This window comes from Chryseobacterium mulctrae (assembly GCF_006175945.1).
Lineage (GTDB): Bacteria > Bacteroidota > Bacteroidia > Flavobacteriales > Weeksellaceae > Chryseobacterium > Chryseobacterium mulctrae.
This window is the reverse complement of sequence record NZ_VAJL01000001.1, coordinates 4,657,471-4,715,141: the sequence shown is the minus strand read 5'-3', so window position 1 is coordinate 4,715,141 and position 57,671 is coordinate 4,657,471. Positions and strand designations below refer to the sequence as shown.

The window sequence follows — 57,671 nt, the reverse complement described above, 5'->3', positions numbered from 1 at the left end:
ACAACATATTGCTTAGTGTTTATCGACCTGACACTTATTCAACAGATTTTACAAAATTATCCTTTGGTGATAATCCTATAATCAGAAAAGAATATAATTTGGATTGGAATTTTAGACTAATGAGTGGGGAATTTAATCTTGACAAAATTTACGATATTAATCGTGTTACATTAGATGGAATTAGTGAAACATATCTCGAAAGAGAAATTTTCTTTAATGCTTTTTTTGAATCCATTACAGATAAATTGAACGACAAGATTTTTGATTATACAAATTGGACTTATTTCAAACTTATTGAATTGAAAAATAACCCTGACTTTCTATACTTAAACACTCAAACCATAAAACCCAAGAAAGAAGCAATACATAATAACTTTAATTTAGACAATCTATTAGTTGATGAAAAGCCCGTCTTTAAAGACGGAAACTCTAATTTTATACCATTTATTAAAGATAATTATTTCAACTTTGATGAAGTTTCGGGTAATGCTGTTATCGAGTTTTTAATTGACACACAAGGAAATATTAATATTCTAAATGTAAAGACCACAGGGAATTTTTCAGAAAAAGAAATTAGACGTGTGTTGAACCTTTCACCAAAATGGACACCCGCCAAAAAGGAAGGAAAGCCAATAGACGTTAAAATTGTTCTTCCTATAAATGTAAATAGAAACTAAGAAATTGTTTATTAAGAATTATCTACACTGTATAATATCAAGTATTAGACTTTGAGCAGGTGATTGAATAAATATTTTAAAATCGACAGACTATGTATATTTGGGTGTTAGCTACAAGTTTGTAAAAAAACCGCTTTATTGAATTGAAAATGAACAAATTATTTAAATAACTAAATTTAAAAAATGAAAATATTATTTCTACTCGCTTTCATAATTTCTATAAATTCTTATTCACAAAACAATTTAAATAAAACATTAATTGGAAAATGGAAATTAGTTGCTGAAAGTGGCAAAAATGGAAGTGCTAAAATTTTTACGAATGAAATTAAAAATGGCGAAACATTAATATTCGAAAGTAAAAGTAAGCTTCAAAATGAAAATGGAGATAAAGGAACGTATAAAATCAATGGAAATAAATTAAAAATAAATATTGCCAAAAAAGAACGATTTTATTTAATGTTTTTTGATGAAATTAACCCCAATAAAATTTATCTAAATCCTGTAACTTCCAAATACGAAATTATTTGTGATGAAGGTTGTTCATTCACATATATAAAACTGTAAAAAAACCTTTATATAAGCAGGTATTGGTAAAATTCGGGTTTAAAATTTTTGTGATTTAGTCACACGAAATATAACTGCTTAGCTTGATTGAAATTGAACTTCCAGTTCTTATTTATCACACACTTCGACAGTACTTTTTCCATTAGCAAATACTTTATGACCAAAAAACTAAATATATCAATACTATTCTGGTTCATCAGTTGTTCCAGTATTTATTCACAAAAAAAAGATGTGGATATTAACAAACAATATCTGAAAATTAAAAATTCAAAAACATTGATAATTGATAGCCTTTCTCTAATAAGAGGAATTGACTTTAGTAATGGAGATAATGCTGATGAAAAAAAATACAAGATTTTCAAAAAAGGAAAGAAAATTATCAAAATTGAGTATGATGAGATTAGCAATGGGTCTAGAAAATGGAATAAAAAAACGACCATATTCTTAGAAAATGATATTCCTTTCTTTATTGTTGAAAGAATTAATGGCGAGGTGATATATCGATTAGATAGTGGTGAAAAATCAGAACCTCATAAAGTAATTGAAGAAATTTATGTTTATGATTGGAATAATGAGAAAGTTAAGAGAATCTATAATGGACACGAAATAACGTACCAAATGAAAATTTGTAAGTTGTGTTATGAAGAATTGATTGAAAAAACTAAACTGAGATTTAACTCAAAATAATAATGATACTTCTTCTCTGTTTAGCTATCTGAATAAACACAAAAAAGAATAAAAATCATCCACTACTAAAAGTAGATTCTATTCTATTGATTTTGAAAAAGATATACATCAATAATTATCTAAACTGCTTAATGTCAAGTATTAAACTTCGCGCAATTGAGTGGAGTTGCATAATTATTTATGTAAATTCCAGTGATATTGACCACCCAATTTCAATTCAAAGTGACCAGGTAATTTCGGTTTAAATTGACCACCCTTAAATTTGATAAAAACTCTTGTTTTTCATGTGTCAATTAGTATTCAAATATAATAAATAATTACTCCCTGTTAACTCCTCTCTTTTTTCTCATAGATTCCCCCTGGAGTTCCAGGCGGTGAGACTGATGTATAAGTCTGTCCAGAATAGCATCGGCAATGGTCTTTTCACCAATAATGTCATACCAGCCCTGCACCGGGATCTGCGATGTTACAATGATGGATCCGTTGTTGTGACGGTCTTCTATGATCTCCAGAAGGGTTATCCTGTTGGCACTGTCCAAAGCCTGAAGACCAAAATCATCAAGGATGATCACATCCTGTCTTTGTATTTTTGCAAGTTCGCGCAGGTATGACCCGTCTGCTTTTGCCATTTTTAGTTTGGCAAACAGCTTGGAAGTATTAAAATAATTGACCTTGAAGCCTTCGATACAGGCCTGATAGCCCAATGCGGTTCCCAGGTAACTTTTACCCACGCCTGTACTTCCTGTGATCAGGATGTTTTCATTTTTTTCTACGAACTCACATCCTGCAAGACGCATTACCAGATTACGGTCGAGATTGCGGGTGTCATCGAAGTTGATACTTTCAATACTGGACCTGTAATGGAACTTTGCATTTTTGATGCTTCGCTCTATGCGCCTGTTGTGCCTCTCATCCCATTCGGCATCGATGAGCATCGATATAAACTGGTCGAGGGTATAATGGTCTGTCCTTCCGCTTTCAATAGCGGTCTTAAAGGCATTGTGCATGCCGTAAAGCTTCATTTGCTTCATTTTGCTCACTGTCGGTTCGTTCATAACTGTTGATATTTAATGATAATATTGTTTTCCTCTGATGTTGCCGTGATCAGGCAGTTCCTGCTCCTTTTCTTCTTTTTCCGGATCGATCATCTGATCCAGATTGTTCTCCAATATCTTCTGTACGGTCTTAAAGCTGTAGATCTTAAAATCCAATGCCCGTTTACAAGCATTTATCAATCGCTCTCTTCCTACTTTCTTTTCGAAGTTCAGGATTCCCAGGCAGCTTTTGTAAGCTTGCTCGGGATGATTCCGACTGTCGATAATTTGGAGGATATATTCTCCCACTGCAGTATCAATACTGTTTGCCCAATCGATAAAGCGGGCAGCACTCCATCCGGCCACGAACTGGTGGGTGCTGGCTAAATGTTCTGTAATGGTCGTGTAGACATAAGGCTTGTAATTGCGTCTGTGCATCGCGATCCTGTTGTATTTATAGTAGATCTCCACAGTGGAAGATGTGTATAGGATCTTGATCTTTTTCTTGATATACTGGTACGGAACACTGTAGTAGTTCTTATCCCGGCTCAACTGTACGTGCCCGTTCTGCATCACTGTTGCAAAGGATTGGTACCTGATCTCAAAACGACGCTCAGGCAGTGGGCGCAGCTGCTGCTTCTCGTCCTCCAGGAACAGCTCGTAGCGGGAGTAAGGGCGTCCTGTGAGCTTGCGTTTGTTATGAGAGTCCAACAGATCCCAGATCTCACTATTTAGTTCATCCAGGCCGCAGGATCCCTGTTGAAGGTTGGCGTAGATCCTTCTGTACAGGATCTTTACCGCTCCCTCTACCAAGGATTTATCCCTCGGTTTGTAAGCCCTGGCAGGCAAGATGGTCGTTTCATAATGTTCGGCCAGATCGGCCAGGGTCTCATTGATGGTGGGTTCAAAACGGCTGCTTTTGATCACTGCGGATTTTAAATTATCAGGAACGATCGCTGCCGGTGTGCCTTCAAAAAAGCGGATGGCATTTTCTACAGAACGTACAAAATCTTCCTTCTGCTGGCTCATAGAGGCTTCAGCATACGTGTACTGGCTTGCTCCCAGAATAGCTACAAAAAACTGAACTTCTTTAAGCTCCCCGCTTTCCTTATCAATAATGGAGAGTGTTTTCCCTGCATAATCGACATACATCTTATCACCGGATTTGTGATTCATATGCATCACCGGGTTCACACGCTTGCCCCATATCTTGTAATGATGCCGGAACTGTGAACTCTGAAAACCATCAGGATGCAGTGCAAGATATTGCTCCCACATATGATGGATAGTGATTCCTACCTTTTTGAGCTCACGTTCCATCTTTGGGAAAAAATCGTACAGGGACTGTAGTTTGGGGCTAATGGACTCCGCGGTGGTATTGGAAAACAAAAGTTCCAGCTCGGCATCTGTCTTGGCATTGATCGCATCAAGGTTTAAGCCCAGAATCTCATACAATGAGATGTATTTTTTAACGGTATTTCTGGAAAGGGATAAATAGCTGCTTATAAATAACTTGCTCTTTCCAGTGCTGTAGAATTTTATGACTTTTCTAATTTTACTCATGTCTGTTATTTTATTTGCCATAATCCGCTTTTTTTAACGAATGTATGACGCTAACATCATGAAAAAATCAAGTCGTTTTTATCTCAAATATAACCCAGATAACAGGTGGTCATTTTGGACCGGAAAGTGGTGGTCACTTTGCTCCGAAATCAGTGGTCAATTTACTCCGAAATTAGGTGGTCAATTTGACCGTCTTTTCCACATATATGGATGAAGTCTTAAAAACAAGGGATTCTTTAACATCACAAGAAGCCGAGCGAAGAAGAAAGAATATTGAAGCGTCCAATCCTTTTAAGAAATATGGCTTTTATCCAAAGATTGCCACTTTAAGCAAAGGAAAATATTTAGAAGCTCACGATATTGATAGTATTGTAAGTATTGGCTCTGTAAAATTTAACAGGAAAACTAGAGAGATTACTGAATTTAGAGAAATAGATTTGAGCGATCCTGACGCACAGCCTTATCTTGATACCGCAGGACGCTGGTTTTCTCCTGACCCTTTGAGCGAAGAGTTTTCTAGTTGGACACCATATAATTATGCTTTTAATGATCCAGTAAATGTTATTGATCCAGATGGTAGAGAAGGTTTAGGATGGGGATTAAAAGACAATACTTGGAGTTGGAGTGCAAGTTTAACAACCGACAATTATCAACAACAAGGATTCTCCGACTATAAAGATGATGGGTCTGTACTCAGTAATGCTACGATACAAGGACAGGGAGGTAGTGCAGGTGCTGTTTACTTAGGATTTAATGGGCAAGCACAATCTATACCTGCAGGTACAACTACTTCAATGCTTCAATTGTCTAATTTTACCAGAGATGCTATCTCTGCAAGTTTGACGGGAGCTGCTGCTGCAATTAATGGGCTATATGATGTTTGGAAAATTGCGACATTTAGTCCAGACCCAAATATGAATTTGAATCCTCCAAGCGCAACAACGCCTGTTGGAAAAGCTCTTGAAATGGCGGGAAGTGTTTCTCCTTTATTGGGCGCAGAATCAAGTGGTGCGAATAAAATTACTGAACCTGTTACAAACACTTTGTACAAAAGACCTAACAACGCCACTACAGCAGCACAAAGAGCGGCGGTTCAAGGTGAGCCTTGCGTGACTTGTGGAGCTACTGGACAAAAAAATGTCGCAGACCATATAAAACCTTTAGTCCAAGAACATTATCAAACTGGTACGATTAATCAGACTAATATGAGGTCAATGAACGCTATTCAACCTCAATGTCAAACTTGTTCATCTCAACAAGGAGCCGCAATGAGTAAATACTCAAAAGAAATGAAAAAAATAATAAATCAAAGAACAAATGGACAATAAATATGTCAAGGAGCAAAAAGATATTTGCGAAAAATATTCGCAAGATTTTTTTGCTACATCTGAAGAATTAAAAGTAGGGATTTCCGATAATATAAAAAGTGGTGTGATGCCCATAAATGGACTAAGACATTTTCCTGAAGGAGATTCTTCAGGATGGTATATTTGGGCTGGAGAATATTCAGATGCAGATGATTTTTTTAAGCCGATGCATATCTTTCATTTAGAAGAATACTATCCTGAACTTTTAAAATATTTGACACTTCCTGCCGGTAATCGTTTTTTATTTGATAATAATGGATACGAAGATGTTTGGTTTGATGAAGGTTTGCTAGTTTATGATACTCAAAAATCTTAAAGCAAAAAATAACCAATGAATAGCGGAGAAGTTATAAAATTAGAGTTTACACCTTTAATAATTACTGTTATAATTCAGAAAGTAAGCAATTGTCAAATCTTGAAATGAACTGTTATTGATGAAATAAAGAGTTATATATTTTATTTTAGGATATCTATTGGGAAATAGCATAAAAACTGTCTGAAGAATAACATTCCCTGTTCTGCATTGGATGATATTTTAAGACTTTTGAGAAATAGTTAGTTGTATTTATTCAGATTTAAAGATTTGGTATGTAGGTTTGAAAAAAATATAAACTATAACAGTAACTTTCCGCTTTTTCTTTACATTTAATACACTAACCAAAAATAATATAAGATTATTTTTAAAAACTTTATATGGAAACAAAAGATTACATTATAGTTTCTTTAAGCGGTTGTGCTTTGACGATTTCCATTGCTTCTTTGATTATTACATTAATTCAAAAAAACAAGGAGACCAAAAGGACTATCCGCAAAACATTAACCGACACCCTAGAAGGCATTTCTAAAATTGGTATCGAAACTACAAAGCTTAGAGCTACAAAAGATATCGATTTCAATTCCGAATCTAATATTTTACTTAGACGTAATTATAATTCTCAAAGACGAATTTTAATTGCACACGCTGACTATCTTGTACAAAGATATGATAAGCTCGCAACAGAAATCGACTGTAACATTTTAGCAAGTGCATATTCAACAATCGGTGACCAAGAAAAATCTGAGTTGTTTTGGAAGAAAACCATTGAAAAATCAATTTCCAAACCAATTAAACTTATGAATTTAAGAGGCTTTGGGACTTTTCTTTTTACCAATGAGAAAGAGGATTTAGGGCGAAAATATTATGACGAAGCATTATCACTTGATTTACCTGAAAATGACGACAACAGGATTTTGAAATTTGACACATATTTAATGTTATGTGATCTCGAAAAAGAAAACGGCAATAAAGGATATTATGAAACAAGTTTAACTAACGCTATGGAAGTTCTAGCGAAAATAAAAAGTACTCGAAGAAAAGATGAAATGCAAATGCGTTTAAGGACAAAATTGCCTAATGTAGAATAAGGTCATACCTACAACATCAGTTTGTCAAAATGATAGTTTTCCTCGACAATCCTACTGAGAAATTAAATTTTTTCTTCTCTTTCAAATTTTCGAATGATTAATAATAAATAAAAAATATAGCTAAAATTATGATTTTTAATCTTGAAGATAATGAGTTATATAAAAATTTAATTCTTGCAGAAAAATTATTATTTGAATCTCCTAAGATAAAGTTTGAAAGAACATTAATTTGGAGGAAACAATATTTTAAAAATGTTCCTGGCATATATGCAATCTTTGAAGGAAATGATAAAATAATATATATTGGAGAGACAGGTAATTTATGTAAGAGAATGTCTGATATAACTAGAACTGTGAATCATACTTTCAGAAAGAAGATTGGTAAATTAAAATTTGGAGGAATTAAATCAAGTGAAAAATATGATTCCGAAATAGAAGTATTGCTGGACAAATATTTTGATGAAGAATTACATATTACTTTTATCGAAGTTAATTTCGGGAGGCTAGAAATAGAAACATATCTAATTGATAAATATCAGAAACAAATCATTAACTCCGTAAAAAAGAGAAAATTATTCTTTAATTATGATTTAATTTCTGAAGTTGAGAAGCAAACTAAAAAATAGGTTCTAATATTTGAAGAGTATTTGACAAGTTGAAAAAACTTAAAAATCAATTATTTATAGATTTATTGTTTATTATCACTTATTAGTAAAAAAATAACGCTTTATGAATCAGAACGTTTCTTATCTATAACGTGATAAAAGTAACTAAATGGCTTACCATAGTAGGGTACATATCGATCTTCTTTTTCATTTTCAATTAATAAATTATAAATCTGTGGTAAATATGAGATATATCTTCCTGAAAGAACCAAAAGATTAGAATTTTTTATTAACAGCTCTTTTCTGTATTTAGATAAAACAAATTTAGTATTTAAGATTTTAGTATTTTGAAGTTCAAGTCTGATAGCTTCTGAGTCAGCATAGGATATTCCACCTATTTTGATAAAAAAATGTTTTCCGATTTTTCTTGATTCGTCAGATGTTCTTGGTTTTGCTTCCGGAATCTTTGCAAGTTTCTTTTTAAATCTAGATAAATGTTTTGACCTATAGTAGTCCAATCTCCTTAGCTGTGTTCGTAAATTGTGATTATTGCGCAGTAATGTAAATCCATTTACCCAACACATTTCATTATCAGAGAATTTATGGTTTTTCATAGTCACTCTTCCAACGGACATTCCTATGAGTTTGTTTGAAACAGACTCTAAAATCATATCGTCTGATTTTCTTTTCCCATTTTTTAATATTGATAGTGTGTGTTCTGTTAAATCTCTTATTTTACGTTTTTCTTTAATTAGTGAACTCTTTCTTACCCTTAAAGTCCCGTTATAACATATTTCGTAACCAACAAAACCAATTCGATCAAAAGAATTGTTTGAAAATTTTGACCATTTGTAGGGCGATTTACTTTTTGAATCATTCCAAAAAAAATTTTTATTTATTTCGTTAACAGGTTTAGGAGGATGAGAAATTAACTTTAGCTTTTCCAAGCCATTAAAATAAATATCAGTTTTTTCATTACAAATTTTTCTATTAGGATGAATTAAAAGCATATCATCACAGAACCTTACATAACATAGCTTTTCATCTTCATCAGCTTTCATTTCCATATCAATACTATGCAGAACAATGTTTGCAATCAGACCTGATAATGCACCACCCTGTGGAATTCCAATGCGATTTCTCTTAATATTTTTATAACAATTTAATTTAAGTAAGTCATCTTTTACCCATTCAAAACTTCCACCCTCTCTCTTTCTTTCAATCCAATAATTCTTATCATCATTAAGGGCATATACAAATTTTTGAAAATCATAACATTGTAAGTACTTGTTGAATATTAAAATTGCCCGGTTATCAATTTTTACTTCATTGGTTTTGTTATGTATTTTTATGACATCTCTAAATTTTTCCTTAACTATATTATGATTCACTGTGTCAAAAAATTTACTGATATCACATTCAGATACCCACAAACGTTTTCCTTTATATTTGTTTTTGTATTCTAGAATATATTCTATGGCACTATGATGGGTTGGAGGAAATTTTGCGTTGTCTTTTTTTGCTCTAAAAGCGTAGGAATGATTATAAAAAATATTATCAAATGCCTTTGTCAAATATTTATTTATAATTGAAATTATAATTTTATCTTTTAGTGGGAAAACACAAATTGGACGACAAATTTTACAGCTTTTGTCATTTGGTTTTTTAAGCTTGGATAATATCTGTGGCGATGTAAGCGAAAAACTTTTATCATTGACTGACTCAATTATCTCATCAATAAAATTTTCTAATCTAAGTAAAAAGGGTTCTGTTGGGTTAGTTTTTCTGTAATGATAAATAGTCTTTAATAAAGCTCTGGTATTATGATCTACAGAATTTATGCGTTGACCATCATTTTTAGGATACCTTTCCTTTATTGTGGGATTAATCCATTTTCTGCGAGATGGCATTATTGAGCATAATAAATCAATGTCATTTCCCTTATGTCTATTACTTTTTTGATTATTATAGTGATAATTGTAATTCTGGTCAGCAGAAATGATATGATCAAGATGCGATTTACCACGATGTCTTGCAAGTTTTGCTCTTGCTTTACACAAGCGAAATAGAATTTCTTCTCTATTACAATAGTCTTCTAACATAAAAATAAATAATGGATGGAGAGTCCCCGATTTTAAACCATAATACTGACAATTGCCAACTTACCAACTACTGCGGTGTGAACCGATTTTTATATCCAGTAGTGCCAACACGATCCACTCATTAAATAAGTTACCGTTTAGTTACTCTCCAAACCAAAATCTTTTTTATATATAAATCCTTTTTGTACCGCCAAATGTATTACTGTGTTAAATTTAATCATTTTTTTATTATTGATATAACATTCCTTCAACATATTAGTACAGTTAGTTTCGTTAAATTTTGATTCATCCATTTTACTTAGTTCAATAAAAAAAATGATCCCCAAATCATAAGTAAACGAGCTAGAAATAGCTAAAGCAACTCGTAACCAGTTATCGTATTCGTAGGTAATTGATTTTTTATTTTTATTTAGGAATTTTATAATGTTTTGAATTTCTTTCTTTTTGGTTGGGCTATTTCTATTTAGTGGATTATTAAGAATATTCTTCATTTCTTTCGCACTCACTATCCCTTTAACAGATCTTATTTGAGCTACAGTTGTAGTTTGTAGTTCTAATTTTGCATCCTTCTTTATTAAGAATTTTTCTGTGATTTCGTCGTTTTTAATAACAATATTTTCATCTTTTGAAATAAAACAAAGTCGAGTAAAATCTTTACCGCTCTGATCTAAGTCGATTTGATATTTTTCTTTAAAGTAGGATGAGATTTTTGAAAATGCTGAGTAATGCCAGATATCAATTTCGTTTGAATTTATATTTTCCTCAAAACTAATTTGTATTAACCCCTTTATACCGTTACCTGAAGGTGATAACCATAAAGCGAACAAATAAATATCTGAAGATAATTGCTCAAAAACATTCTTTACATTTTCTAATCCAATATCATCTATATCGATAATCATTAATGAATTATAATTATTGAGATTTTCTTTTGTTCTAGAGGAATCATTGAAATTTGCACAAAAAGTAGCTACAGGTAATTTCTTCTTTTTTATTCCATAAAGACCATCTTCACTTAGATAATGATGTCTTAAATGATCTGTAATGATTTTATGTTGTTCACTTTTTATCTCCTCTAAAACATCTAATAATTTTCGGTGAGATATTTTACCCCAAAAATTATCTTGATAAGAAACAATAATATTTTCCATATGTGGCAATGACTTCAAAAAATTCTTAATTAGTGTATATTGTTAACAATAAATTTGAGAGTTGGAAAATTATAATCCTTAGCTTTTTTTGCAAAAGGCTCAACCAATTTGGTTGAGCCTTTCCAATGAAAAAGTAATGATCCCGAATTACTTATATTTTTATTTATTGATTAGCTTTTCAAGCCTATCCATCATTTCATCTTTTTCTTTCAGCATTCTTTCATAAAGGGCAATCTTTTCCTCGTGCAGTGAAACTAATTTTTCAATCGGATGAAAATTGATAGTTCCATAATTGAAAGAATTACTAAAAGCGTGCTCTCCAAAAGTATTAGAAATAATATTAACAGCTTGTTCTTCATCAAAGTTTTGAATAGCTTCTACCGGAATTTTCAATACTTCAGAAATCTTTTTCAGCAAAGCATCTTCGATTATTTCTTTTTGTTCAAGCAAAGAAATTTTCTTCTGATTCCAATCATCACCTAAGTCAAGAGCTAAAGCTTCCTGTTTGATACCTAGCATCTCTCTAAATCGTTTTACATTTCTTCCCTGATGTATTTTCTGTTCCATAGTGGTTATCAAATTTTAAAGGCTTAAAGATAAAGCCATTTCTATTAATTCGTCTGAATTGTAAAGTTAAAAAATTATCCTGTAAAATATCCATTTCTCTAGATATAATATGCAGTTTCAGCATTGATTATACACACTATATTGTTGTAATTCGTATCAGCATAAAACTTAATTATTATGAAAAATAAGAAAATAGACTTTGAAGCTAAGTTCTGGGACAGCCATCAAAAACATTCCTGTCTTACATTGATAGATGCATTTTTTCAAATGGATTTTCTATCCGCTGTAAGAGAAAGGCTAAATGACGTGATGAATTACTCAACGAAATGCGAAGTACTGATGAAAGATGACCCATCTCTAATATTCCATTATTACCTCTGTATGCGTTCATTCATAAGAGCAAGTTATGTCTTACAATTCAAAGGAGAAAAATGGAAAGTAAAACGTTCCCCAAAGTTTCCATCCAGATTACTTCAAGGTTCGCTTTCCGATGAAGAATACCGCAATCCGTTTCTTGTCTTTCAGAAGGCATTTAAAGAGTTTACTCTACAAGACTTTGAGTATTTCAATACGCAGATTGTTTATTTCTCATTAGGTGCATATTCTGATGAACCTGAAGCAAATATCGTTACTCTTTTTATCCATCTTAATAAAATGCTTGATTCAGCACAGATCATTCGTGAAAGAGGCTTAAAGAAAATAAAAGATAAAAAAACCACGTCCTCAGAATAATTTATCCTCAGAAAGAATTAGATACCAGACAATTACTGACCAACTTTATTTCATTAAAAATTTTAATATGAGAAATAAAGAAAAAACTAACAGAAGAATCATCGACTTGATGGAAAAGGTTGATATCAGTTTTAAGTTGTTGTCAGATAACAGACAGATAGATGAACTTAATAAAGGTATTTATCTACTTATGGATAAATTAGGAAGTGAAGACATAAATATGCTTTTTGACCGATATCCTAGATTGATACAAAAGTATAGTATCAAAGAAATGTTTTCAGGAAACATTGAAATTCCAAATATTGATCCCCATAGTTTAAAGATTGCCGGATTACTAACCTGCCTGCAATTTTTGATCTCAAGCTTTACTAATTTTATAGATGAATTTGGCAATAGCCTTCCTTTGAAGGAAACTGAAAATAGCAATTCCTACCAAGCCGAAAACTATATCATTAGTTCGATCCCTTTGGATGATTATTTAAAAGAGCTTTTTCTGGGTGTCCTTTCCGTTATTGGCGAAGATTACTACCAAAAGTTTCTCGAAAAGATTGGCAATTCAGATTTTACTATCGATGATATTCTGAAACTTGAGAAAGATAAAGAATTGCAGGAGCATATTGATTTAATGATGTGGTTCTCCTTAATCCGTGTGTTTCTGGAATCTCTTTACTTCTATTTTAATCCCGAAAATCACGACCCCCAAATTTAATAAAATGAAAACTTCAAATAAATTTCAATTTGCACAAATTGGCAACGAATTTTTAGATAGTTCTATCAATCAACTTTTCAAACAGCATTATCTTATCATTCAGATATTTTTCAATAAGACTGACAATTCAGAGTATGCTCACCTCATAATTGTTGTTGAACACAAAAAAGATGTGGAGGAGCTAATGCGAAAAAAATGGGTAGAAAAAGCTTTTAAAGAATACAAAGTTAAAGTGTGTATTTTTTACTCTTCACAAATTCACCATAAATTCTCTCTCGGAGATCCTTTCGTTGAATTGTATTGCAGACTATCAGCAATTTTTTATCAAAATGCTGATTATGGAAACCATTTACTTATTACAAGAGAAAGGAAAAAATTCGAGAAGAAATTCGAGAAGTATAAAGATTCCTTTTTTCACGATCACGATTTATTATTAACGCAGGTTAGAGGATTTGTTACGGATGAATCATCAGTAAGTGCCTTGTTAGCTTATGAAAATGTTTTTAAGTATGATCTGGAATACTTAGAAGAATTATATACAGGAAATAGTTCCAATTCAGAAAACCTGAACGAAAGAATAAGAAACCTCTCCAAACATATTCCTGAGGTACAGAGTCATTTCGTTTCTCAAAGCCGAAGCGAATATTACCTGATTCATTTAATCGGAAAAGCGAGAGAAGCATCGAAAGATGATCTATTTTTTAAAAGTGAAATGTTCGAAGCGTTCAATATCGCTGAGAATAGTCTTTCCGGAATGATTGAAAAACGATTGTATCAGCTAAATAAAATGATAAAAATAGGATATGCTGACGAGGAAAAAATCATTGAAACAGTTAAGGAAAATGATAAAGATGTGGTTCTTGATATTGTTGTAGAAGTAATTGTAAAGTCTGTCGAGGTCGAAGAAATCTATCTGTTTCACACAGCTATTTACGGTAGTAATACAACCTACTATTTGTTGTTGCTTGGTCTTAATGTTGGTAATGATAAATTAAAATCTATAGCGCAGTCATTGAAGAGTCACACAGGTAACAATTTTGATTTTGTTCTGATCAGCCACGATCGGTATTGGGTTCAGAAGAATCTACATTTTTATCAAAGCTTCTTTGTAGACATTATTCAGGGCAAAAACAGAATTTATCAATCTAATCCTTTCTATCCTGAACCTCATTGGGAAAATCCTCACATTCCCACTTATGCAGATCTTGATTATTACAATGATGCAACAATGAAGTATTCGCAACAATTCCTTGCAATAGCAGAAGATGGAAGAGAAATTTATCAGGGCTTGCCATATTTCTTTACCCTATTTTTTCTTTCATTTTGCAGGACGTACATTTACGCTAAGCTTTACTATATGCCCAACTATTTATCCAATTACAGTTTGTGGAAGTTATGCGAGTTTGCAAATCCTGAGTTGAGAAAATATAATTATCTGTTTGAAGAATTCTGGACTAAGTTTTTCCCATATTTAGATTACCATATGGTTCTTCATCATCATATTACTAATTTAAAAGAGGAAGAGGTTGATCAAATGACAGTGATTGTTGAGAAATTGATATGTGAATTACATTACGTATCTATTGAAGAAGGTAGGATTTATACAGAAAGTAAATAAGTAACGGTATGAAATGTATTATTTTTATCGCTGGGTTTGAATGCCTAGTCAAATAGTTGTAAAATAGCTCCTTGCGGAGCTATTTTTGTTTTATTATACTTATTAGTTGCTACGAATATTTTATTTGTTAGTCGGTATGACTCAGAAAAACTACTTGACATATACAAAATTAATCGAAGGAATAGCATTTTTATTTTAGAGACATAAAAAAAATTAGAGGTAAATTTACCTTTATACTATTGTTTATGTCGAATAGTTTAGTATTTTTGAGGTAAATTTACCTTTACTAAAAATGATAGATAACTTATTACATAAGAGCCTTCGATATGATGGATCTTCGATTGAAGATTTATTTGCAATTAAGTTGGAGGAATCGGGCTTGACAAAAACCCAATTTGAAAAGCTATCCGGAATGGAGAGAAGAAGTTTGGATGCTATTTTAGATAAAACTTCTAAGCAAACTGATATTATTAAATTATTGAAGCTTACGGAGTTTTTGGAAGTTGATTTAAGTGAGTTACTCATTATTTATTTCAAAGATAGACCTGTAGAAGAAATCAGAGAGTTACAATCATCAATGGATATCACATTCATCAATAAATATTTTGATTTAAAAACATTAGCAGTATTAGGATTTATTCAAAAGAATGATTCTTTAGAAACTCTGAAAGATCGTATTTGTAGTTTTTTTGACCTAGATTCTATTTACGATTATGATAGAGAGTTAAGCGATGCTCTTTATAGTAGGACTAAAAAATCATTCAGTGATAAAATGAAAGACTTTTGGATAAAATCCAGCTATAAATATTTCGAGCTTATTGATAATCCAAATGAATATAGCAGAAAGAGTTTAGTTGAACTAATTCCTAAAATCAAACCTTACACTCAAAATATAGAAAATGGACTGGTAACCGTTTTTCAAGCATTATATAATATTGGTGTTACAGTTGTTTTTCAGCCATTATTACCTAAAACACAGATAAGAGGTGCAACTTTTTTCATAAATAATAAACCGTGTATTGTTATCACTGATTTCAATAAGAATTATGCTACGATCTGGTTTGCATTAATACACGAATTACATCACGTACTATTTGATTTGGAAACAATCCAGAAAATAAGTTACCATTTATCGGGAGAACCAGATTTATTTTTGATTCAGGAAGATAAAGCAAATGAATTTGCCTCCGAATATTTATTATCCTCAGAGAAAATGAGATACATCGAAAAGATGATTCACAATAAATTTATGGTAGCAAAATTTGCTAAGGAATGTCAAATACATCCTTGTATTATTTATTCTCAATATCAATGGAGGCAATCTGAATTAGGAAATGATTACTGGGCTGCATTTAAAGATGCTTTTCCAAACATAAAAAATATAACGAAAAAATTGAATGTTGCTAATTGGGATGTAGAATCAATTAGAGAAGCATCATTGAAAATAAGAGAACTATTAACTGTATAAATCCATCAAAATGAATGATAATAACTTAAACAAAAAGCAAGTAGAACGTAATCTCTCAGAAGAAGATTTAGAGAGGTTAGAAATTTTACAAAAATCAGAAGAAGTAAAAGGAGAACAACTTTTTATGAATTTTGATTCAGAAGTAGTAATTGAAAATGAAGCTGATCAGCTACTGGGTCAAAAAATTGATGATCCTGTTCAAAAATTTCAATTGTACTATCACGGTCTAACTAAGCTATTGAAGGATAATTTACCTAAAGGTAAAGATTTTGAAGATGTGCGAAGAATTGTTTATGACGAAAAAAATGTACTAATCAATAGAGGTGCAAAAAAAGATGAAAAGGGAATTAGAGGTAGTGATGGCAGAATGGCATATACTGAGGATTTAGAAGAAGCAATAAAAATTGTTGCAGAATGGACAAGTAGAAAAGGTACTCCGGCAGAACTTTTTATGTCTTTTTGGGACAAAAATGAAGAACTTGGGTACGGGCATCAAGACTAAACACAGAAATTATAGATGAAATTTAGAATAAAAATATGATACTAAAAAAATACAAAGTAGAAAATTTCCGATCAGTTCTTGATAGTGGTTGGATTGATTGTGATAATGTAACAACATTGGTTGGAATTAATGAGGCTGGAAAGTCAAACTTGCTTTTAGCTTTATGGAAACTAAATCCAGCAAGAGAAGGAAAAATTGATATTTTACACGATATGCCGGTTTCTAAACTGAGTACTTATCGAAAAACCCCAAAAGATATAAAATTCATTACAGCGGAGTTTGAGCTTGATGATGAAAGCATAAAGAATATTGAGACTGAGGTTGAATGTAGTTTGCAAGGAGATAAATCAGTAACTGTTGCACGTTTATATGACGGGAGTTACATTTTCGAGTTTCCAAGTGGTGATCCAGTATCTAAGAAGATAGAAAAAGTAACAAAAGAAGTTGAAGAAGATGAAGAGTCAATTGAAGAAGATGTTATTGTACCATATAAAGATGCCGACCTAGAAAACGCTATTCTTGCCGAATTACCATCATTTGTTTATTATTCAAACTATGGAAATCTATCTTCAAAAATTTATCTTCCAAATGTTATCAAATGGTTAAAGGGGCAAACTGTAGACGGGATTGATATCAATGAAGAGCAAGTAAGAACATTAAGAGTGCTCTTTGAATTCGTGAAATTAGACCCTAAAGAGATTTTGGAATTAGGAAAAGATCCCAAAGAAATGGCAATGCTTAGGAACGGCAGAAACGGAGAAAATCAACCTACTGCTGAAGAAATTAGGAAGGCGGAAAATGATAAGGAAGAACGTAGTATCCTTTTACAGTCAGCTTCAGGTGATCTGACAAAAAGATTTAAAGAATGGTGGAAGCAAGGTGAGTATAAATTTAGATTTGAAGCAGATGGCGACTATTTCAGAATATGGGTATCTGACAGTGTGAGAACTGACGAAGTGGCATTAGAACTTCGTAGTACAGGACTTCAATGGTTTATCAGTTTTTACTTGATTTTCCTTGTTGAAAGCCAGGAACGGCATAAGGGTGCAATTTTATTGCTTGACGAAGCTGGACTTACTTTACATCCTTTAGCACAAAAAGATTTAGCAATATTTTTTGACAATTTATCAAAAGGTAATCAAATAATTAATACAACGCATTCTCCATTTATTGTTGACACTTCTAACATAGATAAATGCAGGGTTGTGTATATGGATAAAGATGGATATACAGTAGCTTCAAGTAATTTAAGACAAGGAAGTGATGCTTTAAATGAAAAATCTATTTACGCAGTTCACGCTGCTTTAGGACTAAGTGTTTCAGACGTTTTATTACAAGGCTGCCAAGCTATTGTAGTAGAGGGGCCATCTGACCAGTTCTATCTTAATGCTATTAAGGGATTTTTAATTAGAGAAAAGCTTATTGCTCCGGAACAAGAAATTGTATTTGTACCATCAGGAGGAGTTAAAGGAGTTCCGGGGGTTGTTAGTATGATTTCAAGTAAAGCAGATGATATACCGTATCTAATTATCGATTCGGATAAGAGTGGTGAAGATGCAAAGAAAAGATTATTATCCGGTTTGTATAAGGGATTTGAGGATAGAATACTTGATGTTAAAGATTATGCTGAAATTGAAAAATCAGAAGTGGAAGATTTGATTCCTTTTGCTTTGATAAAGAAAGGCATTGACAGACTTTTTAATTCCTTAGATGAGATAGATTTTGAAGATAATTATAGTAAAGACACTCCAGTAGTAGCTCAAATTGAAACATTTGCTGAAGCTAATGGGATTGAATTAGAAAAAGGATGGAAAGTAGGGATATCTATGGCTGCTAAAGCTCAATTAAAAAATAAAAAAGCTGATTCTTTACCACAAGACTATGTGGAAAAATGGACAAAACTTTTCAACGCATTTTTATAGGCACAACTACAAAGTTTTTAATATTAATATTATATGAAGGCAATAATTCAATCCTATCAACTATTTTTAAAAACAAAATTCGGTATACAACTTAAGGATGGTGGGATTGAATTTCATAATATTTATAAGATAATTAATTTCGAAACTAGGAAAGAAACTATCTTGTATCTATTAATGAAAAGAAAATAAAATTTGTTACTTCTATAGATTTTTTAGTCATTTTATAAGATTTATATCTTCAAAATTGGACAAATTGATGAATTTACTAATGCAACCAGTATTGAAAGAGAATATAAGGAAATCGACTATTATATATAAGCAAACTGACTTGTTGCAATTGATGAATGATTATAAGTAGAGATTTTTTATAAAAATTCTTTAAAGACTACCTAACGATAAATAATAACTTCGAACATTATCCTTTAGGATTTATATAAAATGCACGATATCAAATTAGATTTAAACTCAATAAAAATTTTCAGTAGGAATACTGATGCAATTTTCACTAACAGAGGGTTCTATTATCAATATTTATCTGTTTTAAAAAGATGGGTAACAAATTTTGTAAATCGTAATGATAGCTTAATCTATACTGAAGTTGAAAACGATATTAAGGAGGTTGGAGAGAATTATGTGTTCACTCAATTGAAATGCTACACCTCCGACTTTAGTCTAAATTCTAAAGAAATCAAACATTCAATTTTCGATTTTTTTATTACCTACCTCAATTATAGGCAAGATAACATCTTTCCTATTTTTTCATTTGTAACCAATTCCAGCATAAAGAAGAATGAAAAACTATTGGGTAAATGGTATAATAGAGAGATCTTTAATAAAAGTGAGGATTTGGAACTTTTAAAGAAAAAGAACAAAGAAATACTCAGAAGCGAATCGAATAAAATAAGACAATCAAAACTCAATCGTCAAAATCTTTCGGCACATAAAAAACAAGAAATTAATGCTAATTATCAAGCGATTTGTTGCATTGTCGATGACAATTTGCTTATAGAAGATTTTTGTAAAGCGATTCATTGGGAATTTGGTGAGCAAACAACCGACGAAGCTGTTGATAAAATTAAAAGTGAAATCTTCATAATTCTAAAGAACGAATTATTTAATAACAGACCAGTCGATGTCATATTTAGAGTTTTGCTTTCTGAGATTAACCGTTGCTCTCAGGAGAGTGAAAAGTCTAAAAGATGCGTTAACAATTCTGATCTACAAAAGCTTTTAGAATTAACGGACTCTGATATTCAAAAGAAGATAGATCCAAAATTCATCCATTTGATCGGTGTTGAAATAGAAGAACTAAAAGATAGAGTTAAAAATATTGAAGCTGTACAGGAAAAACACACTTTGGAAATAAAGAAACTAAAACCCCCAATTTTAGAAAACACTGATCTAACTTTAATTCCTTACATCTATAATGTTCAAGATATTATAGGATGGGAAAATGAGGTTGATGAAATTTACAATATAGTCAATCAGAAAAATGTTACTGCAATACACAACTTCGGAGGTATAGGAAAAACAACTTTTGCAAAAAAGTTTTTAGCTAAATATCGAAATGATTTTAATAATGTGATTTGGCTGAATATTGAAGAATCCATTCATAGCGCATTTATTTTAAATGAACTTTTGATCTCCAATCTGAATATTGATTTAAACAAAGGACTAACCATTGAACAGCAATTTAATGTAATTCTCAATGATTTGGATAAATATGGAAATAATAATCTAATCGTATTGGACATTCAGAAAAATGTAGAAAATATCACTGATCTAAATAAAATTATCAGTTTAAGAAATTGGAAAAAAATAATCCTTGCTCGCAATCAATATAAATCATATAATCCATATCAACTCCCTTATTTGAATTTTGAAGATGCAAAAAAACTCTTTCAATTACATAGTTCACACAATATTAATGACGTTGTTTTTAGAGAGTTTCTTGAATATATTGATTGCAATAATCTGATTATTGAGTTAGTTGCCAAAACAATCGAAAATAGCTTCGACTTGACACTAGAATTTATTTTCGATTCTTTAAAAAACCAAGACCTAGATGATGAATCATTAAAAATTGAGATTGAAATTCCAGAAGAAGAGACTAAAGCTATTAGGATTTTTGACTTTATACTTCAAAAGTTTTCGATCGAAGGTATTAATAATAGCGAACAATACTTTTTAGAATATCTTTCTTTACTTCCTTCCTCCAACATTATAATTGAAGATTTAATACTAATCTGTGGCAAAGATTTTTATGATGGTAACAAAACCAACTATATCAATTTGACTAATTCTTTAGAAAAAAAGGGGTTTTTACATTATGAGAATAATAGAAAAAGTATCCGTATCCATAAAATATTACAGGATGCTATTTTATACTCAATAAGAGATCAAAAAGGTGCATTTTTTAGCTCATTCCATTACATAGCGTGGTTGACCGGAAGATTGTCAGATGGCTATAATTCACCTAAGGACTCCTTTCGTTTTTTAAAATATGCGGAATCCATTCTTAATACTATTAAAGAGGAATATCGAGAAAGCGTTTACCAGCCGCTTCTAATGCTGGAGAATGAGTACTTGCATTTATCAGCTTTTTTCTTTATCCGTAAAAACATCACTGAATTGTGGAAGGATTTGATTAAAAGAAGCGAGAATTATTTGGGTAAAAAGGATGTTTCCTTGGCAGCTATGTACAATAATTTGGCATTAAGCTTAAAGCCGGAGAAATCACTAGATGAAATTATTAATTATTTGAGCAGTGCAGTTGATATATACTATAAAAATGGTGATAATTATAAAGATGGAGACTTATTAATGTTCCTAACGGTACTAAATAATTTATCTCAGGCATATCTTTTCAAAAATGATGTTGATAATGCAATTAAATACTTCCAAAAAGTAGCCGCTCTCAGAAAAAAATATTATTTTTATACAGATGCACAAATTGGAGTTGGCTACACAATATTGTCCGAACTTTATAAAAAGACGAAAGATTTTGATAAATCTGAAAGTCTTATCAAAGACGCCATAAGATATCATAATTTAATTCCTATTGAAAAAAGAAATGATTTCTTACTTTCCAGTTATTATAATAAACTCTCCGAATATTCTTTATTGAGAAACAACCTTCAGGCTGCTATAGTGTACCAACAAAAATGTATTGAGATTTTGGAGTCACAAGAGATTAAAAATGCTCATATCATCTTAATGCTTAAGTTTTTGATAGACTTATGCAAAGTGCAAAATGATTTTGAAACTGCAAAAATCTATGAGAATAAATTAAAAATTTTAAGATAACATATGGAATTCTTTACATTTTGCATCTTATATGTACCATAAATATATGAATATCAGTTATTCTTTGTGACGTCTTGCACATTATATAAATGACCCTTTGTTGGTTGTCCAACTTCACTTTTTACAATAGTCGGCATAATCCAAATAAGTTTGCTATCCCGTAACTTCTCTCCAAATTTTTGATTCCTCCAATGTCCACGTCGCCAATGTGGTTGAACACTTAAGTTTGTTTTTATTATTTCGTTATACCTTCTTTTAAATGTTTGTCCGACATAATTTATTTTGCTAAATCCTGATTGCTCAATATTGTCGGCAACTTTTTTCTTTTCTTTTTCAGTTTTGGCAAATGACATTTTCTTTTCAAAATTCCCCGGTAAGCCTGTTGGGAATTTTTTTTCTATGTCCTGTTTATCTTTAGGTTGTGATAAGTAAAGCAAACAGTTAATAACCAAATTAATAGTCTTTTCTAACAGCTCAATTGTGTCAGAATAAAACTCTAAGTCAAAGTCCGTTATTTGTTCAGGCGTTTTATTGGTTATAAATATTTCATTTTTAAGATCACTTATGAAATAATCCAAAGCTTCCCTCACTGTTTCTCGTTTCTCTTCTTTCTCAAACCACAAGTAAATATTCCAAAATGTACCTAGAGGAGCTTCATCTACTTCGTCAGAATTCGTAAAGGGTTGCGTACTACTTTTTACGGTTGATATGTATTTTAGGAATGATTCTTTAAATTCACCAGCAAAATAGAAACTTAAATCACAATAACCTTCTGGGTGTTCTCCCATTATATTCCAAATATTGTGGTCAATATAAACACCTTCAATAACTGCATCACTATTTTTTGATAGTTTGAGATTAAGTGGTTTTAAAGAAAGATAGAAGATGTCATAAGGAAGTTTGAAAAGGTCTGGCTTTACATCACTAACATCAGTTTTGTCCAATAAAAGTAAAAGTTCTTTGGAAAATGAAAAAATATTTCGCCCATTCTTATACCAATCACTCCAATGTGTAAAGTTTGAATATAGATATTCAAACTCGTGTATTTGTTCAATAGTAAGGGATGTTTTGTTTTTAATGAATTCGTTAACATTTGTTCCGTCATAATTGGTAACAAACCGTTTGACAAAGCTGTTATGGGTAAAATCGTTTGCAAAGTGTCTAAAATTTTGTTCTTTGTCGATTCTAAATGGAAAATGATATAGTAATTCCTGTTCTTTCATTGTCATTCAAACTTGTCAGAATTTTTGCTATACAATAATAGCTAAATTGTTCACACCTGCTACTTTTAGTGCATATCAACATTCTAGATATCTATATATTTAATGTTTGCAATACTACACAAAAAATAAATACCCAACCAAAGTTTTACGTTTGCTAGTGCTCTTTTAAGATTGATTAAACTAAATAGCTTATTCATTTCTTCTTGTAAAAATAGAAAATGTCTTTTTAAATATTGATAGAAAATAAAAAGCACTCTAATAAAATATAATTATGTATTATAATACAAGTAATCAGAATTAGCACCTATGTTAGCACCTAAAAATGAAAAACCCTATAAACATTATGTTTATAGGGTTTTTTGCGGAGAGAGAGGGATTCGAACCCCCGGACCTGTTACAGTCAATAGTTTTCAAGACTATCGCAATCGACCACTCTGCCATCTCTCCTTAAACTCCGATTGTATCGTTGTTTTCAGTGGTGCAAATATAGAAAGTTTTTTTATTCCAACAAAGAAAAATTTTACAATTATTTTAAGTTTTTAGCTAAAATTCAAAAAATGAATTAGTTATAAAACTTAAATTTCTTCGATGACTTCTTCATAACTCACGGGATCTACTATTTTCTGATATTGTTCCCATTCAGCTTCCAAAGTTTTATCGGTTTTCATTTCCTCTTCAAGCTTTAATGTCTCTCTGTATTGTTTTGCTTCAGCCAAAAGTGTCCATTTACAATTGATTCCGATTGTTTCAATATGATTTTTCAGATCGCTTAAATCGAGTCTGAAAAACTCTTTTCTTGGATTAATTTTATTGAGCTGATTTTTAAGAAATTTCTTGTGAAGTTGTCGTTCCAAAGCGGGAGCGTCCTCCGAATAAATCATTGCATGCACATCAAATTCAAAAGGAACACTTGCATCACCCAATTCACGAACCCGGTCTAAAGGCTCTAAACGTCTCGTCATCCCGATTTTATAAACATGTTCACCAAACGAACCGATGTTTGAAATAACATACACATTTCCGGTTTTGGTTTGTTGCGCCATAGAAATGGCTCTTTGATTTTTTTCTTCTGCCTGTTCTAGTTTTCCTTGCAGTTCTTCCAGTTTTTGCTGAAAAAGAGCTTTTTGTTCTTCATTGGCTCTCGAAACTTGAGCTTCGGCTTTTTCAATCAGTCTTTTTAAAGTTTGCTCTTCTTTTTCGGCATCTTTTATTGCTTTTTCAAATTCTTTTCGGGCTTTTTCTTCTTCACGGATCTGTTCACGAATCTGTCGCTGCTCTTCAAGTTCTGCTGCCCGTAATTCCTGTGCTACAACTGCCCATTTTAGCTCTTCAAGTCTTGCCTGATGATAAACCTCTGAAATTCTTGCATTACGAAATGCTTTTCCATTAAAATTAACCAACTGAAAAGCATCCTCAATTTTCTGTTTTAAAATTCCGTAATTATCTTTTCTTACCGTTGACAAAATAGAATCTACTTTTCCGTTGTAAGCATCTATTACAAAATCCACGGCTGTTTTTTGTCTTTCGTTATCCATATACTCACAGATTCCGGCTTGTCGGTTGACGATCATCATCTTATTATTCTGACGGAGCTTTTTAAGATTTTCACCTGCATCTTTATGACCAAAATCTTCAGCAAGCTCATCTAAAAGAGTGTAACTCGGCACAAGATATTCATTTCCGTAGCCTTTAATAACGTTTTTCATGGCCTGAATTCTGCTCGCAATTTCATCAGCTTCTCTTAGACTTCGGTATGCATCTCCACCAATTGTTTCGGCTTTGTTTTCAGCATTATCAACGATTCTTTTAGATTCTCTTACGGCGTTTTCATATAAAAGTTCGATTTCTCTCTGTTTCTTTTCAGTAAGTTCTTTGATGCTTTTTCGGGATTCTTTAGCATTTTTCTCAGCTTCAGATAATTCCAGATTACCTCTTTCTCTCAGCTTTTCGTAGTCTTTTTGGGCTTTTTTAAGCAGGTATTCACATTCAATTTTTACATCAATAATGTTTTGATATTTGCTCAGTTCTGCAATTTTATCTTTTAATTCCCGATTGGTAATCTGAATATAAGACAAGTCTTTTTTTGCAGACTGAAGATTTGTTTTTAAAGAACTATTTTCAGTCTGATATTTTAATATTTCAGATTGAAACTGATTAATAATCCTTGTTAAATCATTAATTTTAAGATCCTTATTTTTAATTTCGTTCTTTAGTTTTTTGGCTCGTGTATAAAAATAGACAGCCAACACAGCCAAAATTACAATGAGAATAATTTCCATGGTTATTAGTTTTTGTGCTGCAATAATACACAAACATTGGATTATTTCTTTACGGGAAACCGTATTTAGGTTTAAATTAATAGGAAAGCTAAAGTTTGATTAAAATAAAACGCATTAACCTTTTAATATTCATTCGGTCATTCATGATAAAACACTATTTTTATAAAAAATAATTCATGAGAAAATATATATTCTTTGTTTTACTATTTCTTACCATCACGGCTTCAGCACAAGGAAAAAGATTTTTTGAAAATGGTGAAGCCGAATTAAAAAATCCTGTTGAAAAAATTAATCTGACTTATACTAATGAATTGCCTTTCGTTAAGGTAAATATCAATGGGAAAATCTATCAGTTTCTTTTTGATTCTGGTGCTCCTACAGTAATTTCAACGGCAATTTATAATGAGCTTAATCTTAAGAAAAAACACCGCAGTAAAGTCACAGATTCAAAAAAAAATAAGCAGGAACAAATCTTTACAGTAGTTCCGGAAATAAAAGTTGATCAAATTATCTTCAAAAATATTGGAGCTATTGTGATGGATCTAAAAGGAATTGAGTTTGAATGTTTTAAAATTGACGGTATTATCGGAGCCAATCAGATGGCAAAACTTTTCTGGAGAATCAATTATTCAGAAAACTCAATAGAAGCGACCAAAGATCTTGCAAATTTTTCTAAAGAAGGCTACGAAACTGTATTTTCATTTATTCCAAAACCTCAGAAAACACCTGTAATAAAAGCTAATATTTTAGATGAAAAGATAGACCTTACTTTTGATACAGGATTTACAGGGACGGTGAGAATTTCTAACAAAGAATATGATCCCAAAAACACTAAAGTAAAGTTTGTTGAAACTTATGGCACATCTTCTGTTGGAGCATTTGGAGCCGGGAAGCCGGAAAGTTCTTATTATTTTAAACCAAACGAAGTGCTTTTGGATGAACAAAAATTTGAAGAGGAAATTGTGTCTACCGGATCATCAAGTCTTCTTGGAAACGAATTTCTGAAAAAGTTCAGATTTATAATGGATTGGAAAAACAATAAAATCTATTTAAATAAAATTAAAAATTATCCTTCAAAATTAGAATCTTTTGGTTTTGGATATCGTTTTATAGATCATAAAGCAAAAGTAGTATTGCTTTTTAACGGAAGTGATGTTCCTCTAAAACTTGACGATGAAATTTTGAGCCTGAACAATATAAGCTTAGAAAATCTTGACCAAGAATCCGTTTGTAAATATCTGCAAGACCGTATAGAAAAAGACCTTAATTCTATCACCATTAAAGTGAAACGAGAAGGGAAGGTTTTAGATTATATGATTGCTAAAAAAGAATATTTGAAATAATTAAACTCTATTTTTCAACAAAAAGTCCTCAATTTGAGGACTTTTTTGTTTTGTTATTTTACTACAAAAACTGGTTTAAAGCAATAATACTTTCTTCCAATTCTTTTTCTGATAAAGAACCATAACCCAGCCTAATTCCATTGACAGATTTATCGAAACTGTAATTATCAGGCGGAATAATTTTTATGCCTTTAGATTTTAAATTTTCGGAAATTTCAGACCAGTCAAGCTCTTTTTTAGGACTTATCCAGAAAGCCAATCCACCTTCAGGAATGTTATAACCTGCTTTATTTTTAAGATGTTGGTTTAATAATTCAGCAACAGAATCCCGTTTATTTTTATAATAATTAGTTGCTTTCTTGATGTGCCTTTTTACCGTTCCGTCTTTTATTAATTGCAAAACAGCCTGTTCCATAATATTGTCGCCCTGTACATCAATTATTTTTCTTAGATCTCCTATTTTTTCGATAAATGAATGATCATTACAAACCAAATATCCGATTCTTAAAGCAGGAGCAACCACTTTACTCATCGTTCCGATGTAAACATAATTTTTAAGTTCCTGTAAACTTGATAAAGGCAAAATAGGACGATACCCAAAATGAAATTCATTGTCATAATCATCTTCAATAATTGTAAAACTATATTCGTTGGAAAGTTTTATCAATTCTAAACGTCTTTTTAAGCTTAAAGTGACCGTTGTAGGATATTGCCGATGCGGAGTGATATAAATGGCTTTTATTCTTTTATTTTTCTTTAAATAAGCAATGACATCTTCGATGATCAAACCGTCTTTGTCGACATTTACAGGTAACAGTTTTGCTCCGGCGTTTTCGAAAGTTTTCCAGGCTGGTTTGTATCCCGGATCTTCTATCATCACAAGATCTCCTTCCTGTAAAAGACATTGTGCCGTTAAATACATCGCCATTTGGCTGCCTCTTGTAATGCAGATCTGCTCTTCATTGGTCTGCATTGCTCTTTGATGATTAAGCATTTGTGCAATTGTTTTTCTGAATTCTATATCACCCAATTCATCACCATAACCCATCATTTGCCATTTTGCTTTTCGGTTGAAAATCTGTCGGTATGCTCTTGCCAATTCTTCAATCGGTGCGATTTTACTATCGGGATAACCATCATCAAACTGAATTCGAAACTGCTTTTTATTTTTCAGGTCAGATGCTTCATCTTTTTTTTGATCTCGACTGCTTTGATGTTCAGAAGGTAAAATATCGGCAACAAAAGTTCCTTTTCTTTCTTTAGAGATCAACCAACCTTCATTCAGTAAAACATTTAATGCTTCTACAACGGTATTTCTGTTGACTTTTAAAAGCTGTGCAAGATTTCGGCTTCCTGGTAAAGCATCTTCTGCTTTCAGCCTTCCGGAATGAATGTCATTCATAATTGCATCGGCTATTTGCAGATAAATTGGTTTTTCTGAATGGCTGTTCAGTTCTATTTGAAATTTCCAATCTCGTAACATCTGGACTATTTGTTTTTGTAAATTCTGTATCAGTAAGATGGTCCAAATGTACAATACTTTTGTCATGCAATAATGCAATAGGATATTAAAAATTTAAAAACATGTCAGAATTAAAAACAAATCAGGAGTCTCAACAAAAGCAATTTAGTTCAAAAGATTTTCATCAAACATTCGCAAGACCAACTTTCGTGAAGCCAAGTCACGTGATTCACAAAAATGTAGAAAACGAAGGGGTTCATAACCAGTTTTCTGAAGAAAGAAAGCATCCTGTTTTCTTCGTTGATCTTCCGAGTAAAAATGTGAGTATGACAATTGGCGGACTTTTACCAGCACAAAAAACAAACCGTCACCGCCACACTTATGAAACAATTTTATATGTTTTGGAAGGAAAAGGATGGACTCTGATTGAAGATGAAAAAGTAGAGTGGGAAGCAGGAGACGCAGTTTACATTCCATCTTGGGCGTGGCATCAACATCAAAATTTAAGCGACACTGAACCTGCAAGATATATTGCCTGTGAAAATACACCACAGCTTCAGAATTTGGGAGTTGCTTTGAGAGAGGAAGAGGGAAGAGATTTCAATTAATCATTTAAAACAAAAAAATTATGAATAAAGTACCATTTAAAGGCGTAATTGCTTATCCGATAACTCCTTTTGATCAGGAAGAAAAAGTAGATATTTCTTTATTTAAAAAACTGGTGGAGCGATTGGTCATTTCGGGTTCACACGGAATTGCACCTTTGGGAAGCACCGGGGTTTTACCTTATCTGACTGATGAAGAAAAAGAAGCAATTACAGAAGCTACAATCCAGCAGGTTGGAGGAAGAGTTCCGATTTTGGTTGGAGTTTCGAATCTTACGACTGAAAAAACAATTCATCATGCAAAATTTGCTGAAAATGCAGGAGCGGATGCCGTGATGATCATTCCGATGAGTTATTGGAAACTGACCGATGATGAAATTGTTGCTCATTACGATGCGGTTGCTTCAAAAATTTCGATTCCGATCATGGCATACAATAATCCTGCAACAAGTGGAGTAGATATGTCTCCTGCTTTGCTGAAACGCTTGCTGGAAATTCCGAATGTGACGATGATCAAAGAAAGTACAGGTGATATTCAGCGAATGCATTATCTGAGAAAAGAATTGGGCGAAGAGGTGGCTTTTTACAACGGTTCAAATCCTTTGGCATTGGCAGCTTTTGCAGCTGGAGCGAAAGGTTGGTGTACTGCTGCACCAAATTTAATTCCTGAATTGAATATTGAACTTTATAATGCTGTTCAAAATAACGATTTAGAAACCGCTCAAAACATATTTTACAAACAGGTTGATCTGTTGAAATTTATTGTAGCTAAAGGTTTACCAAGAGCAGTAAAATCAGGATTAAATATTTTAGGAGAAAATGGCGGACAATTGAGAAGTCCTTTAAAACCATTAACAACATTGGAAACTTCAGAATTGAAAGAAATTCTATCGACCATTACCCACAAAGTGTATCAAGTATAATTCATTTAATCTAAAAACAAGTAAAATGTCAAAAGCAATTTTTTATCATGCAGGTTGTCCCGTTTGCGTAAGCGCAGAACAGGATCTTTTAAACTTAATTCCTGAAGATCAGGTAGAAGTAATTCATTTAGGTGAAGAAAAATCGAAAGTGAAAGAAGCCGAAAAAGCAGGCGTAAAATCGGTTCCAGCTTTGGTTTTATCCAACGGAAATGTTTTGCATATTAACTTCGGAGCCTCTATTGAAGATTTGAAATAATCAAAAAAAGAAAACCCGAAAACAAACTGCTTTCGGGTTTTTATTTTACCAGTTCTTATCGATCATGTAAATCATTTGCGTCATAATTGTTGCTCCTAATAACAATTCGCGACGATTGACTTTCTCAAAAGTATCTTCTTCGGTATGATGAATATCAAAATATCGTTGAGAATCCGGAACGAGTTCTGCTGTAGGAATTCCCATATCTTTCAAAGGATAAATATCTGTTCCCGAATATCTTCCGTCAAAATCATAAGCTCCATAAGGAAGAAAAAGAGGAGACCAGCTTTTAATCTGATTGATTTTATCATCATTCATTTCCAAAGCAATTCCTCTTGGAGAGAAACCTCCCGCATCAGATTCTAAGGCAAAAAGATGTTTTTCGTTGTTCTCTTTTACCGTTTTTCCGTATTGTTGGCCGCCTTTCACACCGTTTTCTTCATTTGCAAAACAAACAACTCTTATGGTGTGATTATTTTTCAGGTCTAAATTTTTAAAGGTTCTCAAAACTTCAATGCTCTGTACAATTCCAGCTCCGTCGTCATGGGCTCCTTCACCAACATCCCAAGAATCTAAATGTCCGCCAACAACAATGACGCTTTTATCTTTATTTCCTGTAATTTCGCCAATCACAGAGTGAGAGAGCTTTTCACCTTTCATTCCGCAGTTTGAATTGAGTTTAGAGGTAATTTTTTGTGATTTTAAAAGCGATTCCAATTCGTCTGCAGTGGTATTTCCAATGGCAACGGCAGGAATTTTTTCTGAATCACCATATCTCATCGCTCCGGTATGCGGTACATCATCAAATGCAGAAGAAAGCGATCTTACAATAGCAAATTTTCCGCCTTTTTTAGCCGTTAAAGCAGCTGCTGTAGACCGATAAACTGCAGCATCGCTGTAGGCTTTGAAAGTCTGAACATAAGACTGACTGAAAGGATAATTAAAGAAAACAATCTTGTCTTTCACCTGTTCTGGACTCAGTTTATCATATTCCGCCAAAGATTTCACCATGATGATTTCCCCAGAAACATCTTTTCCTTTTGTTCCTTCGGAATTACCAAGAGAAAGCATTTTTAAAGTTTTCCATTTACCGTTTTGAGCTTTTATTTTTAAAGATTCTTTTCCTCTTTCCCAAACCGGAATCATTACTTCCTGCAACCAAACTTTATCAGCACCGGCTTCTTTCAGCTTTTGTTCAGCCCATTTTACCGATTTTTCGTAAGCTTCAGAGCCGCTCAGTCTATGGCCTATATTTTTGGTTAAATCTCTAAGTTCAATGTAAGATCTTCCTTTATTTAAAATTTCTGTTGAAATTCTGCTGAATTGTATAGAATCTTCTTTGGCTTGTCCAAGTAAGTTTAAGCTTAAAAAGACAACCGCAGCTGATAGAATGTTTTTCATAATTACTACTTTGTTTAGATTTTAAAATTAATATTTCAGCTCTACATCGATCTGTCTTCCTTCTTCGAATGCTTTCTTATCCATTGAAGAACCTACTGCAGCTCCCACACCTAAACCAATTAACCATAATTTTTTGTAATAGCTTTTAGGAACAATTTTATGCTCTTTTTCCAAGTATTTGATGATGAGATTTTGTTTGTCTTTTAAAAATTTCAGCAACGCTTTATCTTGTAATGTTGTTGAATTAGTTTGTTCAACAATATCATTAATATATTGGATCGCTTCAGAAGGTAATTTTTTATCGTTGAGTTTTTGCAAAATTTCCTGAAACTGAGAATAAATCTCATTAAGTTTCGGATTATTTATTTTGTTTGATTCTAAGTTTAATTGATAGATTTCCATTATAGTTTTTTGATTTGGCTTTTAATATTATTTAGTAATGATTTTTATAACTTGAAGTGTAATTTTCTACCAGTTTTTATCAATCATAAAAACAAACTGCGTCATCGCAACTGCTCCAAGTAATAATTCTCTTTTATTAACTTTATCGAAAGTATCCTTTTCAGAGTGATGATAATCGAAATAACGTTGCGTATCGACCACCATTTCTGCCAAAGGAATATCTAATTTTTTCAAGGGTGCAATATCCTGAATTGCATAAGTTTGGTCGAAATCATAGATTCCATAAGGTAAAAAGTAGTTTTTCCATTCGAAAATAAGCCTTCTTCTCTGTGGTGACATGTCTAAAGAAAAACCTCTAGGAGAATATCCTCCGGAATCACTTCCTAAAGCCAGAATATGTTTTTCTTCTTTCTTTTTTACACTCATTGCATACGTTTCGCGACCCATTCCGCCATTTTCACTGTTGGCGTAAAGAACAACTCTAATCGTGTGATTGTTATCGTACCCTAAAGCTTTAAACGTTCGTAAAACTTCCATACATTGTACCACTCCGGTTCCGTCATCATGAGCACCTTCTGCAAAATCCCATGAATCGAGCTGGGCTCCGAGAACAATTACTTTAGAATCTTTTTTTCCTGGAATTTCACCAATGATATTGTGATTGATTGTTTCACCTTTTGATTCGGCAGACATATTAATTTTGGCTTTAACAGACGTTTTCTTTAGAAGAGCTTCAAGTTCATCAGCAGAACGAACTCCAATGGTCATTGCCGGAATTCTTGTTTTATCATCCGGTTCGTAATACACTTGTTTTGCATGCGGAATATCATCTGAAGCCGTGGTTAATGATCTAATGATCAAAGCTTTTGCTCCTTTCTGACCGATAACAGACGCAGAAATAAGCTTAGATTTGGCTGCGATCATATAAGAATCTACTGTACTAATTACCGTAGGATCGATAGGGTAGTTGACAAAAATGATTTTATCTTTTGCTTCGGAAGCCCTAAGATTCACCAGTTCCTGAACATCTTTCACCAAAAGAATATCCGCAATTAAATCTTTTCCTTTTGTCCCTTCTGAGTTTCCAAAAGAAAGCATTTTTATGGTTTTCCAATCACCGCTTGAGGTTTTTATTTGTAAAGATTCTTTGCCTCTGATCCAAATCGGAACTCTCACTTCCTGTTTCCAGATATTTTCTGCACCGGCTTCTTTTAAGTTTTTTTCAGCCCATTCTGTAGCTTTTGCGTAACCTGGTGTCGCACTGAATCTTGAACCGATTCCTTTGGTTAATTCACCAATATTGTCGTAAGCAGTTCCGTGAAGAAAAATTTCGTCAGAGATTTTCTTAAATTCTTCGTGATAGTTGAATTTAGGAATAGGTTTTGGCTTTTTTGCCGGAGTTTTTTTCTGGGAAAATAAAAATCCACTCAAAAAGAGTGGAAATATGATGAGTAAGATTTTTTTCATTTTTACTGACCGTTTTCTTTTCGGAGCATAAAAATAAATAAAAAATAGATAATTATGGCTTCATATCGTACATTAATAATGCAGTAACCAGTTTAGGCTCAATAAATGTACATTTTGGAGGCATACGAAGCTTTAAATCTGATATTTTAATCATATCATTAAAGCTTACAGGATAGATCCCGAAACCTACTTTTCCTTCGCCATTGTCAATTTTTTCTTTCAACAGATTGATTCCTTCAATATTGGAAGTTCCTTTCACATACATAATCTGATCTGAGCTGTCAGAATCTTCAATATTTAAGATATCTTTAATGATATATTTATCTAAAATATGATGATCCAAATTATCAAGAGACATTTCCGGAGAACGCAAATCGTGTTTTACGTGAAGTGAATAGAATTTCCCATCCAAATACATTGAAATATGGAATTTCTGAGAAGGGTAGTACGGAGTCTGATCTTTCTCGTGAATAAGGAAATACTTCTCCAATTTTTTCAAGAAATCTTCAGTTGATAAATCTCCAATGCTGCTCAGAATTCTGTTGTAATCGTGAATTTTAATGGATTGATTAGAAACAATAAAACTATAGACAAAATTATACGCTTCAGTTCCGTTGTGGCGTTTGTTTTTTTCTTTAAGACGCTTTGCGTGAAGCGCTGTAGAACCAATTCTATGGTGACCATCGGCAATATAAAAAGATTCGATCTGATCGATCACTTCTTTGAATTGTTGTAATTTCAAACGGTTATCAATCCTCCAGATTTTATGTCTGATCCCAATCGTGTCAACATGATTGAAAATCGGAACATTTTTCTCTTCATGATTCATCAATAATTCAATTTTTGAATTTGACGGATAAGTCAGCAAAACAGGTTCTGCCTGAAGATTCACTTTATCAAGATAATGCGCCAGCTTTTCTTTTCTTTGAGGAATGGTACTTTCGTGCCTTTTTATTTTTCCGTTCCAGAAATCTTCAATACTCGATAAGCCAAGAAGGCCTCTGAATATCTGTTTGTTTGGATAAATCTGCTCATAAAGATAATAGGCAGAGCTATCCTGAACTAAGGTTTTGTCTTCCAGAAGTTCTTCAAAAGTAGTACGGATTTTCCTTAAATTCCGGTCGACATCTTTAGATTTACTTACAACATAGGGTTTAATCATATTGATGTAAGTTTTTTCTTTTTGTGCTTTTTCAGCAATTTCAGCTTGTGTGAAATTATCTAAAGGATGAGTAGGAAACGTTGCCTCATGATCTTTATGAGGTCGTATTCCACGGAAAGGTTTAAAAACTGGCATATATAATTTATAGTTTCTTTTTAATTTCAATAATCTGATGGGCAAGTTCTACACCGATTTTTTCTTGTGCATCTATGGTATTTCCTCCTAAATGCGGTGTAAGAGACAGGTTCGGATTCATCAGTAAAATCAGTTCAGGCGACGGTTCGTTTTCAAAGACATCAAGAGCGGCTCCTGCAACTTTACCAGATTCTATAAAATCGAGCAAAGTAACTTCATTAATGACACCTCCTCTTGCGGTATTAACGATGTAAACTCCATCTTTCATTTTTTCAAACTGCGGAGTATCAATAATATACTCGTCAGTTTTTGGTGTATTGATACTGATAAAGTCTGTATCTTTTAAAAACTCTTCGGTATCATTCGTAGAAGTAATTTCAAAATTTAGTTTTTGACCGTCGAAAAATTCTAAACTTAAAACTTCAGTTCTGGGTTTTCTGGTCAGAACTTTTACTTTCATTCCTAAAGAAATTCCCATTTTTACTACTTCTTGACCGATACTTCCGAAACCAATTACTCCTAAAGTTTTGCCCGAAAGCTCGTACGCTTTGCTGAAAGATTTCTTCATCGCATTGAAATGAGTATCTCCTTCCAATGGCATTAATCTATTCGATTCATGTAAAAATCTCGCTAAAGAAAAGAAATGTGCAAAAACCAACTCTGCCACCGATTTTGATGAAGCAGTTGGTGTATTGATGACATATAATCCTTTTTCAATAGCATATTCAACGTCGATATTATCCATACCGATTCCGCCTCTTCCGATGATTTTAAGATTCGGACAAGCGTCAATCAAATCTTGTCTAACTTTGGTAGCACTTCGCACCAAAAGAACATCTACGTTATTTTCATTAATGAAATTGATAACGTGATCCTGAGCAACTCTATTGTCGAGTAACTCAATTCCTGCTTCTTTTAAAGCGATCTCTCCAGCTTTGGAGATTCCGTCGTTAGCTAAAACTCTCATTTATTATTAAATTTGACTTAAAGATTAAAAAATAAAATATTTAAAAATTAAAATCGGGTCGCAAATTAAGAAAATTTTAACAATGATAATAATCTTTTAATCTTTGAATTTTTTAATTCTAAAATTACTTAATAGATTTCATTAGATCCACCAAAACCTGTACACTTTCTATTGGCAATGCGTTATACATACTTGCTCTGTAACCTCCCAAACTTCTGTGTCCGTTTAATCCATTGATTCCCGCAGCTTTCCATGCCGCATCAAATTCTTCTTTCTTGGTTTCGTCTGTTAATTTAAAAGAAACATTCATCAATGAACGGTCTTCTTTTACACAAAATGTTTCAAATAAAGGATTTGAATCTATTTCGTCGTATAATAATTTAGCTTTCGCTTCATTTCTTGCTTCTGCCGCTGCAATTCCTCCGTTTTTTTCTAAATATTGTAAAGTCAATAAAGATGCATAAACAGGGAAAACCGGTGGAGTATTGTACATTGATTCTTTTGCAATGTGCTGAGAATAATCGAAATAAGAAGGCATATTTTCTCTTCCTGATTTTTCAAGAATTTCCTTTTTTACAACCACTAAAGTTACACCTGCAGGTCCCATGTTTTTCTGAGCTCCGGCGTAGATTAAATCAAATTTAGAGAAATCTAATTGTCTTGAGAAAATATCAGAACTCATATCACAAACCATCAAAGTCTCTACTTCAGGGAAAGTTTTCATTTGAGTTCCGTAGATTGTATTGTTTGAGGTACAGTGGAAATAATCATATTCTGCACCTATTTTATAATCTTTAGGAATGAAAGAGTAGTTTTCTTCTTTAGAAGAACCTACAATATCTACACTTCCTACTTTTTTAGCCTCTTTTATAGCTCCTGCAGCCCAAGTTCCTGTATCAAGATAAGCAGCTTTTCCGCCTACTTTCATTAAATTGTAAGGCACCATTGCAAACTGAAGACTTGCACCGCCTCCCAAATACAAAACTTCATAATCATCACCAAGATTCATCAGTCTTTTTACAATAGCACGAGCTTCATCCATTACTGCAACAAAATCTTTACTTCTGTGCGAAATCTCAAGAATTGATAAACCAATCCCGTTGAAATCTAAAATAGCTTCTGCCGATTTTTCAAATACTTCCTGAGGTAAGATACATGGTCCTGCGCTGAAATTGTGCTTTTTGCTCATAATTTTACTTGTTGTTTTTGCAAATTTTACTCAAGATAGAGAAAATTTGCGGTTTCATTATTACTATTTGAAGAGATTTAATTTAAATATAAAATAAAACCGTCTCATAATCTATGAGACGGTAGTTTTTATTCACCGTGTAAGAAAGCTTTTTTATTTAGCAAAGCTTCGTCAGATTCTACATGATCTTCATCAGGAACACAGCAATCTACCGGGCAAACCGCGGCACACTGTGGCTCCTCATGGAAGCCTTTACATTCTGTACACTTATCTGTTACAATAAAATAAACATCGTCACTCACAGGTTCCTGTGGTGCATCTGCGTCAACTGTAAGACCTGATGGTAAAGTTACAGTTCCTGAAAGTTCAGTACCCTCGGATGCTTTCCAATCTACCGCTCCTTCATATATTGCATTGTTTGGACATTCTGGTTCGCAAGCCCCACAATTAATGCATTCATCAGTTATTTTAATAGCCATCGCTAATTTTTTTTAAATTTGCACAAAATTACAAAATATTCCCCAATTTTACAGTAATTATGAATATCGAAAGTAGAGTTTTAGGCCTAAATAAATTAAGTGCTTATATAAAAGAGTTTTTAGCAAAGAATTCTGAATATTATAATGAGAATGATGTTGAATTTCAACAAGTATTGAAGAAATCAGAAATTGAAAATCCGTGGTTTACGGCTGATAATCAGAAATATGCTTTGAAGCAATGGTCTGAATTGCTGACAGAAGAAAATATAAATGAATGGCTGCAACACTATTCACCATCTAAAACTTCAAAAAAAGTAGGGTTAATTCTTGCCGGAAACATTCCTTTGGTAGGATTACATGATGTGATCTCTGTGATCTTAAGCAATCACATTCCTTTGATCAAGTTATCATCAAAAGACAAAACAATGCTTCCTTTTTTACTTAAAAAATGGAACGAATTTTCTGAGGAAACAATTGATTTTGAATTTGTAGAAAGATTAGAAAATTTTGACGCTGTAATTGCAACAGGAAGCAATAATACTGCAAGATACCTGGAATATTACTTTAAGAATCATCTAAGCATTATCCGTAAAAACAGAACCTCGATTGCTGTTTTAAAAGGTGATGAGACGGAAGAAGAACTGAAACTTTTGGCTCATGATATTTTCCAGTATTTTGGTTTAGGATGCAGAAATGTGACCCGAATTTTTATTCCGCAGGATTTTGTAATCGACAGATTGTTTGAGAGTTTCTTAGACTTTAAAGAAATCATTAATCATAACAAATACGCCAATAATTACGATTACAATAGAGCGGTTTATCTTTTAAATCAGGACAAATTCTGGGATAATAATTTTGTAATGTTGAAAGAAGACGCTCAATTATTCAGTCCGCTTTCTGTGATTAATTTCAGCAGATATTCTTCTTTGGATGAAGTGAAAGATTTTATTGCTGAAAATGAAGAAAATATTCAGTGTGTTGTTGCTAAAAATGAGCTGGGAATTGATTCAATTCAATTCGGAGAAGCACAAAATCCTGGATTGAATACTTATGCAGATAATGTAGATACGATGAAGTTTTTGGAGGTTATTTAATTTATTTAGCTTAAATTAGGTCAGCCAAATTTAAATATCTCATAAAAATGAAAAAATTAATCGTTGCTCTGTGTCTGTTTTCGGTTTCATCAGCTTTCGCACAAGAGGTGAAAAAAATGGAAGTTCAAAATCCACCAATGGATATTTCGGCCTCTATTCCCAAAGATAAAATTGAATTGTATAATCAGTCATTCTCTAAATTTATTTCTGCTCTAAAAACGGCAGATAAACAAGCGGTTGGAACTCTGATTTCTGAAAAGGTAAAGAGTCTGGTAGATGAAAATATGATTCAGAGGCTTTCCGGCGGAATAAGCTTTGAAAGAAAGACTGAGGTTTATCAATCAGGATATCAAAAGCTACCCGATAATCAGACTTATCCTTCGGTTCAGTATAAATATACAGATGATAAAAATGATCCGCCGAGAGATTTGATTACGGTGATTTTTGAAAATGACGGTAAAATTCTTGGTGTAAAACCGGATTACAGTAATTAGAAATAATTAAAATTATAAATAGAGAACTTATGATGACAGATGTTTTAGTCGCGCATTCTTCGGATGTAGAAAAGGCTAGTTTTTACAAAAAAACCTATTTGCATGTTGCTTTTGCAATTCTTGCATTTATTGCTGTTGAAACTGTTTTATTAGCCGTTGTTCCGGGCGAAATAGTGTATATGATGGTTGGGCAGAAATATAGCTGGCTTTTGGTTTTAGGGATATTTTGGTTGGCTTCTTTTTTAGCAAACAAATGGTCTTTAGCTCAAAGCAGATCTACTCAGTATTTAGGTCTTGCTCTTTATACTTTGCTTCAGGCAATTATCTTTTTGCCGATGATGTATATGGCGATGGCTTATCCCAATACAGGTCAATTAATTTTTCAGGCGGCAACTCTTACAATTGCTATGTTTGCAGGAGTTTCTGCGGTAGCTTTTACTTCTAAAAGAGATTTTTCATTCCTTAGAAATATTATTACAATAGGAGGATTCATTGCTTTAGGATTAATTGTTGCCGGAATGATTTTCGGTTTTGATCTTGGACTTTGGTTCTCGGTAGGAATGGTGATCTTAGCTTCAATTACAATTTTATATCAAACAAGTAAACTGAAAGATTCTTACACAACAGATCAGTACGTTGGAGCTTCTTTACAGCTTTTCGCCTCTATTATGCTATTATTCTGGTATATCTTAAGAATTTTAATGAGCAGAAGAAGCTAATTTTAGTGAAAAATGATGAATTATAAGTTATGAGTTTCATCAAAATTTTATAATTCACTTTTATAAACCCAAAAAATCCTGATGTCTTTTCATCGGGATTTTATTTTTGGTGTTTTTAAACACAAATATCACTAATTTACTCACAAATAACACAATTTTTAAATTAAATATTTGTGCAAATTAGTGAAAAAACATTCGTGGAATTAGTGTTTAAATATTACTTATCAATTGATCCTAAAACCTTTTGAGCAAAAGAGTTTAAAGCATCTTTTTCACTCATTCCGTTTTGTACGTTGGCATGAACTTCCAAAGCGCCGCAAATATTGGTAATCAATTCACCTGCAACATTCATGTCTTCTTCTGTAGTTCCTCTAAACTCAGTGAAAGATTCTAAAACCTCTAAAGTTTTTTCTAAATTTTCCGGAGTTTGGTTTTGATAAAACTGTCTGATTACTGGTAATTTCATAATTACAATTCATTAAATAAGTTAATTAAACTTTCAGCTTGGTTAGACTGTACTTGGTTGACCAATTCACCATTTTTGAAAATTGCGAAAGTAGGTAAGTTGTCAACTTTTGCTAATTTTCTGCTTTCAGGTAATTTTTCAGCGTCTACATATAGAAAAGGAATTGCGTCATTTTCTGCTGCCAGTTTTTTGAATTTAGGCTTCATGATTCTGCAGTTACCGCACCATGTTGCGCCGTATTGTACCACTACTTTTTCGTTTTCGTTAACGATATTTTGTAACGTATCTTCTGTTAATTCTGTATACATTGTTTATTTTTTTAGAAAAAAAAACAATGTAGCAATCTAATAATTTACCCGTGTAACAATTAAACTTAACAGATCCAAAATATTGGTAAACTGCTACATTGCTATATTGGTACATTATATTTTGCTACATTGTTATATTAATTTAATTTATTAATTTTTAGCTAAATATTCAGCAGTAGAAGTTCTGTCAGCTTTCATTGCATCTTTACCTTCTTCCCAGTTTGCAGGGCAAACTTCACCGTGCTTCTGAACGTGAGTATAAGCATCGATCAATCTTAAATATTCTTTTACGTTTCTTCCTAGAGGCATATCATTTACCGACTCGTGGAATACTTTTCCTGTTTCGTCGATCAAATAAGTTGCTCTGTACGTTACGTTTGAACCTGTGAAATACTCATTTCCTTCTTCGTCAAATTCAAGATCCTGATCTACAATATCTAATAAATTTGCCAATTGTCTGTGAGTATCAGCTAAAAGCGGATAAGTAACTCCTTCAATACCACCGTTGTCTTTTGAAACGTTCAACCAAGCAAAGTGTACTTCGTTTGTATCACAAGAAGCACCGATTACTTTAGTGTTTCTTTTTTCAAACTCACCTAAAGCTTCTTGAAATGCGTGAAGCTCAGTAGGGCAAACAAAAGTAAAATCTTTTGGGTACCAGAATAAAAGCACTTTTTGTTGGTTTCTTGTAGTTTCTTCAAAGATGTTGATTCTAAGATCATCACCCATTTCAGACATTGCGTCAATCGTTACGTTTGGAAATTTTTTACCTACTAAAGACATAATTTTCTAATTTTTTATTTGATTAATTTTACAGTGCAAATATACACAGTTTTATCTATTGAAAAAATACTTATTGATAAATAAAATCTATAATAGTGTTTTTTAGATTGAATAAAAAAAGAGCCTCTTTCGAAGCTCTTTCTAGTTTTAATAACCGAATATTTCTGTAAGACTTAACTTTTTAAGTTCGCCTAATTTCAGCAAATCTTCATCTTTCACTTTATCTTGTGCAGCGACAAGACAGTAAGTGTAATTTTTCCCTTTCATTTCAGAATCATGGAAAGTATTGATGTCCGCCAAACTTAGTTTCGGAGACTGTTCATAAACATTCTTCCTTCTGTCATAATCAAGACCTAATTTTTGAGCTGATAAATAAGAGAAAATAATTCCGTCCTGGGTAATTCTTTCTGCAGCAATTGTTTTTCTTAATCCGCTTTTTGCAGTTTCAAATAACTGCTCAGATTTTGGAAGAGTTGTTAAAAGCTCGTTCATTGCTGTTGTAGATTCATTCAGTTTATCTGCCTGAGTTCCTACATAAGCCATAATCATATTTTTATCATCTTTTTTGTTTGGCTGACCAAAATATGCATAAGTAGAATATGCCAAAGCTTTAGATTCTCTTATTGTCTGGAAAACGATAGAACCCATTTCGCCTCCAAAATAATTATTAAACAAGCTTATTGTAGGACTAAGGTTTGGATTGTAATTATCCGCATTCCTTACCCAGAAAACTTCAGCTTGTACCATATCATAATTGGCAAACAAAACTTTATTTTTATCAGTCGAAACCTGGGTAAAAGTTTTAGATTTCGGCATTTCTTTCAATGTTGCCGGAACTTTGTGGATCAAAGTTAAAGAAGATGAAACTCCGTGTGCCGATTTTGGCCCGTAGTGAAGGATTTTATGTTTAAAATTAAATAAATCATGAAGAATATTCACCAAATCTTCCGCTTTTAAAGCATCTAATTCCGCATCAGTTAGAACATTATTGAAAGGGTTTTGAGAACCATACTGAGCATAACTTCTTAGCCCGCTCATAATTATTCCCTTATTCTGTTTTGCATTGGCTCTCGCTTTTTTCAATCTTGTTTTATAAGAATCTAAAGCTTTTTGGTCTGCTACACAATTTTTAATTAAATCTTCAAATAAATCTGCAGTTTTGTCAAAATTTTCATTTAAACCTTCCAGTGTTACATAAGTTTCTTCGTTTCCGGCGCTTATGTTAAAACTTGAAGCCAGTTTGTAAAACTCTTTACTTATCGCTTCAGAAGACTTATTCTTTGTTCCTAAATACTGTAAATATTCTGCAGCCAAAGGAAGCATTTTGTTGTTCCATTTTCCTGAATCGAAGTAATAGTATAGTCTGAAAAGATCATTATCTGTGTTTGTTACAGAAAGAACATCTACACTTTTTACTTTGCTCTTCTCAATGTCTTTTTCGAAATTTAACCAAACCGGAAAAATGTTATTTTCCGGCATCTCATCGACTTTCTTCAAGAACGGAGACTGATCTTCTCTGTTTACCGAAACCGGTGTGATGGTTGGCTTATCTACTTTTACAATGCTTTTATCTTCGCCTTTTTTCTTATAGATCGCAACATAATTGTTATTCTGAAGATATTTAGACGCAAAATCCATAATCTCTTTTTTCGTCAGCTTAGAGATTTCTTCTAAATATTCTAATGAAGCTTTGTGATCGATATCAGAAGTAAATTCATCCATCAAAATACTTGCTCTGGAAGAATATTTTTCATCTTTCTGAATGATGTTTTTCTTCTCATTATTAACGATAGACTGAATTAGATCATCCGAAAATTCACCTTTTCTAAGTTTTTCAATTTCCTGAAGAAGAAGATTCTTCACTTCGTCCAACGATTGACCTTCAGTTGGTCTGCCTTGTAAAAGCAATACCGAATAATCTTTTAAAACATACGGAAAAGCATAAGCTGCCAAAAGTTTTTGTTTTTTTACAAGATCCAGGTCAATTAATCCGGCTTGTCCATTGGTCAGCATATTTCCTACTAAAGTTAAAAGTCTAGCGTCTTTGGTCGTCGCTCCGGGAAATCTGAATCCCATCATTACACTTTCAGGATTAGGACCTACAACTTCTTTTAAAATGGGTGATGCAATTGGCTTTTCTTGTCCGACAACGTAGCTTGGAATAGCTTTAGACTTCATGTAAGAAAAAGCCTTATCAATTTTAGCAATCATCTCATCCGGATTAAAATCTCCCGACATGATCACTCCCATATTATTGGGAACGTAATAATTGTTGTAATATTCTCTAATTGCTTTTAAAGAAGGGTTTTTCAAATGTTCGATCGTTCCGATGGTCGTTTGCTTACCATAGTTGTTATTCGGGAACAAGGTCTCAAACATTTTATCATAAACTTTGTCGGTATCGTCATCTAAACTTCTGTTTTTCTCCTCGTAAACTGCCTCAAGTTCTGTATGGAAAAGCCTTAAAACAGGTGCCCTGAAACGTTCTGACTGCACTGCCAAAAATTTATCAACTGCATTCGCAGGAATATCTTCTACATAAACGGTCTGTTCGAAAGATGTAAATGCATTCGTTCCATCTGCTCCCATTCCTGCCATCATTTTGTCGTATTCATTGGCAATGGCATAGTTTGCAGCTTCTCCCGAAACTTTATCTATTTCTTTATAAATTTCTTTTCTTTTGGCTTCATCTTTTGTCTGGTTGTACTTTTCGTAAAGAGCATCAACTTTATCTAAAAGAGGTTTTTCTTTTGCCCAGTCTTTCGATCCAAACTTATCAGTTCCTTTAAAGAGCATGTGTTCCAGATAATGCGCAAGACCGGTATGACTTGCCGGATCGGTTTTACTACCTGCTTTTGTAGCAATATAAGTCTGAATCCTCGGTTCTTTATTGGTTGCACTTAAAATTACGGTAAGTCCGTTTTTAAGTTTGTAATATCTTGCAGAAGTAGGATCGTTGGTTACATATTTATACGTGTATCCATTTGATTTGGCTTCTTTCCATTGAAAATCCTGAGCTTGAGCATAACCACAAAAACTTGCCGCAGCAATACTGGTTACAATCGTTAATTTTTTAAATAAATTCATGGTTGTTTTTAATTAAATTTTTCTAATAATACTTTTATTCTTCTCATCGCTTCTCTTAAATCTTCTTCAGAAGCTGCATAAGAAAATCTGATACATTCCGGACTTCCAAATGAAACTCCGCCAACACAACCTACATGAGCATTTTCTAAAATAAACATTGCAAAATCATCTGCATCTTTTATTTCAGTTCCGTCTAGCGTTTTTCCGATGTAATGAGAAATATCTGGGAAGAAATAAAAAGCAGCCTTTGGTAAAAGCAATTTAAATCCGGGAATTTCTTTCATTAAATCAAATACCAGATTTCTTCTTTGCTTAAATGCATCAATCATGTATTTATATTCTGAAGGATCGGTCTTTAAAGCAACAATTGAAGCTCTCTGAGCAACAGTATTCGCTCCGCTCGTCATTTGTCCCTGAATTTTTTCACAAGCTTTTGCCAACCATTCCGGACAAGCAGAATAACCGATTCTCCAACCTGTCATTGCAAAAGCTTTAGACATTCCGTTGATCACTGCGGTTTGCTCATACACTTCAGGAAACTGAGCGATAGATGTCGTTTTAGTCTCGTAATTGATGTATTCGTAAATTTCGTCGGAAATTACCGTAACATGAGGATATTTAGCAATCACTTTCGCTAAAGATTTCAACTCATCATACGTATAATATCCACCTGAAGGATTGCAAGGCGAGCTGAAAAGAATAGCTTTTGTTTTTTCGTTAATTGCTTCTTCAAGCTGTTCTGCAGTGATTTTAAAATCAGTAACGTAAGAAGTTGGAAGCATTACAGAATTTCCGCCCATCATTTTTACCATTTCATCATAGCTTACCCAAAAAGGGGTAGGAAGGATTACTTCATCTCCATCATTGATAATAGCTGCTAAAACATTAATAATAGCTTGTTTAGCTCCGTTTGAAACACAGATTTGTGTCGGTTTATAATCGAGTTGATTGTCTCTTTTTAATTTTTCAGAAATCGCCTGACGAAGTTCTAAAAATCCCGGAACAGGAGAGTAGTGGCTGTAATTTTCATTGATTGCTGTAAAAGCAGCTTCTTTGATATTATCGGGAACGTCGAAATCCGGTTCGCCTAATGTTAAAGAAATTACATCTATTCCGCTGGCTTTCATCTCTCTAGCTTTGTTTGACATGACGAATGTCTGCGAGTAACCTAACCTGTTTACTCTGTCTGAAAGTTTATTCATGTATTCTTTTTGTCTTTTTAACAAATATATATAAAAACTTAATTTGAATAAACTGTTAATAAAACTTATTTTTGCCCTTTAGAATTACTTTTATGTCGATAGCAATCATTCAAAAATACTTTCCGGATCTTACAGAAAAACAAATCGAGCAGTTTACAAAGCTTGAAAGCCTGTATGGAGAATGGAATGAAAAAATAAACGTCATTTCCAGAAAAGACATGGAATCTCTTTATGAGAAGCATATTCTGCATTCTTTAGGTATTGCAAAAATTATGGAATTCGCTCCCGGAACAAAAGTTTTAGACGTTGGAACAGGTGGTGGTTTTCCAGGAATTCCTTTGGCAATTTTGTTTCCTGAAACTCAGTTTACTTTAATTGATTCAATCGGTAAAAAAATTACGGTGGTGAATGCGGTTGCAGAAGGGGTAGGTTTGTCAAATCTTACCGCGATTCACGGAAGAGCAGAAAAAGTAAAAGAAAAATTCCATTTCGTGGTAAGTCGTGCCGTTACTCAAATGCCTGAATTTTTAAGATGGCTGAAAGGTAAATTTGAAAAAGAGCAATTAAACGCAAAGCATAACGGAGTTTTATATCTAAAAGGTGGAGATCTTGCTGAAGAACTTGCCGGTCTAAAATGTGAGCTTTTCAGTCTTAAAAATTACTTCGACGAAGAGTTTTTTGAAACTAAAAAGGTTGTTTATCTTTCAAAAGGTAATTTTAATTCTTAAAATATGTTAATTCGTATTTATTTTCACTAAATTTATCTTTCCAAACGATCAAAATCCAACATCATGAAATCTCTATTAAAAATAAGTTTCGCTGCGGCAGTTTTAGGTGTTTTTTTTACTTCATGTAAAGATGATGATGATTATCAAACGATAGAATCTGTAGATAAAGTAAAGATTGACAGTGTAAAAATTGTTAGTGATACGATGAGCGTTTTCTCAGTTCAAAGCATCAGAACCTATTCGACATATGCATCAACGTGTAGAGGATTTTATGGATACGATTATGTTCATACTGGAGAATTTGACAGAGATGTTACCGCTTATCAATACCTTACTAATGGAATGTGCTCTCAGGTAAATCATAAATCAGCAAATCAGATTAATTTTAGTCCAAGAAAAAAAGGAAATTACACATTCAGATTTTGGAATGGTAATAACAACTGGATTACAAAAACAATTGTAGTGGAATAATGAAGTTTTTTTTAATCGTTTTTTTATTGATTTTCAACATTGTCTCAGCTCAGAATATTGTCTGGAGCGAAAATCAGAAATTGGTTTGGGATAATTTTAAAAGCAAAACTAACAATTTGGGCGGGGCAACGGTTGTAGCTTATACTCATTGCGGTTGGGAATTTTCAGCAACTACATCGAGCGATCCTAAAGTTCCTGTAAAAATCACTATTCAAACGGTTTTTAATGAAAACAAATCATGGAAAGACGTTAAAAGAATCAACGATTATGTATTGGTTCATGAGCAGAAACACTTTGATATTGCTGAAATTCACGCAAGAAAACTTAGAAAGGAAGTTTCAGAAAAAATAAAAACTACTGCAGATTACAATAAGTTTTTCAAAACAATTTACGCTAAAATCTCTTCCGATTACAAAAGCTTTCAGGCTGACTACGACCGTGTAACCGAACATGGAATGAATAAAGAAAAGCAGGCAGAATATAATATTTTAATTAGCGAAGAACTCGAAAAACTAAAAAACTATCAGAAAATTTGAAATTTCTAAACAAAATTATCGATGAATTATTAATTCAAAATACTGATTTATCGCAATTTAACATTGTTCTTCCCGGTAAAAGACCCATTGTTTTTATACGTCAGATTTTAGAAGAAAATAATTACTCAGGATTTCTTCCCAATTTTTATACGATTGAAGAATTGATCATCAATATTGTAGATCAACAGACGATTCAGGGGATTTCTCTGTGGCTTTTTGCATTTGATGTTTATAAAGGTTTAAATCTTATTCCAAACGACGATTTTTCTGAATTTTTAAAATGGTTTCCTACGCTTCAGAAAGATTGGGACGATATTTTAAAATTTTCAGATTCTGATGAAGCCGTTTTGCAATATATGTTTGATGAAGAACGTATTAAAGAATGGGCGCAGGATTTAGGTGACGACGATGAAGTTCCACGAAAAAAATTCCTGAATTTTTGGAGGAATATGAATGTTTTTCTTCCTGTTTTAAAGGAAAAATTAAGAGAAAAAAACTGGGCAACCCCGGGAATGATTCACGAATCTGCCAAAGCAAAAATAGGAGAGTTTGCAAAAAATAATACCGAAAATTTTGTTTTCTGTGGCTTTAATGCATTCACTCCGGTTGAAGAAAAACTGGTGAGAGGTCTTTTACAATGGAACAAAGCGCAGTGTTTTTTTCAGGGAGATAAATATTATTTTGATGACGAAAGACAAGAGGCCGGAAAGTTCCTCAGAAATCATAAAATGTGGAAAGAATTTGATGATAACAGAACTTTCAACTGGATTGAGGACGATTTTAACCAGCCTAAAAACATCAAAGTCTACGAAGTTTCAGGTAATGTAACGCAAACCAAGATTTTACCTGAGTTATTTAAAAATATTAATAATAAAACTTTCACCAATACTGCGGTTGTTTTACTTGATGAAAACCTTCTTCCTGCAAGTCTGGATGTGATGCATGAAGTTGAAAACCTTAATATAACCATGGGTTTTCCTCTGAAAAATCTTTCTTTTTCGAATGCTGTAAAGCAACTTTTTTACCTCCAGAAACAGCTTGAAAAGAGCAAATCTTCGTATTATTATCGTGATGTTTATCCAATTCTTGAAGAGCTTCCAAAATCTGATGATGATGAAAAGATTATTAATGATTTTAAATCTAAAATTGAAGAAAGAAACATCGTATATATTTCTCAGAAGCTTTTGACTGAGCTTTTGGGGAGTCTTTCGTATTTCAATCTTCTTCAAAAATCGAATTCAGTCTATCAGTTTTTAGATGATCTTATAGCATTTTGTAAAAAGATTAAATGGCTTGAACTGGATGATATTCAGTATGAAAACGTTTCTCATTTTGAAAATGCATTCAGGATCATTAAAAACCAGATTACACCTTATGGTTTTAGAATTAATATAGAAACACTTGAGATTCTCATCAACCAACATATTAATTCAGAAAGCATAGATTTTCAGGGTGAACCATTGAAAGGACTACAGGTAATGGGACTTTTGGAAACCCGTCTATTAAATTTTGAAAACGTAATTCTTCTGTCTGTTAATGAAGGTAAATTACCGCTTGGAAACTCGCAAAACACTTATATTCCTTTCGATATAAGAAGATATTTTGACTTGCATACTTTCCTTGAAAATGACAGTATTTATGCCTATCATTTTTACCGTTTAATTCAGGATGCGCAGAATGTACATTTGCTTTTCAATGCTTTAAGTTCTGGTGTAAATACGGGAGAAAAGAGTCGATTTATTACTCAGATCGAAATGGAAAGTTCTCATCACATCGAGCATGTTATTGTTGAGAATTCTTCAGAGCCAATTTTAAGTCAACCCATCGAAGTTTTTAAAACGGATATTGTTCAGCAACAGCTTTTAAAATGGAAAGAAAAAGTTTCGGCTTCCCACTTAACAAGCTATCTCTATAATCCAATTGATTTTTATCTTTCAAAGATTTTAAATACTTCTGAAGCCGATGAAATTGAAGAAGAATTATCGATTAGAAATTATGGGAATTTAGTTCACTACACGCTTCAAGAAGTTTATGAAGTGTTGAAAGGTAAAGTTTTAAAATTAAATGATTTACAGAATTCAATTAAACGAATAGATGAATTTATAAATATTGCAATTGAAAAGCTAAAACATCAGCCTGAATTTTACAATAAAGGGATGAATTACATCCACAAAGCTATTGCAAAAAAAGTAATTGAGAATATTCTGAACCACGATTTAGAATTGATAAAAGCGGGTAATTCTTTAGAAATAATTGATATTGAAAGAAGATTTGAAGGCGTAGATTTTTATCTGAATGAAGACAAATCTGACAAGGTTTCTTTCTTTGGTTTCATTGACAGAATTGACAGGCTAAACGGGACAATCAGAATTATCGATTATAAAACTGCAAAAACCAAAAATCTTACCGTAAAGATTGATGAATTAAACAAGTCAGACTATTTCCAAAACAGCGACAGAAAACAGGCGATGCAGCTTTGTTTATATCAATATGTAATTCAAAGTTTACCGGAGTTTTGGGGATTTCCTGTAGAAACCGGAATCTGGAGTTTTGCCGATGCTAAAAAAGGAGTTGTGTCGTTGGAATTTGCTCAAGGAAGTCTTGATGATGCTATGATTTCTATTCAAAATTTAATACATGAAATTCTGAATCCTGAAATCAGTTTCTTAGAAAATGTGAAGAATTATAATTATTAATTTGACCGAGGCTAATAGAGCAGAAAAATTAATTTTAGAAGTACAAAAAACCTCACAGGTCTTTAAAAATCTGTGAGGTTTAAGAAAATATTATTTTAGCCTAAAAAGCGTTAATTCCTGTAATGTCAAGACCTGTAATCAGCAAATGAACATCGTGTGTTCCTTCGTAAGTAATTACCGATTCTAGATTGGCAGCGTGACGCATCATCGGGAATTCACCCATGATTCCCATTCCACCAAGAATTTGACGTGATTCTCTTGCAATATCAATCGCCATTTTAACATTATTTCTTTTTGCCATAGAAATCTGAGCCGGACTCGCTTTGTGATCGTTTTTCAAATTTCCTAATTGTAAGCAAAGCAACTGAGCTTTCGTAATTTCAGTTAAAAATTCAGCTAATTTTTTCTGCTGTAATTGGTAAGAACCAATTGGTTTCCCAAACTGTTTTCTTTCTTTAGAATATTGAACAGCAGTACAGTAACAGTCGATTGCAGCTCCGATTACGCCCCAAGAAATTCCGTATCTCGCAGAATTTAAACAAGATAAAGGTCCTTTTAATCCTGTAACATTGGGAAGTAAATTTTCTTTAGGTACTTTCACGTCGTTAAATACCAATTCGCCTGTTTTAGAAGCTCTTAAGCTCCATTTATTATGAGTTTCAGGAGTGGTAAAACCTTCCATTCCTCTTTCAACGATCAATCCCTGTACTTTTCCTTCTTCATTTTTAGCCCAAATTACTGCGATATCGCATAGCGGAGAATTGGTGATCCACATTTTGGCACCATTTAAAAGATAATGATCTCCCATATCTTTAAAATAAGTTTCCATAGAACTTGGGTCTGAACCGTGATTAGGCTCAGTAAGACCGAAAGATCCGATCATTTCACCGGAAGCTAGCTTTGGTAAGTATTTTCTTTTTTGTTCTTCAGAACCGAATTCATTGATCGGGAACATTACCAAAGAACTTTGTACAGATGCCGCAGAACGCACTGCTGAATCTCCTCTTTCCAATTCCTGCATAATCAAACCATAAGAAATCTGATCAAGACCAGAACCACCGTATTCTTCAGGAATGTAAGGTCCTAAAGCTCCGATTTTCCCCAATTCTCTCATTAAATTTGGTAAATCAGTGTGATTTTGAGCTGCCTGATCAATATTCGGCATTACAAAACTTTCAACCCAATCTCTTATAGACTGACGGATAAGCTTGTGTTCTTCGGTAAGTAAAGCATCAATTCCATAATAATCAGGAATGCTTGTAAGAGGATAATATGACATGTAATTTAATTTCCCTAAAAATAAGATTTTTTCGGAATGCTGAAAAGAAAACTTCTTTAAAGAGAAAAAAAACTATTTTTTGATGAATTTATAGAGATAAGGCGCTTTATTTGCTGAACCGTCGAATAATTTCTCCATTCTTTCCAAAGAATTAGTACTTAATATTTTACGCTGAAAATTATTTCGTCTGAATTTTTCACCCAAAATAGTTTCATACAACGACTGCAAGTCTTTCATCGTAAATTTTTCGGGCAGTAAATTGCTTGCTGCAACCTGAGTATCGATGTTTTTTCGTAGATATTCTAATCCTTCAGCAATTACTCTGTCGTGATCAAATGCCATTTGCGGAAGTTTATTTACCTCAAACCATGCACAAGATTCGTTAAAAGCATCAGGAAAAGTGTTTGCCATCGTAAAATCTATTAAGCTGCAATAACCAACCGTGATAAATCTTTGTAAAATCCAGTGATCTTTAGGTACATCTAAACCTTTATTATTAATTAATGTTTTGTGGACGTTATTTTCGGTTCTGTTGAGTCTCCCAAAAGTATGAAACTGCTCCAAAAATAAACCTTTAAGATGCGTTCTTTCATATAAAACACGATCAGCTGCTTCTCTTAGATCTTCATCAATAAAAACAAAACCACCGGGAAGAGAATACAAATTAAGGTCGTGGTATTTTAATAACAGAACTTTCAGGATGTTATCATGAAACCCAAAAATAGTACAATCGACGGATACATTGGGGATAAGATCTTTACTATCAATAAGTTCCTTTAATGTCTCTATGTTTTTATTGTGATCAGTTTTCATGGGGTAAAAATAAAATTATTTTTTAAATTTTATTAGCACTAAGTTTAAAATAAGAATATGCTAAAACGGAAACCATAATTACAGCTCCCAAAATATATAAAGAATAATAAGTAAGCATTTGATTTTTAAACAGTACCGAAATTGAAATTGAATTGATTGAGCTGCTTATTGAAGATACACTTACTATTAAAGAAGTAAAAGCATTGATTTTATCCTTATCAATTTTTGCAATCATTTTTGAGTTAATTACCGGATAGAGTGGTGCGAGAAACAAACCGATAATTGGAAAGAGGAATAACAAAATCTTCGCATTTTCGCTAAAATAAAACTGAATGCCTGAAATGATAACCAACAAAATGATAATCATCAACACACACATCATGAAATATTTTGACAAAGGAAATCGCTGAATAATCCTTGAAGTAATTGCTCTTCCTGTATATGAAAAGAGCGCCAAAAACGAAGATGCCTGAAGTGCAAAGAAAGAATTAACTTTTAAATGATCTTTGTAAAATGCAGGAAGCCAGGAATTAAAACTTTGTTCGATAAAAATAATAAAAAAACTTACTGCAAAAAAAAGTATAAAAGTTGTTTTTCCAAATCCTGAGAGATCAGGGAAAATTCTCGTTGTCTTATTTTGCGGTTCGGCAATTTTAACTTTCGTAAAAAGATAAACAGTAAAAAAAGAAATCAGAGAAATAGACATAAAGCCAAATTTCCAATATTCACCAAACTGGCTGGAAATTAACCATCCGAAGCCTGTATTGACTGTAAAGATACCAATCATAAAAGAAGCTTCAACGCTGTTCATGGTTTTGGCTAATGATTTTTCTTCGGTCATATTATTTCGGATAATACCGTAAACACAAATTTTTCCTATCGCAAAACAGGTTCCGATAATGGCAAACCATAATTTGAAAAACCAAAAAACTTCGACAAAGGGTAAGAATAAAGAACAGATTCCGACAAGCATTAAAGCAAAAACCAATGATTTTTTTGTTCCGAACCTGCTGATAAAATTAACTGCAAAAAGAGAAAATATCGCAATCGGTAAATCTTTAAATGACTCTAAAAAACCAAGCTTATCATACGTGATTTTCTGCTCTGATAACTGTAAAATAACAATCCCCATGCAATTTAAAACCATTGAAAAAACAAGGAAAGTAAGTTTCAGCGGAAGTGAAATATTTGGTTGTTTAGTGGTCATTTTGGGAATTTATATCAGCTAAATTTTAACAAATAATCAAATATTTATTAAAATCAACAGCCTTTGATTGCCCAAAAATAGTGGAAATATTAAAATAATTATTAAAAAAATGTTAATTAATAAAAAAAAGATATATTTTTATTGTCTCAATTTGAGAATTAAAAAACTTAACTGTATATGAATGTAAAAATATCAAGAAGCTTAGGGATTATTGCCGCACTTTATTTTACGGCAAATTTCAATGCACAGACTACGTCGCGCGATACTGTTTCAAAAGAGCAGAAGATCGAGGAAGTAGTAGTTATTGGTTATGGTTCAGTAAAAAAATCAAACCTTACGAGTGCGGTATCTACCGTAAAATCTGAAACATTTGACGACAGACCTATTTATAATGTAGGTCAGGCTTTGCAGGGGAATGCTGCAGGGGTAAATGTGATACAGTCTTCGGGTAAACCTGGAGCAGCAATTGATGTGAAGATTAGAGGAAATAATTCAATTTCATCAAGTGTAAATCCACTTTATGTAGTAGACGGAATTCAAACTTTTGACATCAGTGGAATTAATCCTGATGATATTACAGATATGACGATTCTGAAAGATGCTACTTCTGCAGCAATCTACGGAATCAACGGTTCTTCGGGAGTTGTAATTGTTACGACAAAGAGAGGAAAAGCCAATAAACCGCAATTGGCATTCAATGCATATTGGGGAATGTCTAAAACGGTAAACAATATTGATGTTTTAAATTTAGACCAATATAAAACGTTGATGGCGGAAATTAATCCATCTTTTCTTACGACAATTAACAATCCGAGATACGAAGGCATTAACACTAATTGGAGAGACGAAGTTTTTAGAACAGGTTTTGATCAAAACTATAACGTAAATTATTCTTTTGGAAACGAAAAAGTAAGAGCTTATACAGCATTAGGTTATCAGGGAATATCCTGCAAGATTTGAAAGAATTTCAGCAAAAATGAATTTGGATGCAAAAATTACCAATTGGCTAAAGCTCACCGGTAATTTCAACTACATCAATACAGGTTTAAAAAATACAAACGATAATTTAGGTACTTCAAGAGGTGGGGTTATTTTAAGTGCTTTAAACACACCTTCTTTTCTGCCAATTTATGGTAATCAGTTAAAAGTAAGAGAGAAAGATGCTTCCGGAAATTTCATTGATGGTTATAAAGACGGTCAATTTGCTTTAAATCCTTTTCAATCTTCGTGGGAAAATCCAGTGGCATATCAATCCAGAAAAAATGAAACTCAGACGCAACGTTTTATGAGTAATTTAGGGTTTGAAGTTAATCTGATTAAAAATTTAGTTTGGAAACCAACGGTTTCATTTGATTTAATTGAAAGTACAAACGATCAATTCACAGATGGCTACCAAACAAGCTATGGAAGAGAGAAAAAAGGTATTGGAGGGAAATATCTATCAACTTATCAAGATTTGAATATTGAGAACACCTTAACATATACCATAAAATCAGGAGTTCATGATTTAGCTTTATTAGGAGGAAATCAGATTCACGAAAAGAGAAATTCTTGGCATAATTACTGGGGAGACAGTTTTCCGGAAGGAACATCCATGTTTTATTTTAATAGTGCTGTAAACAGACATGAAAGTCTCGTAAAAGAAAACTTACGTGAAATGTCTTTCTTTGGTAGAGCTTTATATACTTTTGATAACAAATATACCATTATGGGAGTTTTCAGATATAATGGAAGCTCTGCTTTGGCTGATGGAAATAAATGGGGATTCTTCCCGGGTGTTTCTGCATCGTGGGTGGTATCAAATGAAGATTTTCTCTCTGATAGTAAGGTAATATCTGAATTGAAATTAAGAGGAGGATGGGGACAGACCGGAAACGTTTCAGGAATTCCTCCATATTCGCACTATAATTTGGAAAGACAAACTGAATTAGGTAATGCAGGATCTTGGTACACTAGACAATGGGATAGTAGTAATTTGGGTTGGGAAGTTACAAACGACACGAATATAGGTGTTGATTTTGGCTTTTTAAGCAACAAAATTAAATTGAGTGTCGATGCATATCATAGAAAAACAAATGATCTTATAATTCCAATACCAATGGGTCCTGCACAAGTACCTTTTTATAGAAACGTTGGAAATATGGAAAATAAAGGGTTGGAATTTGCTTTGAATACTCAAAACTTTAAAGGCGAAAACTTTAATTGGAATACGAATTTCAATATTTCATTTACAAAAAATAAAGTGCTACAGCTAAACTGGGTTCCTATACTTGATAAAGCTAATATTGAAACTGTAGGAGCTAATTTGGTGAGATTTACTCCGGGACAAGCAATTAGTTCATTTTATGGTTATCAGGTAGATCATATTGATTCTCAAACGGGGGATATTGTCTATAAAGATACTAATGGAAACGGATATTTTGATACTGGTGACAGAACATTCATAGGAAATCCAAATCCTGATTTCTCTTTTGGTTTTAGCAATAGCTTTTCTTATAAAAACTGGTATTTAGATGTTTTAATAACTGGTTCTTATGGTGGTGAAATTTACAATGCATCAAGATTTGATTTGGAAATGATGAATGACTTTAAAAATCAATCTACTGCAGTTTTAGACCGTTGGACAACTCCGGGACAAATTACGAATACTCCAAGAGCAAATTCTGCAAGTTCACAGTATGTTTCAGACAGATTTGTTGAAGATGGTTCTTTCTTAAAACTTAAAAGCGCGACATTAGGTTACAATTTCTTGAGTCCATTCAAAGGAGTAAGTAAAATCAACTTATATGTAACTGGTCAAAATCTTTTGACTTGGACAGATTATACAGGCTTCGATCCAGAAGTGAATGCTTTCAATACGACAAACGGTGTATCTGGTGTTGATTATGGAACTTATCCTCAGGTAAGAACATTTATTTTCGGTCTTAAAGCTAACTTTTAATTTAAATTCTTATGAAATTCAATAAAACAATATATTATTTTTTGCTTGGGGCAACTCTTACAGTAGGAACTACCTCTTGTAGTGATTATTTAGATACAGAGCCATTAACTGACAGAGCAATTCCCAATACAGATACTCCATACAAAACTGCTGCTGAAGCTGAAAGTTTGATGACGACGATTTACACCGATTTGGGTAATGAATATTGGCAGTTGGATTATTTCTTTAATGGTGATGCACAAACAGAAATTGCACATGCAGGAAGTGATAATGTTCAAAACTTCCAGATTGACGAGTATAGAATAATTGCGACAAATTCAAATGTCAACAGAGATTGGAACTACTTATTTACTTTTATTAATAACTGTAATAAAATTTTAAATTATGTAGATAATATTCCTGATCCCTCTCTTACGAGTTCTCGTAAAGCCGAAATGAAAGCTGAAGCAGCGATTATGAGAGCGATGTATAATTTTCATGGAGTTCAGCTTTGGGGAGATTTCCCTTTGGTTACCAAAGCTGTAATCGGTGTGAATGACGAAAATTTTGATGAGGTTTACGAACAGGTTTACCCAACAAGAAAGCCCATAAATGAAGTATACGCTTTAATTATCTCTGATTTAGAAGGAGCTTTAGCAAACGCACCTGCAAGTTCAAATAAATACAGAGCAACAAGAGGTTTAGCTTTATCTTTATTGGCAAAAGTTTATGCAACAAAACCCAATCCTGATTATGCAAAAGTCATTGATTATACAACTCAATTAATGGGACAAGGGTATTCATTACTTCCGGTTTATGATCAACTTTTTGATGGAAATCACGAAGCGAATACAGAATCTATTTTCGAATCAAACGGAAATGCAGGAAATCTTTGGGCATGGGGATCTTCAATGTTTTACGGCACAGATTGGAAAAAATTTAATACGCCTTCTTACGACATTGTAAATACTTTCAACACGGAAGGTGATAATGTAAGAAAAAATTCAAGTGTATGGTTTTCTCCGACTACGGTAAGTTGGTCAGATAATTTCTGGCAAAGCAATAATTTCCCTTTCATGTATAAAATGAGAATTACTTCAGGACATCAGAATTTTTATGTGATGAGGTATGCTGATTTATTACTAATCAGAGCTGAGGCATTAGTTCGTCAGGGAAATTTCACAGATGCCGCAACTTTGGTCAACCAAGTGAGAGCAAGAGCTAGCTCAAGTTTAACTCCTATCACAATTGCCAATACAGAGGACGGAATCAATAAAATTCTAAAAGAAAGAAAATTAGAATTAGCATTCGAAGGTCACCGTTGGTTTGATTTGAAGAGAACAGGAAAAGCAATTTCTATACTTTCACAGCAAAGAGATGCTAACGGAAATCTTTTACCTTATGTAAATAATTTAAATCAAAATAGACTATTGTGGCCAATTCCACAGACTCAATTGGATAATAACCCGAATTTAACTCAAAATCCTGGATATTAAATATGTTAAACAAAAATTCATATAGTTTCTTTTTAAAAAGTACTGCACTGCTATTTAGTGGTGTGGTACTTTTGCCTTTATCTTCGTGTAAATCTATAGCA

General features: G+C 32.8%; 52 protein-coding genes and 1 tRNA gene (2 of these 53 only partly in view). 29 read left to right on the top strand and 24 right to left on the bottom strand.

The annotated features are described in order from the left end of the window. The 3 genes from FDY99_RS22050 to FDY99_RS22040 form a co-directional block, all read left to right on the top strand. On the top strand, positions 1–677 hold the 3' portion of the coding sequence (locus tag FDY99_RS22050; protein ID WP_115972232.1) for an energy transducer TonB. Its footprint begins 514 nt before the window's first position; the window shows 677 of its 1,191 coding nt (coding positions 515–1,191); its start codon lies beyond the left edge, outside the window; its stop codon occupies positions 675–677. Positions 678–860: 183 nt separating this feature from the next. Further along, positions 861–1,241, top strand: coding sequence for a hypothetical protein (locus FDY99_RS22045; RefSeq protein WP_115972233.1), 381 nt, complete (start codon positions 861–863; stop codon positions 1,239–1,241). A gap of 156 nt (positions 1,242–1,397) precedes the next feature. Further along, complete coding sequence (locus tag FDY99_RS22040) at positions 1,398–1,928, top strand: hypothetical protein (RefSeq protein WP_115972234.1); 531 nt, start codon at positions 1,398–1,400, stop codon at positions 1,926–1,928. Positions 1,929–2,245: 317 nt separating this feature from the next. On the opposite strand, the gene istB is transcribed toward FDY99_RS22040, so the two are convergent. Both istB and istA read right to left on the bottom strand, forming a co-directional pair. After that, positions 2,246–2,983 carry an IS21-like element helper ATPase IstB gene (gene istB, locus FDY99_RS22035; RefSeq protein ID WP_139418563.1) on the bottom strand — a complete coding sequence of 246 codons (738 nt, stop codon included), beginning with the start codon at positions 2,981–2,983 and terminating at the stop codon, positions 2,246–2,248. A gap of 12 nt (positions 2,984–2,995) precedes the next feature. Next, positions 2,996–4,546: an IS21 family transposase gene (istA, locus tag FDY99_RS22030; RefSeq protein WP_139418575.1), complete on the bottom strand. Its 1,551-nt coding sequence runs from the start codon at positions 4,544–4,546 to the stop codon at positions 2,996–2,998. A gap of 164 nt (positions 4,547–4,710) precedes the next feature. On the opposite strand from istA, the gene FDY99_RS23480 reads away from it, so the two are divergent. The 4 genes from FDY99_RS23480 to FDY99_RS22010 all read left to right on the top strand — a co-directional run bounded on the left by FDY99_RS23480 (position 4,711) and on the right by FDY99_RS22010 (position 7,922). Beyond that, on the top strand, positions 4,711–5,853 hold the full coding sequence (locus FDY99_RS23480; protein WP_228448894.1) for an RHS repeat-associated core domain-containing protein: 1,143 nt from the start codon (positions 4,711–4,713) through the stop codon (positions 5,851–5,853). After that, on the top strand, positions 5,843–6,208 hold the full coding sequence (locus FDY99_RS22020; protein WP_139418689.1) for an immunity protein Imm33 domain-containing protein: 366 nt from the start codon (positions 5,843–5,845) through the stop codon (positions 6,206–6,208). The genes FDY99_RS23480 and FDY99_RS22020 overlap by 11 nt, the downstream gene beginning before the upstream one ends. A 377-nt stretch (positions 6,209–6,585) precedes the next feature. Further along, positions 6,586–7,296, top strand: coding sequence for a hypothetical protein (locus FDY99_RS22015; protein ID WP_139418690.1), 711 nt, complete (start codon positions 6,586–6,588; stop codon positions 7,294–7,296). A gap of 128 nt (positions 7,297–7,424) precedes the next feature. Further along, positions 7,425–7,922: a GIY-YIG nuclease family protein gene (locus FDY99_RS22010; RefSeq protein ID WP_139418691.1), complete on the top strand. Its 498-nt coding sequence runs from the start codon at positions 7,425–7,427 to the stop codon at positions 7,920–7,922. 101 nt (positions 7,923–8,023) lie between these two features. Here FDY99_RS22010 and FDY99_RS22005 read toward each other — a convergent pair whose 3' ends face one another. The 3 genes from FDY99_RS22005 to FDY99_RS21995 form a co-directional block, all read right to left on the bottom strand. Then, positions 8,024–10,003 carry a reverse transcriptase/maturase family protein gene (locus FDY99_RS22005; protein ID WP_139423738.1) on the bottom strand — a complete coding sequence of 660 codons (1,980 nt, stop codon included), beginning with the start codon at positions 10,001–10,003 and terminating at the stop codon, positions 8,024–8,026. A gap of 137 nt (positions 10,004–10,140) precedes the next feature. Beyond that, positions 10,141–11,154 (bottom strand): BT4734/BF3469 family protein, encoded by a 1,014-nt coding sequence (locus FDY99_RS22000; protein WP_139423737.1) that lies wholly within the window; start codon positions 11,152–11,154, stop codon positions 10,141–10,143. 159 nt (positions 11,155–11,313) lie between these two features. Beyond that, on the bottom strand, positions 11,314–11,721 hold the full coding sequence (locus tag FDY99_RS21995) for a helix-turn-helix domain-containing protein (RefSeq protein WP_139423736.1): 408 nt from the start codon (positions 11,719–11,721) through the stop codon (positions 11,314–11,316). 177 nt (positions 11,722–11,898) lie between these two features. Between FDY99_RS21995 and FDY99_RS21990 the strand changes: the two genes are divergently transcribed. From FDY99_RS21990 to FDY99_RS21960, 7 genes are all read left to right on the top strand, one after another. Then, a complete protein-coding gene (locus tag FDY99_RS21990) occupies positions 11,899–12,453 on the top strand; it encodes a hypothetical protein (protein WP_139423735.1) in 555 nt (184 codons plus the stop codon). Positions 12,454–12,520: 67 nt separating this feature from the next. Further along, on the top strand, positions 12,521–13,162 hold the full coding sequence (locus FDY99_RS21985) for a hypothetical protein (protein WP_139423734.1): 642 nt from the start codon (positions 12,521–12,523) through the stop codon (positions 13,160–13,162). A 4-nt stretch (positions 13,163–13,166) separates the two neighbouring features. Then, positions 13,167–14,780 carry a hypothetical protein gene (locus tag FDY99_RS21980; RefSeq protein WP_139423733.1) on the top strand — a complete coding sequence of 538 codons (1,614 nt, stop codon included), beginning with the start codon at positions 13,167–13,169 and terminating at the stop codon, positions 14,778–14,780. A gap of 292 nt (positions 14,781–15,072) precedes the next feature. Then, the gene (locus FDY99_RS21975; protein ID WP_139423732.1) at positions 15,073–16,248 is read left to right on the top strand and encodes an ImmA/IrrE family metallo-endopeptidase; all 1,176 of its coding nucleotides are present in this window, start codon (positions 15,073–15,075) and stop codon (positions 16,246–16,248) included. 10 nt (positions 16,249–16,258) lie between these two features. Then, entirely contained in the window at positions 16,259–16,750 is a 492-nt protein-coding gene (locus FDY99_RS21970; RefSeq protein WP_139423731.1) for a hypothetical protein, read from the top strand. Between the two features lie 35 nt (positions 16,751–16,785). Further along, positions 16,786–18,672, top strand: coding sequence for an AAA family ATPase (locus tag FDY99_RS21965; protein ID WP_139423730.1), 1,887 nt, complete (start codon positions 16,786–16,788; stop codon positions 18,670–18,672). 438 nt (positions 18,673–19,110) lie between these two features. Then, positions 19,111–21,978: a tetratricopeptide repeat protein gene (locus FDY99_RS21960; RefSeq protein ID WP_139423729.1), complete on the top strand. Its 2,868-nt coding sequence runs from the start codon at positions 19,111–19,113 to the stop codon at positions 21,976–21,978. 53 nt (positions 21,979–22,031) lie between these two features. Here the strand turns inward: FDY99_RS21960 and FDY99_RS21955 are convergent, their stop codons facing one another. The 3 genes from FDY99_RS21955 to FDY99_RS21945 form a co-directional block, all read right to left on the bottom strand. Then, complete coding sequence (locus tag FDY99_RS21955) at positions 22,032–23,201, bottom strand: hypothetical protein (protein WP_139423728.1); 1,170 nt, start codon at positions 23,199–23,201, stop codon at positions 22,032–22,034. A gap of 362 nt (positions 23,202–23,563) precedes the next feature. Next, a tRNA-Ser gene (locus tag FDY99_RS21950) sits at positions 23,564–23,648 on the bottom strand. A gap of 128 nt (positions 23,649–23,776) precedes the next feature. Further along, positions 23,777–25,480 (bottom strand): DUF4041 domain-containing protein, encoded by a 1,704-nt coding sequence (locus FDY99_RS21945; RefSeq protein ID WP_139423727.1) that lies wholly within the window; start codon positions 25,478–25,480, stop codon positions 23,777–23,779. Between the two features lie 176 nt (positions 25,481–25,656). Here FDY99_RS21945 and FDY99_RS21940 point away from each other — a divergent pair, with 176 nt between their 5' ends. Continuing rightward, entirely contained in the window at positions 25,657–26,823 is a 1,167-nt protein-coding gene (locus FDY99_RS21940) for a retropepsin-like aspartic protease (protein WP_139423726.1), read from the top strand. 61 nt (positions 26,824–26,884) lie between these two features. Here FDY99_RS21940 and pdxR read toward each other — a convergent pair whose 3' ends face one another. Next, a complete protein-coding gene (pdxR, locus tag FDY99_RS21935) occupies positions 26,885–28,306 on the bottom strand; it encodes a MocR-like pyridoxine biosynthesis transcription factor PdxR (RefSeq protein WP_139423725.1) in 1,422 nt (473 codons plus the stop codon). A 101-nt stretch (positions 28,307–28,407) separates the two neighbouring features. Between pdxR and FDY99_RS21930 the strand changes: the two genes are divergently transcribed. The 3 genes from FDY99_RS21930 to FDY99_RS21920 are packed head-to-tail and all read left to right on the top strand — an operon-like array spanning position 28,408 to position 30,069. After that, entirely contained in the window at positions 28,408–28,893 is a 486-nt protein-coding gene (locus FDY99_RS21930) for a cupin domain-containing protein (protein ID WP_139423724.1), read from the top strand. Positions 28,894–28,913: 20 nt separating this feature from the next. After that, entirely contained in the window at positions 28,914–29,813 is a 900-nt protein-coding gene (locus tag FDY99_RS21925; RefSeq protein ID WP_139423723.1) for a dihydrodipicolinate synthase family protein, read from the top strand. Positions 29,814–29,838: 25 nt separating this feature from the next. After that, positions 29,839–30,069 (top strand): thioredoxin family protein, encoded by a 231-nt coding sequence (locus FDY99_RS21920; RefSeq protein ID WP_139423722.1) that lies wholly within the window; start codon positions 29,839–29,841, stop codon positions 30,067–30,069. Between the two features lie 45 nt (positions 30,070–30,114). Here FDY99_RS21920 and FDY99_RS21915 read toward each other — a convergent pair whose 3' ends face one another. The 7 genes from FDY99_RS21915 to FDY99_RS21885 all read right to left on the bottom strand — a co-directional run bounded on the left by FDY99_RS21915 (position 30,115) and on the right by FDY99_RS21885 (position 37,271). After that, positions 30,115–31,470 carry a M28 family peptidase gene (locus FDY99_RS21915; RefSeq protein WP_139423721.1) on the bottom strand — a complete coding sequence of 452 codons (1,356 nt, stop codon included), beginning with the start codon at positions 31,468–31,470 and terminating at the stop codon, positions 30,115–30,117. 27 nt (positions 31,471–31,497) lie between these two features. Then, entirely contained in the window at positions 31,498–31,872 is a 375-nt protein-coding gene (locus FDY99_RS21910; RefSeq protein ID WP_139423720.1) for a hypothetical protein, read from the bottom strand. Between the two features lie 66 nt (positions 31,873–31,938). Next, complete coding sequence (locus FDY99_RS21905) at positions 31,939–33,339, bottom strand: M28 family peptidase (protein ID WP_139423719.1); 1,401 nt, start codon at positions 33,337–33,339, stop codon at positions 31,939–31,941. Between the two features lie 52 nt (positions 33,340–33,391). After that, complete coding sequence (locus tag FDY99_RS21900) at positions 33,392–34,636, bottom strand: DUF1015 domain-containing protein (protein WP_074230219.1); 1,245 nt, start codon at positions 34,634–34,636, stop codon at positions 33,392–33,394. 7 nt (positions 34,637–34,643) lie between these two features. Further along, entirely contained in the window at positions 34,644–35,603 is a 960-nt protein-coding gene (locus FDY99_RS21895) for a D-2-hydroxyacid dehydrogenase (protein ID WP_139423718.1), read from the bottom strand. A gap of 124 nt (positions 35,604–35,727) precedes the next feature. Beyond that, on the bottom strand, positions 35,728–36,792 hold the full coding sequence (gene serC / locus FDY99_RS21890; RefSeq protein ID WP_139423717.1) for a 3-phosphoserine/phosphohydroxythreonine transaminase: 1,065 nt from the start codon (positions 36,790–36,792) through the stop codon (positions 35,728–35,730). Between the two features lie 128 nt (positions 36,793–36,920). Further along, the gene (locus FDY99_RS21885) at positions 36,921–37,271 is read right to left on the bottom strand and encodes a 4Fe-4S binding protein (RefSeq protein WP_074228974.1); all 351 of its coding nucleotides are present in this window, start codon (positions 37,269–37,271) and stop codon (positions 36,921–36,923) included. 59 nt (positions 37,272–37,330) lie between these two features. Here FDY99_RS21885 and FDY99_RS21880 point away from each other — a divergent pair, with 59 nt between their 5' ends. From FDY99_RS21880 to FDY99_RS21870, 3 genes are read left to right on the top strand one after another with little or no spacing between them, the layout of a single operon-like run. After that, a complete protein-coding gene (locus FDY99_RS21880) occupies positions 37,331–38,365 on the top strand; it encodes an acyl-CoA reductase (protein WP_139423716.1) in 1,035 nt (344 codons plus the stop codon). Positions 38,366–38,412: 47 nt separating this feature from the next. Further along, a complete protein-coding gene (locus FDY99_RS21875) occupies positions 38,413–38,859 on the top strand; it encodes a peptidylprolyl isomerase (protein ID WP_139423715.1) in 447 nt (148 codons plus the stop codon). A gap of 29 nt (positions 38,860–38,888) precedes the next feature. Beyond that, positions 38,889–39,578 (top strand): Bax inhibitor-1/YccA family protein, encoded by a 690-nt coding sequence (locus tag FDY99_RS21870; RefSeq protein WP_139423714.1) that lies wholly within the window; start codon positions 38,889–38,891, stop codon positions 39,576–39,578. Positions 39,579–39,795: 217 nt separating this feature from the next. Here FDY99_RS21870 and FDY99_RS21865 read toward each other — a convergent pair whose 3' ends face one another. The 5 genes from FDY99_RS21865 to FDY99_RS21845 form a co-directional block, all read right to left on the bottom strand. Further along, on the bottom strand, positions 39,796–40,044 hold the full coding sequence (locus FDY99_RS21865; protein WP_047481054.1) for a DUF6952 family protein: 249 nt from the start codon (positions 40,042–40,044) through the stop codon (positions 39,796–39,798). A gap of 2 nt (positions 40,045–40,046) precedes the next feature. Continuing rightward, entirely contained in the window at positions 40,047–40,352 is a 306-nt protein-coding gene (locus FDY99_RS21860) for a thioredoxin family protein (RefSeq protein ID WP_139423713.1), read from the bottom strand. 150 nt (positions 40,353–40,502) lie between these two features. Further along, complete coding sequence (locus FDY99_RS21855; RefSeq protein WP_074228960.1) at positions 40,503–41,135, bottom strand: peroxiredoxin; 633 nt, start codon at positions 41,133–41,135, stop codon at positions 40,503–40,505. 147 nt (positions 41,136–41,282) lie between these two features. Next, positions 41,283–44,222, bottom strand: a complete 2,940-nt coding sequence (locus tag FDY99_RS21850; RefSeq protein ID WP_139423712.1) for a M16 family metallopeptidase — start codon at positions 44,220–44,222, stop codon at positions 41,283–41,285. An 8-nt stretch (positions 44,223–44,230) separates the two neighbouring features. Further along, on the bottom strand, positions 44,231–45,424 hold the full coding sequence (locus tag FDY99_RS21845; protein WP_139423711.1) for a pyridoxal phosphate-dependent aminotransferase: 1,194 nt from the start codon (positions 45,422–45,424) through the stop codon (positions 44,231–44,233). A gap of 92 nt (positions 45,425–45,516) precedes the next feature. Between FDY99_RS21845 and rsmG the strand changes: the two genes are divergently transcribed. The 4 genes from rsmG (at position 45,517) to FDY99_RS21825 (ending at position 49,855) form a co-directional block, all read left to right on the top strand. Continuing rightward, positions 45,517–46,152: a 16S rRNA (guanine(527)-N(7))-methyltransferase RsmG gene (rsmG, locus tag FDY99_RS21840; protein ID WP_139423710.1), complete on the top strand. Its 636-nt coding sequence runs from the start codon at positions 45,517–45,519 to the stop codon at positions 46,150–46,152. A gap of 63 nt (positions 46,153–46,215) precedes the next feature. Next, positions 46,216–46,623 carry a hypothetical protein gene (locus tag FDY99_RS21835; RefSeq protein WP_074228945.1) on the top strand — a complete coding sequence of 136 codons (408 nt, stop codon included), beginning with the start codon at positions 46,216–46,218 and terminating at the stop codon, positions 46,621–46,623. Beyond that, a complete protein-coding gene (locus FDY99_RS21830; RefSeq protein WP_139423709.1) occupies positions 46,623–47,159 on the top strand; it encodes a DUF922 domain-containing protein in 537 nt (178 codons plus the stop codon). Before FDY99_RS21835 ends, FDY99_RS21830 begins: the two co-directional genes overlap by 1 nt. Beyond that, positions 47,156–49,855, top strand: coding sequence for a PD-(D/E)XK nuclease family protein (locus FDY99_RS21825; protein WP_139423708.1), 2,700 nt, complete (start codon positions 47,156–47,158; stop codon positions 49,853–49,855). The genes FDY99_RS21830 and FDY99_RS21825 overlap by 4 nt, the downstream gene beginning before the upstream one ends. Before the next feature lie 100 nt (positions 49,856–49,955). Here the strand turns inward: FDY99_RS21825 and FDY99_RS21820 are convergent, their stop codons facing one another. From FDY99_RS21820 to FDY99_RS21810, 3 genes are all read right to left on the bottom strand, one after another. Then, complete coding sequence (locus tag FDY99_RS21820) at positions 49,956–51,134, bottom strand: acyl-CoA dehydrogenase family protein (RefSeq protein WP_139423707.1); 1,179 nt, start codon at positions 51,132–51,134, stop codon at positions 49,956–49,958. Between the two features lie 72 nt (positions 51,135–51,206). Next, on the bottom strand, positions 51,207–51,947 hold the full coding sequence (locus FDY99_RS21815; RefSeq protein ID WP_066679059.1) for an NUDIX hydrolase: 741 nt from the start codon (positions 51,945–51,947) through the stop codon (positions 51,207–51,209). A gap of 22 nt (positions 51,948–51,969) precedes the next feature. Continuing rightward, the gene (locus FDY99_RS21810) at positions 51,970–53,154 is read right to left on the bottom strand and encodes an MFS transporter (protein ID WP_139423706.1); all 1,185 of its coding nucleotides are present in this window, start codon (positions 53,152–53,154) and stop codon (positions 51,970–51,972) included. A gap of 177 nt (positions 53,155–53,331) precedes the next feature. On the opposite strand from FDY99_RS21810, the gene FDY99_RS23475 reads away from it, so the two are divergent. The 4 genes in view from FDY99_RS23475 to FDY99_RS21795 are tightly spaced (at most 16 nt apart) and all read left to right on the top strand, a layout consistent with a single transcriptional unit that may run on beyond the window. Further along, on the top strand, positions 53,332–54,114 hold the full coding sequence (locus tag FDY99_RS23475) for a TonB-dependent receptor plug domain-containing protein (protein ID WP_228448892.1): 783 nt from the start codon (positions 53,332–53,334) through the stop codon (positions 54,112–54,114). 16 nt (positions 54,115–54,130) lie between these two features. Next, on the top strand, positions 54,131–56,095 hold the full coding sequence (locus tag FDY99_RS21805) for a TonB-dependent receptor (protein WP_262711418.1): 1,965 nt from the start codon (positions 54,131–54,133) through the stop codon (positions 56,093–56,095). 11 nt (positions 56,096–56,106) lie between these two features. Next, positions 56,107–57,570 carry a RagB/SusD family nutrient uptake outer membrane protein gene (locus FDY99_RS21800; protein ID WP_139423705.1) on the top strand — a complete coding sequence of 488 codons (1,464 nt, stop codon included), beginning with the start codon at positions 56,107–56,109 and terminating at the stop codon, positions 57,568–57,570. Positions 57,571–57,572: 2 nt separating this feature from the next. Further along, positions 57,573–57,671 carry the start of a glycoside hydrolase family 30 protein gene (locus tag FDY99_RS21795; RefSeq protein ID WP_139423704.1) on the top strand. Its footprint extends 1,332 nt past the window's final position, so 99 of the gene's 1,431 nt are visible here — the first part of the coding sequence; the start codon lies at positions 57,573–57,575; its stop codon lies beyond the right edge, outside the window.

Excerpts from the sequence above, each read along its gene's own strand:
- FDY99_RS22045 (WP_115972233.1), top strand. The coding sequence starts at position 861 with ATGAAAATATTATTTCTACTCGCTTTCATAATTTCTATAAATTCTTAT.
- FDY99_RS22040 (WP_115972234.1), top strand. The coding sequence starts at position 1,398 with ATGACCAAAAAACTAAATATATCAATACTATTCTGGTTCATCAGTTGT.
- istB (WP_139418563.1), bottom strand. The coding sequence starts at position 2,983 with ATGAACGAACCGACAGTGAGCAAAATGAAGCAAATGAAGCTTTACGGC.
- istA (WP_139418575.1), bottom strand. The coding sequence starts at position 4,546 with ATGGCAAATAAAATAACAGACATGAGTAAAATTAGAAAAGTCATAAAA.
- FDY99_RS22020 (WP_139418689.1), top strand. The coding sequence starts at position 5,843 with ATGGACAATAAATATGTCAAGGAGCAAAAAGATATTTGCGAAAAATAT.
- FDY99_RS22015 (WP_139418690.1), top strand. The coding sequence starts at position 6,586 with ATGGAAACAAAAGATTACATTATAGTTTCTTTAAGCGGTTGTGCTTTG.
- FDY99_RS22010 (WP_139418691.1), top strand. The coding sequence starts at position 7,425 with ATGATTTTTAATCTTGAAGATAATGAGTTATATAAAAATTTAATTCTT.
- FDY99_RS22005 (WP_139423738.1), bottom strand. The coding sequence starts at position 10,003 with ATGTTAGAAGACTATTGTAATAGAGAAGAAATTCTATTTCGCTTGTGT.
- FDY99_RS22000 (WP_139423737.1), bottom strand. The coding sequence starts at position 11,154 with ATGGAAAATATTATTGTTTCTTATCAAGATAATTTTTGGGGTAAAATA.
- FDY99_RS21995 (WP_139423736.1), bottom strand. The coding sequence starts at position 11,721 with ATGGAACAGAAAATACATCAGGGAAGAAATGTAAAACGATTTAGAGAG.
- FDY99_RS21990 (WP_139423735.1), top strand. The coding sequence starts at position 11,899 with ATGAAAAATAAGAAAATAGACTTTGAAGCTAAGTTCTGGGACAGCCAT.
- FDY99_RS21985 (WP_139423734.1), top strand. The coding sequence starts at position 12,521 with ATGAGAAATAAAGAAAAAACTAACAGAAGAATCATCGACTTGATGGAA.
- FDY99_RS21980 (WP_139423733.1), top strand. The coding sequence starts at position 13,167 with ATGAAAACTTCAAATAAATTTCAATTTGCACAAATTGGCAACGAATTT.
- FDY99_RS21975 (WP_139423732.1), top strand. The coding sequence starts at position 15,073 with ATGATAGATAACTTATTACATAAGAGCCTTCGATATGATGGATCTTCG.
- FDY99_RS21970 (WP_139423731.1), top strand. The coding sequence starts at position 16,259 with ATGAATGATAATAACTTAAACAAAAAGCAAGTAGAACGTAATCTCTCA.
- FDY99_RS21965 (WP_139423730.1), top strand. The coding sequence starts at position 16,786 with ATGATACTAAAAAAATACAAAGTAGAAAATTTCCGATCAGTTCTTGAT.
- FDY99_RS21960 (WP_139423729.1), top strand. The coding sequence starts at position 19,111 with ATGCACGATATCAAATTAGATTTAAACTCAATAAAAATTTTCAGTAGG.
- FDY99_RS21955 (WP_139423728.1), bottom strand. The coding sequence starts at position 23,201 with ATGAAAGAACAGGAATTACTATATCATTTTCCATTTAGAATCGACAAA.
- FDY99_RS21945 (WP_139423727.1), bottom strand. The coding sequence starts at position 25,480 with ATGGAAATTATTCTCATTGTAATTTTGGCTGTGTTGGCTGTCTATTTT.
- FDY99_RS21940 (WP_139423726.1), top strand. The coding sequence starts at position 25,657 with ATGAGAAAATATATATTCTTTGTTTTACTATTTCTTACCATCACGGCT.
- pdxR (WP_139423725.1), bottom strand. The coding sequence starts at position 28,306 with ATGTTACGAGATTGGAAATTTCAAATAGAACTGAACAGCCATTCAGAA.
- FDY99_RS21930 (WP_139423724.1), top strand. The coding sequence starts at position 28,408 with ATGTCAGAATTAAAAACAAATCAGGAGTCTCAACAAAAGCAATTTAGT.
- FDY99_RS21925 (WP_139423723.1), top strand. The coding sequence starts at position 28,914 with ATGAATAAAGTACCATTTAAAGGCGTAATTGCTTATCCGATAACTCCT.
- FDY99_RS21920 (WP_139423722.1), top strand. The coding sequence starts at position 29,839 with ATGTCAAAAGCAATTTTTTATCATGCAGGTTGTCCCGTTTGCGTAAGC.
- FDY99_RS21915 (WP_139423721.1), bottom strand. The coding sequence starts at position 31,470 with ATGAAAAACATTCTATCAGCTGCGGTTGTCTTTTTAAGCTTAAACTTA.
- FDY99_RS21910 (WP_139423720.1), bottom strand. The coding sequence starts at position 31,872 with ATGGAAATCTATCAATTAAACTTAGAATCAAACAAAATAAATAATCCG.
- FDY99_RS21905 (WP_139423719.1), bottom strand. The coding sequence starts at position 33,339 with ATGAAAAAAATCTTACTCATCATATTTCCACTCTTTTTGAGTGGATTT.
- FDY99_RS21900 (WP_074230219.1), bottom strand. The coding sequence starts at position 34,636 with ATGCCAGTTTTTAAACCTTTCCGTGGAATACGACCTCATAAAGATCAT.
- FDY99_RS21895 (WP_139423718.1), bottom strand. The coding sequence starts at position 35,603 with ATGAGAGTTTTAGCTAACGACGGAATCTCCAAAGCTGGAGAGATCGCT.
- serC (WP_139423717.1), bottom strand. The coding sequence starts at position 36,792 with ATGAGCAAAAAGCACAATTTCAGCGCAGGACCATGTATCTTACCTCAG.
- FDY99_RS21885 (WP_074228974.1), bottom strand. The coding sequence starts at position 37,271 with ATGGCTATTAAAATAACTGATGAATGCATTAATTGTGGGGCTTGCGAA.
- FDY99_RS21880 (WP_139423716.1), top strand. The coding sequence starts at position 37,331 with ATGAATATCGAAAGTAGAGTTTTAGGCCTAAATAAATTAAGTGCTTAT.
- FDY99_RS21875 (WP_139423715.1), top strand. The coding sequence starts at position 38,413 with ATGAAAAAATTAATCGTTGCTCTGTGTCTGTTTTCGGTTTCATCAGCT.
- FDY99_RS21870 (WP_139423714.1), top strand. The coding sequence starts at position 38,889 with ATGATGACAGATGTTTTAGTCGCGCATTCTTCGGATGTAGAAAAGGCT.
- FDY99_RS21865 (WP_047481054.1), bottom strand. The coding sequence starts at position 40,044 with ATGAAATTACCAGTAATCAGACAGTTTTATCAAAACCAAACTCCGGAA.
- FDY99_RS21860 (WP_139423713.1), bottom strand. The coding sequence starts at position 40,352 with ATGTATACAGAATTAACAGAAGATACGTTACAAAATATCGTTAACGAA.
- FDY99_RS21855 (WP_074228960.1), bottom strand. The coding sequence starts at position 41,135 with ATGTCTTTAGTAGGTAAAAAATTTCCAAACGTAACGATTGACGCAATG.
- FDY99_RS21850 (WP_139423712.1), bottom strand. The coding sequence starts at position 44,222 with ATGAATTTATTTAAAAAATTAACGATTGTAACCAGTATTGCTGCGGCA.
- FDY99_RS21845 (WP_139423711.1), bottom strand. The coding sequence starts at position 45,424 with ATGAATAAACTTTCAGACAGAGTAAACAGGTTAGGTTACTCGCAGACA.
- rsmG (WP_139423710.1), top strand. The coding sequence starts at position 45,517 with ATGTCGATAGCAATCATTCAAAAATACTTTCCGGATCTTACAGAAAAA.
- FDY99_RS21835 (WP_074228945.1), top strand. The coding sequence starts at position 46,216 with ATGAAATCTCTATTAAAAATAAGTTTCGCTGCGGCAGTTTTAGGTGTT.
- FDY99_RS21830 (WP_139423709.1), top strand. The coding sequence starts at position 46,623 with ATGAAGTTTTTTTTAATCGTTTTTTTATTGATTTTCAACATTGTCTCA.
- FDY99_RS21820 (WP_139423707.1), bottom strand. The coding sequence starts at position 51,134 with ATGTCATATTATCCTCTTACAAGCATTCCTGATTATTATGGAATTGAT.
- FDY99_RS21815 (WP_066679059.1), bottom strand. The coding sequence starts at position 51,947 with ATGAAAACTGATCACAATAAAAACATAGAGACATTAAAGGAACTTATT.
- FDY99_RS21810 (WP_139423706.1), bottom strand. The coding sequence starts at position 53,154 with ATGACCACTAAACAACCAAATATTTCACTTCCGCTGAAACTTACTTTC.
- FDY99_RS23475 (WP_228448892.1), top strand. The coding sequence starts at position 53,332 with ATGAATGTAAAAATATCAAGAAGCTTAGGGATTATTGCCGCACTTTAT.
- FDY99_RS21805 (WP_262711418.1), top strand. The coding sequence starts at position 54,131 with ATGAATTTGGATGCAAAAATTACCAATTGGCTAAAGCTCACCGGTAAT.
- FDY99_RS21800 (WP_139423705.1), top strand. The coding sequence starts at position 56,107 with ATGAAATTCAATAAAACAATATATTATTTTTTGCTTGGGGCAACTCTT.